This is a genomic window from Vibrio sp. 10N.261.55.A10, from assembly GCF_041470825.1.
In the GTDB taxonomy this organism is placed as follows: Bacteria; Pseudomonadota; Gammaproteobacteria; order Enterobacterales; family Vibrionaceae; genus Vibrio; species Vibrio crassostreae_C.
On sequence record NZ_JBFRNC010000003.1, the window covers coordinates 115,343 to 173,013 of the forward strand.

The window sequence follows — 57,671 nt, forward strand, 5'->3', positions numbered from 1 at the left end:
AGCTTGGTGGTGTGGTAGAACACGCTGCATTTGTTATTAACCTTCCAGAAATCGGTGGTGACAAGCGCTTACAAGGCTTAGGTCTAGAAGTGTTTAGCATCTGCGAATTCGACGGTCATTAATCCTTTTCGGAATTATTCATGAGCTATCTTGCGTTAGCGCGAAAATGGCGACCAACCAAATTCAAAGAAGTGGTTGGTCAAGCCCATGTTTTAACAGCATTAGAGAATGCCCTTAGCCAGAATAGGTTGCACCACGCATACCTGTTCAGCGGTACACGAGGTGTTGGTAAAACAACCATCGGTCGTTTGTTTGCTAAGGGACTCAACTGTGAAACAGGCATTACCTCAACACCTTGTGGTGAATGTGCAACCTGTAAAGAAATCGATGAAGGTCGCTTTGTTGACCTGCTCGAGATCGATGCGGCATCACGAACTAAGGTAGAAGATACCCGCGAGCTTCTGGACAATGTTCAGTACAAGCCTGCACGTGGTCGCTTCAAGGTTTACCTAATCGATGAAGTCCACATGCTTTCCAGGCACAGCTTTAACGCGCTTCTAAAGACCTTAGAAGAGCCGCCTGAGTATGTGAAATTCTTGCTCGCAACAACGGATCCACAGAAGCTTCCAGTAACGATCTTGTCGCGTTGTTTGCAGTTCCATCTTAAGCCGATCAGCGTTGATAATATTCACGAGCAGCTCGATCATATTCTTGAACAAGAAGATGTGACGTCTGAATCTCGTGCGCTTGGAATGATTGCTCATGCTGCTGATGGCAGTATGCGTGATGCGCTAAGCCTTACAGACCAAGCTATCGCATTGGGTAATGGCAATGTCGTAACAGATACTGTTGCTCACATGCTCGGAACACTGGATACCGACCAAGCTATCCACTTGCTTGAAGCGATTAGCAGTAAGCAGCCACAGCAAGCGATGGCGTGTATCCAAAGCCTTGCTGAGAACGGTGTCGAGTGGGATGGTTTGCTGAATCAGCTTGCGACTCAACTGCATCGTCTTGCGATGTTCCAAGCTTTGCCATCCACACTAGATAAGGCACAGCCTGACGCTGAGAAGCTTGAACTACTGAGCAAAGCGCTTAGCCCACAAGACATTCAACTCTACTACCAGATCGTGTTGAAAGGTCGTGAAGACTTACCATTGTCGCCAACCGCTCGCGTTGGTATTGAGATGGTGGTTTTACGCATGTTGGCATTTAGACCCGCTGAACAAGCGGTTGCTACGGCAATCTCGACTCAGTCGGCAAGCCCAGCGCCAGTTCCAGCAGCTCAAGCTCAGAACGTTGCTCAGTCAGTGAGTCAACCTGCGCCAATGGCAGCTCCGAGACAGCCTCAGATGCAACAACAGGCGCCTCAACAGCAAGCTATGCAGCAGCCACCCGTGCAACAGACTCCGCAGCAGAATCCAGCACAGTATTCAGATTCGCAAGGTTACGCTGAACATTCAGGCAACCAAGGTTATCCTGAGCAGGATTACCCGCATAGCCAGTATGACGCGCCTCCTGCTTATGATGAGCGTCCAAGCTACGGTGCAGAGCAGCCTCAGCAGCAACAAACGAATTATCAAAACCAGAGTCCGGTTCAACAGCCAAGCGCTGCACCTTCTGCTCCGCAAGAGCAGCCAGCGCGTGCAACTTCGCCTGTGAGTGGTTTACGCCACCAATTACGTTCTCAACGTAGAGGCAGTTCGGCAACAGAAAACAAAGGCTCGGCGCCAAAAAAGGCTAAAGCGACACCAGCTAAAACTTCAGTTCTTGATCGAGTTGCTCAGCAACACGGTGGTTCTGAGCGGGTGTCGCCAGCTTCTTTATCATCCTCTTCGACAGAAAATGTGACCAACGATAATGAACCTTATCGCTGGAAACCGTCTAAACCTGTAGTGAAAGAGGTGAGCAAAGAGCTTACACCTACTCAGATCAAGCGTGCGTTGGAGCATATTAAGACACCAGAAATGGTCGATAAATTGCTTCAAGAGTCGATTGCTCAAGATGAATGGTCAGCCACGATTCAAAAGCTAGAGACAGCCAAGCTTGTTGAACAGTTAGCATTGAACTCAGTGTTTGCTAAAAACGACACATCAATCACTTTAACGTTAAGAGCGAGCCAAGCTCATTTGAATACCGACCGTGCGCAGAGTGAGCTATTGCAGTCTCTCAATACTGTGCTTGGAGAAGAGTGTCATTTGAGTGTTGAAATCGGTGATGGTGGAGAAACGCCGCTAGAATTGCGAGAACGACTGTATCAAGGTAAGTTGAAAGACGCGTTTACCGCTTTAGAAAACGATGCCAACGTACAGTTCATTGAAAGACGTTTTGCCGCTGAACTCGACAGAGACAGCGTTCGTCCTATCTAGAACGTTTTCTTGTTTAGTGACCGGCATATCATCCCAGATAAGCAAATCTGAGAACTGAACATCGAGGGGTTGAATCACACTGTTTTAACCCCCATTTAAGCTCGCATAGCTTAATTAATTTTAATAAACCAATTAGACCAGAGAGTATTAACATGTTTGGTAAAGGCGGTATGGGCAACATGATGAAGCAAGCCCAGCAAATGCAAGAGCGCATGCAAAAGCTTCAAGAAGAAATCGCAAATATGGAAGTTACAGGTGAGTCAGGTGCTGGCCTTGTAAAAGTAACGATCACTGGTAGCCACAGCGTTCGCCGTGTTGATATCGATGAAAGCCTAATGGAAGACGATAAAGAGATGCTTGAAGATCTTATCGCTGCTGCTTTCAACGATGCGGCTCGTCGCGTTGAAGAAACTCAAAAAGAGAAAATGGCTAGCGTAACTGGCGGAATGCAACTTCCACCAGGTATGAAGATGCCTTTCTAAGTAACTTATTCTTAAAGGTTAATTCAGGTGGTGGTTTGTGTTGAACAGGCTATTACCTGAACATTAGAACGGTTAAATATGCGTACCAGTCATATGCTGGAGCATTTGATGGAGGCCTTACGTTGTCTACCTGGGGTTGGCCCCAAGTCGGCGCAGCGTATGGCCTTTCATTTGTTACAGCGCGATAGAAAAGGCGGCCTACAGTTGGCTGAAGCTCTTAGCCAAGCAATGACCGAAATTGGTCACTGTAATGAGTGCCGTACTTTTACTGAAGAAGATACTTGCCACATTTGTACCAATCCTAAACGTCAGGAAAATGGTCAAATCTGTGTAGTAGAGAGCCCTGCAGACATTGCAGCTATCGAAGCAACTGGCCAATATTCAGGTCGTTACTTTGTATTGATGGGTCATCTTTCACCACTTGATGGTATTGGTCCAAGTGACATCGGTCTCGATGTTTTGGACTACCGCCTGCGTCGTGGTGATATCTCGGAAGTAATCCTAGCGACTAACCCAACAGTTGAAGGGGAAGCGACAGCGCACTACATTGCTGAGCTATGTAATGCCCATGAAGTGAACGCAAGCCGTATCGCTCATGGTGTTCCCGTTGGTGGTGAGCTAGAGCTGGTGGATGGCACCACGCTTTCGCACTCCTTACTCGGTCGTCATAAGATCTAAAAAAGCCGCTTGGTGAAGCATCACTAAGCGGCTTTTTCTTTTATTGCTTTAGACGTTTTTCAGCGCTTAATCTGAACCTCTTACCGCTTTGTATATCATCGCGCCAATCACGGCACCAATAATCGGTGCAACCCAGAATAGCCACAATTGCGAAACGGCCCAATCACCGACAAATACGGCTACACCAGTACTTCGCGCAGGATTCACCGAGGTATTGGTTACAGGAATACTGATAAGGTGAATCAAGGTCAAACAGAGACCAATCGCAATGGGTGCAAACCCAGCAGGCGCTTTTGAATCAGTTGCGCCCATGATCACGAATAGGAATACCATGGTCATGACCACTTCACAGACCAGTGCAGCGGTAAGTGAATAGCCGCCCGGTGAGTGTTCACCGTAACCATTTGAAGCAAAGCCAGATGCCGCAGCGTCAAAACCAGCTTGGCCTGAAGCAATCACGAATAACACACCACCCGCGATAATACCGCCAATGACCTGGGCAATAATGTAAGGTGCGACGTCTTTGGCATCAAAGCGGCCACCGCTCCAAAGACCAATTGTAACAGCAGGGTTGAGATGACAGCCGGATATATGGCCAATAGCAAAAGCCATGGTGAGTACGGTTAAACCAAACGCGAGGGAAACCCCGAGTAAGCCGATACCTACATCGGGAAAAGCAGCGGCTAAGACGGCACTACCACAACCACCTAACACCAACCAAAATGTACCGAATATTTCTGCGATATACCTATTCATAACGATCCTTATTAATCTGTACCAGTATCAACAAGATAGTTTAGATTTCGCAGAAGTGTGAAATCTTGTGTATATAGTTGAAAGAAAGAACAGAGAATCTTATGTAATCACTTCGAACTCGCACTAAAGATCGTTAAGGTCAGTCGTATTCTATCGCTATTTTAGCAAGTAAGAGTGACCTGATAATTAGCCGTATTTGTGTCAGTATTCTTTTTATTTAAACTACGATGAGTTGATAAAAATTAAGTAAGTTCTACTTCTACCAACACCCCAAAGTGATCTGATACAACCGGATAAAAATCGTGATTAAAAATCACCTTATGCTGCTTTACCACTACAGGCTGATTACTAAGTACTAAATCAATGCGTAGCGCTTGGCTATTTTGCTCCCAACCATCAATGTTTTTAATGACAGTGGTTCCATCATCTTTGATTTCAGCAACTTCATAACAATCCATCAAACCGCGTTGTAATACGTAATCATAGCCTTCATTACGTATATGGCTTGGGTTGTTGAAATCGCCTAATAGAAAGCTCAACTCTGTTGGTAAAGTTGCCTTGATTCGGTCGAACTGATCCTCAAATGAGTTCTCTGAGTCATTCCACCAGCCACAATGACAATTATAAAGATTAAAATCACCCTGTTGAGAGGTCACTTTAATACGCACTGCTCGCCGATGTTTCCAAAAGCTCACATCATAGCTATCACTTAAATCAATGACCTCATGTTCGACAATCGGTAGTCGCGTTAAAAATGAGAGCCCCTCTTGATATACTTCATAACTTTGATGAACGAAATCCCACGTAAGTTGGTAGTGATGACCGTATTCCATGAGTTTTTTCTGTAATAAATAACCATAGTTATTCGCCAACACAGTGTGATTGGTTAATATATTGGCATCAACGGCCGGGCTATCTTGATGTTGATTCACTTCCTGTAATGCAACCACATCGCACCCTTGCTCGATAATGGCTTGCGCGACCACATCTAACTTTTCTAGCTGTTTTTCTTCTTGCCAACTGTGGGTATTTAGTGTCATTAACTTCATTATTATTCACTTATTTATTCTAGTGAGATAAAACGCAGCGCAAGGCTGCGTTTCTCGAGGTTATTTGATCTAAAAAGAATTACGCAGGTTGTGCTGAATATTTCTCTATTAACTTAGATTTAATAACATCCACCCCAGGGCCATAAATAACTTGTACACCCTGTTCTTTAATCACAGCACCAAGAGCCCCTGTCGGCTTCCATGACGCATATTCAGCAACCAACTTCGGATCATTAACTGTAATACGCAAGCGAGTCATACAAGCATCAATCTCAGCAATATTGGCACGGCCACCTAAATTCTGAATAATAATGTTCATCTTCTCATCTTCTGACATCGATTCTGAGCTTTCATCCAGGTAGTTACCCATACGACCCGGTGTTGGTAACTTCAATTTCACGATTAGGAAGCGGAACAATCCATAGTTAACCACAAAGAAAACAATAGAAACTAATGCAAAGCGAACCAGATCACCACCGATGCCCGCTGAAACCATCATAGGTATACGAGTGAGTAACTCAATCAAACCAAAGGCATGTACACGTAGGTCCATCACATCGACCAACGCAAATGCAACTCCTGTTAACACAGCATGTGCAACATACAAAACGGGAGCGATAAACATAAACATGAATTCAATAGGCTCAGTCACACCGGTTAATAACACAGCAAGACAGGCAGATAAGAACATTGGCTTATATTGTGCGCGCTTATCACTATCAACACAGTGATACATCGCAAGTCCAATACCAATCAATGAAGAGGCTGCGATAATAACTTGGCCTGCTTTAAAGCGTGCTGGGTGCACCGTATCTAACAGGTGTTGGTAAGTTGTCGGATCGCTTAATTTAAGATTATTTAAATCGCTGACCCAAGCAAGCCATAATGGATCTTGACCATAAACACTTGAGCCCGCATTCATCCCAGTCAAAAGCTCATAAGTACCACCCAACTCGGTGTAATTCATTGGAATAGTTAAAGTGTGGTGTAAACCAAATGGCAGTAATAAACGCTCTAACGTACCATACAAGAAAGGAGCAGTGATCGGCGCAGTGTCTTTAGAGGTAGCAATCCATTGACCAAAATCATTAAGCGCACCTTGAATTAAAGGCCATATTACAGATAAACCAAACGCAATAATCAGCGAATAGAAAATAACAACAAAAGGTACAAAACGCTTACCGTTGAAAAATGCTAATGCCTGAGGTAAGCGAGCGAAGTCATGATAGCGGTTAAATAAGTTGGCACCTAAATAGCCAGACATAATACCGATAAACACACCCATATTTAGGGCAGGAGCACCCAAAATATTCGTGAAGAATTGAGAGACAGGTAACTCAGAACCAAATAGGCTCATCACAACCGCTTCTGGGTCACTGAGCATAGCGTTATCCACGCCCAATATAACCCCAGTGATACGGTTGATTAAGATGAAGGCAATTAGCGCGGCAAATGCGCCACCTGCACGCTCTTTTGCCCACGAGCCACCAATCGCGACCGCAAATAATAGGTGAAGGTTAACAATGATCCCCCAACCTATGTTTTCCATTATAGCGCCTAGTGTTTCAATGGCACCAAACCCACCCGCATACATTGCGACCACTTTACCTAGTGATATCATGATACCAGCGGCAGGCATCACCGCGATAACAACGATAAGGGACTTCCCAAATCGTTGCCAAAAATCAAACGATAGTAACTTACTCATAAATAGTTCCTTGATTTAAATACAGGCTAACGTTATCAGCGCCTAGCCATAAATATAATTTAGTGCTTTCTTGCAAATATATACGCGGCATAAGCGGGGGCTATTTGCGTTGTTATAAAATCTGAGCGAACGTGTTCATTGTTAATATTCTGATTATCAAGCATTAACTCGCCTAATTGGGTGCAGTCGATATCAACAACGCTCTCTTGTGGACTTAAATTGGTAATAATGGTCCATGTCATATCTTGAGCAACACGTTGATAAACATAGATATTAGGATCGTTAGCTAGCAGTAATTGATAACGGCCAACCACTAAGCTTTCATGTGACTTACGCAAAGCAATCAACTGCTTATAGAAACCTAAGATCGAATTTGGATCTTGCTGTTGTTGCTCAACATTGATATCTGCATACTGTTGATTCACCGAGAACCAAGGTTGCACCTCAGAAAAACCGGCAAAATCCTGGTCATTCCATTGCATTGGCAAGCGACTGTGGTCGCGGGATACTTGATTTAACAAGGCTAAGATATCGGCATCGCTCTGACCTTGTTGCGATAGCTTTTGAATTAAATTTCTCGCAGACACATCGTTAAATTCGTCAAGAGAAGTAAACTGATGATTTACCATACCAATCTCTTGGCCCTGATAAATAAATGGAGTTCCTTTCATCAAGAAATAACAACTCGCTAACGCGGTAGCACTGGCATACCTAGAGTTAGGATCGGCAAAAGTATCAATACTACGAGCTTGATCGTGGTTTTCTAAATAAAGCGCATTCCAGCCTTTACCTTCTAAGGCATCTTGCCAACGCGATAAAATGCGTTTGAACGCCACGAGATCGAAATTCTCGTTGCTTTGTTCTTCCGACCATAGCTTCATGTGTTCAAACTGAAAAATCATGTTAAAAACACCACCTTGATCGTGCTCGGTCGCTTCAGCAACCCAAGGCAATGCGTTGTCGGCCGTCACCCCATTGGCCTCACCAACGGTCACGATATCAAAAGGCGAAAACGCCTGCTCTTTTAACTCATACAGATGTTTTTCAATCCCTGCCACATTCATATGATAATCGAATGAAGAGACATAGTTTTCACCCTTTGGATTGGGTAAAGAGGGTAAACCAGCTTGTTTTTGAATATGGCTAATTGCATCGACACGGAAACCATCAATACCTCGTTCCAACCACCAATGAATCATTTTAAATAGTGCTTGTTTAACTTCAGGGTTTTCCCAATTAAGATCTGGCTGTTTTTTAGAAAATAGGTGCAAATAATATTGTGCAGTTTTGTCATCATATTCCCATGCACTACCATGAAAAATACTTTCCCAGTTATTTGGTTCGCAAGTCGGCTTTTCAGCTGTAGGCTCACAACCATCACGCCAAATATACCAATCACGCTTAGGGCTATCTTTGTTATCTCGCGATTCGATGAACCATGGATGCTCATCGCTAGTGTGGTTTATCACTAAATCCATAATAATGCGAATGCCACGTTCATGAGCTGCAGTGATTAATTTATCCACATCCTCAAGGGTTCCAAAGTCAGGATGAATCGCTTGATAGTCACTGATATCGTAACCGTTATCATCATTCGGTGATGCGTAGAATGGGCAGATCCATATTAAATCAATGCCCAAATCAGCAAGATAATCTAGCTTAGCAATGATCCCATTGATGTCACCAATACCGTCCTGGTTTGTATCATAAAAACTACGGGGATAAATTTGGTAGGCAGTTGCTTTCTTCCACCACGCGAGTGGTTTTGAGTGTAGATTATTAGCGAGTGTCATCGGTTATACTATGTGTGTTATCGTTAACACATAGTGTTAAATGGAACCTATTTGGACTCAATACAATTTCAGAGAAACTGTGAACTTTCTCTCATTCTTATGTCGAATGTGCCTTCAACGGAACTGAAATCGCGCTTGAGCAATTTTTTGACAGCTTGGTAGCCCACTTGATAGTAGTTAAAAGCGACAGTAGTCAGGCTTGGGACTAACAAATCGCTGTAGTCATAGTCACCCATGCCTACAATCCATAAGTTATGACCAATCTTGAGTTGCTGTTCTTTGGCGCGACGATATAAACGAATAGCAATATTATCGGTGGCACAAAAGTAGACATGATTAGGCTGTAATTGAATTGCCTGGTAGCCGGCTTTGTCCTCCGAGTTGGCTAGAGCTTGTAGTGAAAAATTCAACTCAGGGACGGTGTCAGTAATGGTGGCTTGCATCAACTTAGTACGGCTGGAAAGCATACGCTCATCATAAATATAATGTACGGCTGCCAGCGGTGCCTGCTGTTGTTTTAACTGAGTGATGGTTTGGGAAACGAGTGCTTTAATTGCAGCATGGTCGGGGTAATATAAACAGCAATGGTGGGGGGTGTTTTTACCAATAAATAACACATTGTCTAAGGTTTGATAAAACGTCTCTTCGACACTGTGCTTTGAAGCAATAATAATAGTGCCCAATGCATTTAAGCCATTAAACTCTCTCACAGCTTGGCATTCTGACTCATGGTTAAACCCTGAGGCATGAAAAAGCATTCGTACTTGTGATTCATTGGCAGCCGCCAGTGCCCCTTTAATTACTAAACTGGTTGTATATGACTCAATGCGAGGAGCAACGAAACCAATAATATTAGATTGGCTACGAATGGAACGAGCAAATATATTAGGGGTATAATGATTTTCTTTGACGATAGCATCAATTTTAAGGCGATTTTCAGCCGAGACATAACCGTCATTAAAGTAACGTGACACGGTCATTGTTGAAATTCCAAGCTGTCTTGAAATCTCCGCCATGGTCATTTTTTTACTCATCACATTTTCCTTCCATAATGTATTATTGCCATATTATCCAATATATTGGCTGACAACAAAGTAAATAAAAACGCTACCTGATGATATACACATAGTACTTCAAGTTTATAAGATATTGTCCACTTCTTGACCTGAACTGAATACCCGTAGTTACGGCCTTGCTCGCTCAGGTCTTCAGTGCAACGACTGCTAATTTAAAAATGGGCAGGAGATATCACCGACGTAGCTACAAACAAATATTGGCTATAATTAGTTGCCATTATTGACCTTTATTCAAGGCAAGTTATTGGTTGGTTTATGGGTACGAGAATAAAGGCCTCATTGATCTGTGATGTCTTATCGATGGCTTTATTTCGCCGAGAGTTTCCTGAAACGGTTATTACTCATAGCGAGGTAGTCAGTATTGTTTGAAATACTATTGAGGCCTCATAAGCACCTATAACCTAAAGCAAAGTATGAGTAGGAAAAGAAATTGCTGGGATATAGAAAAGGGCTAATACGCTTAGGTAATAGCTTCTAACTCGATCAGGTTATCAAGGGCTTCTTGGTCGGTTTTACCACAAATGACAGGGCAAGCTTTGAATTGGTGACATACCTTCGGGCGTGAAGGTTGACCAAATAATTTGCAGAGATCTTGCTCATTTAATTGGATGCAGCGTACCCCAGCAGGCTTACCATTAGGCATTCCAGGAATAGCAGATGTAATACTTGGAGCGATACAGCATGCTCCACAACCTAGGCGACATTCCATCAAATTAAACTCACTAAATAACAGGATGCGCGATAGTAGCAAAAAATGATGAGAGTGACAGCTGTTGATTGAATCAAAGAATGAACAATTATTATCCTTGAACTTTTTATGGGCTAGCGGTATAACACGCACCCCAGTAAAAGAGTAAGAAGTAATCCTATGACGAATCCATTTTGGCAAGAAAAGACACTAGAACAGATGACCGAGAATGAGTGGGAATCACTTTGCGACGGTTGTGGTAAGTGCTGCCTACATAAACTAATGGATGAAGATAGCGATGAAGTTTACTACACCAATGTGGCGTGTAGCTGGTTAAACGACAAAACATGTTCGTGTAAAGATTACCCGAACCGCTTCACTTCAGGTGAAGAGTGTTTGAAGCTGACTCGTGACAAGATCGATGAGTTTCACTGGCTACCAGACACTTGTGCTTACCGTCTTCTATCAGAATCTAAGCCGATCCCTGAATGGCACCCGTTGATCACCGGATCAAAAACAGAGATGCATGCAGCAGGTGAAAGCGTTCGTAACAAAGTGGTATACGAAATCGATGTTGTCGATTGGGAAGATCACATCTTGAACCACCCGAACCGCTAGTTAACGAAGACTAGTCAATCACCCGAATAAAAAAAGGCTCACATTTCTGTGAGCCTTTGTCGTATTTAGGAGGGTCCAAATCAATGGACTGTGTCATGGCTAATGTCAAGCAAGCGGTAAGTCTGCAACCACCTGGTTGAACGTGATACGAGCATTCTGAGCTTGCTCAGATAACTCGATCTTTTTCGCTTGTGCGGCACTAAGATTACTCTCGGCCTGCTCAAGTGCTTGTTGTAGATTCTCTGGTAACTCGTGAGTTTCCATTTGTGAACCTTGTTCTAGCACATAAGCGCGAATTTCTTTCTTCACTGCGGCAAGTTCTGTGTAAGCAACACGCTCAAGTTCTGCGGCTTCTTGTGCTGCATCTCTTTCTTTCTCAAACTGAGCCAACGCCATACCTTCAGCAGACCAAGGGTCCATGTCTGGCAGTTCTTCGATGTTGATCGTTGGCTCGATATACGCATCTTGATGGCGTAGGTCGAGGTTAGTCGCACGAACCGCTGAAATCATCAGCATCACAGAGATAGCAAGCAGTGGTAAGCCACCAACAATCGCCGCCGTTTGTAGCGTACTTAGACCGCCTAAGAACATTAGAATCGTTGGTAAGAACGACAGAGTAAATGCCCAGAACATACGGTTCCAGCGCATTGGCTCTTCGGTCACGTTGTTTTGTACAACAGACGCTAGGATGTATGAGATAGAGTCAAATGTTGTTGCCGTGAAAATGATACACAGCATTGTAAATACAGCGATAACTAGCGTGCTCATTGGCAATTGTGCAAGCATCGAGAAGATAGCTTTGGTTGCGCCTTCCGCATTCAAAATGGCAACGACATCTAGCTCACCAGAAAGCTGCAGTGATAGGCCGTAGTTACCTAAGATCATGAAGAACAGGAAACAACCTAGAGAACCAAAGAAGATCGACCCTGACACCATTTGTTTGATGGTTCTGCCGCGAGAGATACGCGCAACAAACAGACCCATACTCGGTGCAAATACTAGCCACCATGCCCAGTAGAAAATCGTCCAGTCTTGTGGGAAGTGAGTGTTTTCGAATGTACCGTAACCACCAAATGGTTCAGCCCACGTTGCCATCACGAAGAAGTTAGACAGTAGACGACCAATTGAGTCTAAGCCTGTTTCTAACATGAAGATTGTTGGACCCGCGATCAGAACGAAAGCCAGTAGACCCATCGCACCCCAGAAGTTGATGTTACTTAGGATCTTGATGCCTTTTTCCAATCCAGCATAAGATGAGTAAGCAAAAATCGCAGTACACACTAAAAGCACCATCACTTGCGTTAGGTTATTTTTAGGTAGACCAAATAGGTGATTTAGACCTTCAGTGATCAGAGGAGCGGCTAAACCTAATGTTGTTGCAGCGCCGCCTAATAGACCGAAAATGAATAGGATATCAACGATCTTTCCTGGTACGCCTTTACTACGGTGTTCACCAAGAACAGGCATTAATGCGCTTGAAATCTTTAGAACAGGTTGTTTACGTACGTAGAAGAAGTAAGCGATAGGAATTGCCGGGATTAGGTAGATAGACCATGCGATTGGTCCCCAGTGGAATAGGCCGTAGGTCGCAGCCCAGCGTACTGCTTCTTCACTGCCAGGTTCTAGTTGGAAAGGCGGTGATTGGTAGTAGTAAGCCCACTCAATACAGCCCCAATACAAGATACTTGCACCGATACCGCCACAAAATAGCATGGCAGCCCATGATGCAGTTTTAAACTCAGGCTCTTCATCAGCTTCGCCCAGTTTAATTTGTCCCATATCACTGAATACTACGTACACCATAAATGCACAGGCTGCGAGACCTAGAGCAAGATACAGGAATCCGAGTTGATCAGTCATGAATGTTTTCGCAACCGCAATCCAGTCTGCGCCCTGTGCAGGGAACAAAATGAGCGGGAAAACTATCGTGAGTAGGAGTGCTATAGCACCAAAAAAGGTTGGCTTATCGATAAGCTCAAAAGTGTTTTTCACGAGTATTATTCCATTAAAATGAGAGCGGAATTATGGAATGAACTCGTTTTTTAGACCTAATCGGGTCTATTGTCGTAACGATAAATCGCTTTTATTCTAGAGAATGCGATAGGTTGGCAAGGCTAAATGAGTGCGAGAAGAATACCGCCTACGGTTGCCGCTGCGGACAGGTATTGCCCCGCTGAATAAGAACTATCATCTTCTTCTTCAATCTTATCTGGGTGATCCATACCCAAGGCACCATGAGCGAATGACTCAACTTTATCGGTAACTGTCGCGTTTTCTGCTTCGACTTTCTTCGCTTCTTTATCAATTTCTTTTAGGGCAGATAAGAGTGCTTTGCCTTCATCAGAAAGCCTAACCGTATTTTGCTCAACCTTAAGCGGTGTAGGCTTTTCAGCTTCGTTAGCTGAACTCTTAGCGTTCATCTGCGAAGGCGAATACAGCTGAGTATTACTCGTTCCTACTGGCGTCATATAGCTCTCCTTACCTATCCTTAAATATAGTATCGGCAGAGGTGTGAAAAACTTGTGCAATTAATCATCGATAGTGATGTTTTTTTATTCGCACATTACATTTTCGTCTGCTTGGTTAAATCGTCTATTTACTAAGCAAGTCTTGTGCCGATAAGAATGTTTGATTTTAGATAGAGTTAGGATGAATGACGGGAACGTGATCAAGTTGTGACGATGGGCTAATTATCTAGGATTAGCCCATCGACTCTTTAGCTTAGAAGAGTGGATCAACAGATCCTACTCACACTCTAGGCTAGCGCTACGTTTTGACAGATGCTTGTATGCCTTCATTCGGTTCTCTTTCTTTACAAAGCGAGCCGGCGGCGAAAGCACTTCAAGCTGATAATCACCGCTATCCGATGACATCGCTTCAACCGGGCTGATGATGGCGATTTTTAAATCAGGGTTACGACGTAGAATTGATGCCGCCGTCCCTAAACCACCCTCGGTGTGGAACTTGCCAGCCACGTGAATCACTTGTTTATCAGGGTTTGATGCTAGGTAATCCACAATCGACTCAGCCATGGTTTCGTCCCAGGTAACCTGAGCGGCAAACTGCTTTTCTGTTTGCTCTGGCGTACCGTGATGCATAGAAGCCATGAACTTTTCTTTGTAAGGGCTATCGCCAGTATCCACTTCGGCAGCAATCCATTGGCGTTGCTCGGTCGATAATTGGTCTAGGTAAGGCAATCCTTTACGGCCAATACACTGCACGAATGGCTTTGGTGCATTTGCCGCAATAACATCGACGTCGTTGGCTTTTGCGAACTCAACTAACGCGCGGTAATCACTTTCGTAATTTGGCCAAGCTGCCGCTTGAGACATGAGAATTTGTTCGCCAATTTCGCCGTTTAAGTATTGGTCAAGTGTGGCTTGGTGCTCTCGAGTGAACTGTTCCATTGAAAGCGCAATGTTTGATGTTGCGTTGCGGCGCGCTTTTAAGAAGTCGGTTTGGAAGCGGTGAATGGCAGAATGCGTGTGCCATTCGCCAATTAGAAGCACATCAGCGTCAATCAGCTGCTCGGGTAATGCATCGAGAGAAAGTGTTTCGCCTTGTGGAGAAGCGAACTGGTAGTCATAGAATGTGGAAACGGATTCCGTTTGAGCCACTTTTTGAGAAGTGTCTTTTGCAGGTTGACTAGCACAAGCCGTGAGAAGAGTAGCTAATCCGATAAGAATAATACGTTGCATGAAATGCCTCCTTGAAGAACACGCATACTAAAGGAGGCAAGATAAGATTTCAATGCAAACGATAATCAATATCAATTAAATTTGTTTGCGGTACACTCGCAGCATAAAGTCAGCTTCACAGTTGAATTGCTCTGCCTCGGTGAGTTGTAGTTTAAACTCTTCACTCGCCTTCCAAGCAAACGGCGTCATCTGTAGCAGGTCGAATGCATCTGACCCCGATAGTTCCATCATATAGTTTAGTTGCTCTTGATGCTCAAGCGTAAAACCTTCGATCACTTCTGGATCTTCGTCGTGCAAGCGAACGCCATCATAAATTGCATCACGCAGTTGATACAGGTGTCGGCTAGCTGGTGTCACGGTGATCACCACACCATTATCTTTGATGGTGCGTTGTAACTCTTCAGCCTTGCAAGGCGCGTAAATGCGTAGAATTCCGTCTAAGCTGTTTTCAGCAAAGGGTAGGCGATGGCTTGATGCAACTGAGAAGTCGACAGCAGGGTAGCGTTTAGCGGCGTATTTGATAGCAATCTTAGAAATGTCTAGGCCAAAAGTAGCCCCTTTCTTTTCTTGAAGATTCACAGCAATTTCGTTGGTGTAATAACCTTCGCCACAACCAATATCCAATAGGCTAGGCGTCTCTTCTGGTAGATAGCGAGAACACAACGTCACCACCGCTTGGCGCATTGGGTCATAGTGGTTACCTTCAAGGAAGCGACGACGTGCCTGCATCATCTCTTTGTTGTCACCTGGATCTTTTGAGCGTTTGTGGTGCGCAGGCATCAAATTGACGTAGCCTTCTTTCGCTAGGTCGAACTGATGGTTCTTTTCACACTTAAACGTACGATCGTTTTGAGATAAAGGTTGGTGACACAAAGGGCATTGGTAAGTCATGGAGACCTCTAAAGGAGAATAGACAGCGCAAGTGTAACGAGCTAAAACCAAAAAGTAAAAGAGCGACATAAAGCCGCTCAAAAATCGTTTTTTATAACTGTATTTATACGGTTATTGGGCACTAATCACAGTGATCAGTTGGTGGTTTTCACCCGGCCGGAGTGTTTTACCGGCTTCTAGGCTTGGCGCGTGCAGTGTTGATTCTACGCACATCATAGTTAGGTAACCATCGTCTTGCATGTCGCCCATACTTGCAGCGCCTTCTGCCCACGGGTTCCACAGTACTGCAGAGTTATGACCGTGGTTTTCAACTGTTAGCGTGCGATCCAGCTTCTTGTCAGCAACAAAGATTTGCGCTTCTGGTTGCGTGTAAACGCGGTCAATCGTGTCGGTCAGTACCAGTTCAGATCCACCTTGGCAGTTCTTGCCACCTTGCAGGCTATCAATGTACTCAGCACCCATACCAGTGGTGGTTGTGTTGTGGATATCGCCAACGTTTAGGTAAGTGTGTAGTGCACCAGAGAAAGTCCATGGCTGAGAATCAGTGTTCTTCACGTCCAGCGTTACTTTTAGTTGTTCGCCGATCTCAACATTCAAGCGAGCATCAAACTGATGAGGCCATACTGCTAGCGTCTCTTCGCTTGGCTTCAGACCTAAGCTAACAATCACGCCAGCTTCGCTTTCACGGTGTTCAACCAATTGCCATTCACTTGAACGGGCAAAACCATGTGCTGGTGCTGCAATGCGACCAAACCAAGGCCAACATACTGGAATACCACCACGCAGAGCCGTTTTACCATCGAACTTAGCTTGTTGGCTCATCCAAATTAGGTCTTCTTGACCTTGCGGTTGGAATGACACCACATGGCCGCCAAACAGTGAAATCGCTGCGTTTGCTTTATCGTGGATAATGCGAACCAGTTTTACACCTTCGTGTTCAACGATAGTGACGTTGTCAGAAAGTACCGCCAGTGCAGGTAGAGTAGATAAATCCATTACATGATCCTTCTAAGGAAATTGAATTCAAATGCTGACTAGAGTGATGCTTGTGTTTTCATGAGTAACAAGCAGAGTCAGTATTAGAATTGAATTTTGCGTTTGGGCTATCTTGATGAGCTTAGACAAACGCGGTTTAAAAGATAGCAGGCATTAAAAAGGCGACACTAAGGTCGCCTTTTTCAAAGTCTGCTCAAAACAGTCTTCGCTAATGCTTATCTAAAGCGATTTCTAAAAAGAAATTACTTAGAGATGTGAGCGATTAGGTCTAGAACTTTGTTTGAGTAACCGATTTCGTTGTCGTACCAAGATACAACTTTAACGAATTTGTCAGTTAGAGCAACACCAGCTTTAGCATCGAATACTGAAGTTTGAACTTCACCGATGAAATCTTGTGATACTACTTGGTCTTCAGTGTAACCAAGAACGCCAGCCATTTCGCCTTCAGAAGCTTCTTTCATTGCAGCACAAATTTCTTCGTAAGATGCAGCTTCTTTTAGGTTAACTGTTAGGTCAACTACAGATACGTTAGCAGTTGGTACACGGAAAGCCATACCAGTTAGAAGGCCGTTTAGTTCTGGAAGAACAACGCCTACAGCTTTAGCAGCACCAGTTGAAGATGGGATGATGTTTTGAGAAGCACCACGGCCACCGCGCCAGTCTTTAGCAGAAGGGCCATCTACAGTTTTTTGAGTTGCTGTAGTAGCGTGAACTGTAGTCATAAGACCAGACTCAATGCCCCACTTATCGTTAAGTACTTTAGCGATAGGTGCAAGACAGTTAGTAGTACAAGAAGCGTTAGAAACGATGTCTTGACCAGCGTAAGATGCTTGGTTAACGCCCATTACGAACATTGGAGTTGCATCTTTAGAAGGACCAGTAAGAACTACTTTCTTAGCGCCAGCAGTGATGTGCTTACGTGCAGTCTCGTCAGTTAGGAAAAGACCAGTTGCTTCAGCAACTACGTCTACGTCGATAGCATCCCACTTAAGGTCTTCTGGGTTACGCTCAGCTGTAACACGTACAGTTTTACCGTTAACGATTAGGTTACCGCCTTCAACTTCAACAGTACCGTTGAAACGGCCGTGAGTTGAGTCGTACTTAAGCATGTATGCCATGTACTCTACGTCGATTAGATCGTTAATACCTACTACTTCGATGTCTGCACGCTCTTGAGCTGCGCGGAATACGAAACGGCCGATACGGCCAAAACCGTTAATACCTACTTTGATAGTCATTGTAGTTGCTCCACAACTTAATTTCTGATTAAAGATAACTGGTAGTAAAATTACAGAATCCAGTATACATCTGCAATAGATAATCCGACTTAACTTGTTTAATGTCAAAAAAAAGCGACGCTTTTCTTAACAATTGGGTGTAAGTGATTGAAAATTGACCATTGCAAGTGGCTCTGTACCCTTCCAGTTGGGTAAAATACCCCTAAATGATGATTCACTTATGAGTGTATATGTACAATGTTTCCTGGTGAGAAAGTATGTGCTACAAAACGACTCATATGCAAGCCTTTATAGAAAAAAGTAAATATAATAACTGAGAATGTGGAGAGATATTAACGTGATTCAAAAGGGAGGAAATATGATAAAGCCTGATGAATACTGGCGTGAGCGCCTAACGGACGACGAATTTTCAGTGTGTCGTGAGCGTGGTACTGAAGCCCCATATAGCGGCAAGTTACTGCACAACCATAAGACTGGCGTCTATAGCTGCACATGCTGTGAAAGCCCTTTGTTTCTGTCGGATAACAAATATGACTCTGGGTGTGGTTGGCCAAGCTTTGATGCCCCAGTGAATGATGAAGCAGTACGCTATATAGAAGATCTAAGTCACGGAATGAAGCGTGTAGAGATCCGTTGTACCGCCTGTGATAGCCATTTAGGTCACGTTTTTCCAGATGGCCCGAAGACCACAGGTGAACGGTTCTGTGTTAATTCAGTGTCGTTAATTTTCAACAAAAATGACGAAAGTACGAAATAACTTGTAACTATTGTCTAATCCTTACAGGTCGCATTTGTCGATTTAGGAATGCTGAAACGCCCAAGATTTCAGATTTAACTCTAGTACAAATAAAAACAGCTACCAAAAAGGTAGCTGTTTTTATTTGAAAGCAGGTGAATAAGAAGCTTAAGTAAGAACACTATAAATGAAGCGATCAGTAACTCGGGACGATTGAAGGGCTGTAAATTCCATCCTCAATCGCTTCGACGATGTTATCTGCGTCTTTATTTAGCTTCTTATAGGTTGCCTTGTCGAAATGGTACAACACCGTGAGCTCGGCTTCAGAAGCAATCGGCACGTCAAAGTCTTTGGCAACCATTGCCCAAACGTACGCTTTTTCCATATGTCCCAGGCTGTGGTTGATACTGGCCATCGACTTAAAGATTTCAGTGTTGGCTACCGAGCCATTAGAAAGCGTTAGCGCATTATTGAGTAGCTTAAGTGTCTTTATATGATTGCGGGTGGTATAGAAGGTTGCCAAGGCATATTGCATCTCAGCTGTGTTTAACGCTTCAGAGCCTTCTAGTTGTAGGAAACTGCGTCTGGCATTGGTGTCCCCAGTTTGCGACCACAAGAAGTAAAGCGTTTCCGGTGTATCAGATTTCGATAGCTCATCAACAATGCGCTCAGACTCTTCGATACTGTGCATTAAAGAGGTAAAGCGACGCTCTTGCAGCTTAGATTGATCGATCGTTTCGATCTGTGCCGCGAGCTCTAGGCACTTTTTGTAGGCAGTGACTAATTCGAATTCTTTAATTTTGTTGATTTCGGTGGGTTGCTTCTGAACTTCAAATCGATGCCAGATGAGGTCGGTACGTGCGACACGACATTGCCCATCGTTCATGTTCAATTGTTCACACTGAAGACCCGGATTGCTTTGGCACAGTTGATCGGTATTTTTGTTCCCTTCAAGACACCCAACCAGAGTGAAAGGCAATAGGCTAATCGCCAACCATTTCATAATTTTCATATTCCTTCACTTGTGATCAGATGCACTTATTATCGGTCAGGTTCTTGACTCAATTCTGTTACGGGTTATTTTCTGGTGAAAATTGTTAAAACTAAGGCTTTACCATGGATGCAGAACAACTTCTTAGCGCAATGACACCCGAGGTCTACGAACGTTTAACCTACGCAGTTGAAACGGGTAAATGGCCAGAAGGTACGGCGCTCTCAAAAGAACAGCGCGACTCGTGTATGCAAGCGGTTATGTTATACCAATCTAAACATAACTCTGAAGCTCAACATATGACAATTGCAGCTGGTGGTGAGATTAGCTTTAAATCTAAGTCTGAACTAAAGAAACAGTTTAAGTCAGATCAAGAAGACATTGTTAGGGTTAACCCGAATCATTAAGCTTAAATTACAACAAAGGGGTGGCAATGTGCCACCCCTTTTAGTTTAACTCGTTTATTTATAAGCAATAAAACGATTTAGTTCACGTTAAGCCGCCGTTACTTTCATAGAATAACTGGCTTTAACGTGAATCCTTGAACAGGTTATAAGCTCATCTCACCGCGCAATACTTGTTGCATCTGAGCCTTCACTTCTTCGTAGCCTAGGTTTTGGCTTAATAGATAATGCAACTTCGCCAGTGCCGCTTCTGGTGTCATATCGTAACCACTCACCACGCCCGCTTCTGCTAGTGCACAACCTGTCGCGTAACCACCCATGTTGACTTTACCAGCCAAACATTGAGTTAGGTTCACCACAATAACACCGCGCTCTGAGGCATCTTTCAGGTGCTGAAGCAGTTCTGGGTTTTGTGGTGCGTTACCCACACCGAAAGTAAGCAGAATCATCGCGTTAACAGGTTGTAATAGCGTGTTACGGATAACTTCGTGTGAGATGCCTGGGTACATTGTGATTACGCCGATAGGTTGCGGAGTAATGTTATGAACCTTGAAAGCACCTTTAGGTTGTTCGTTTACCTTTACGTTATTGCTAAGTTGGATATTGATACCCGCTTCTAGCAATGGATTCAGGTTTGGAGACGTAAACGCATTGAAGCCATCTGCGTGTGATTTTGTGCTGCGGTTACCACGCATCAACTTGTTGTTGAAGAACAGTGTCACTTCGTTGATAGGGTAGTTTGCGGCAATGTGTAGCGCATTCAGCAGGTTTGCTTGTCCGTCTGAACGAAGCTCTGCTAGTGGGATCTGAGAGCCCGTAACAATCACAGGTTTGCCGAGGTTTTCAAGCATGAAAGACAGTGCAGAGGCAGTGTAAGCCATAGTGTCTGTGCCATGCAGGATAACGAAACCATCGTACTTATCGTAGTTCGCGCGAATGTCATCAGCGATAGTCTGCCAATCAAGTGGCGTCATATCTGAAGAGTCCATTAATGGAGAGTATTCGTGAATGGTGTACTTAGGCATCTCTGGGCGATGGAATTCAGGCATGCCAGCTAGCTGCTTATCCATGAAACCTGCGACTGGAACATAGCCGTGGTCAATAGACTTCTGCATGCCAATTGTGCCGCCGGTGTACGCGATATAGATGTGTTTTCTTTCCATGGCGATTAATACTTAGTGTGATGTAGGGAACAGGGGGGCGATTATAGCGAATTATCATGCAATAAAAAGAGGCACCTCACACAGAGGTACCCCTTAGTCATTGAGTTATTGGCTCAACTTATTGAACTTGGCAATTTAAGCAGAAAGCGTATCGGCCTTGTGGGTCGTTAAAGCTGCCTAACAGCTGGCTATCTTGAGCTAACTGCTGAGTAACAGGCTGTAAACTGCTTGGTATCATCGATTGAATATCTAGGCCTATCGACATCTGAACTTGGTTCATAAATTCTTGAATAAATTGTTCAGTGGCCGAAAGTGGCTCTTCTACCCAGTAGATGTTGTAGCTTTCAAGCTCTGCAAGTGAAGCCGCAGCTGCAACCGCATCATCGAAATCACCAATCTCATCGACTAAGCCTTTCTGAATCGCATCTTGACCTGTCCAAACTCGACCTTGAGCAATCTTGTCGACAGCATCGACTTCCAGACCGCGATTTTCTCCAACTAGGCTGATGAATCGGCGGTATCCGTTTTCAATGCCCATTTGGAACGCGTCTTTCGCGCCATCGCTAAGTCCAGTTGTAATACCAAGACCTGAGAAAGGTGAGGTGCCAACGCCATCAGTGTATACACCAATATCGTTCAACCCTTTTTCGAAGGTGGTGATAACACTGAAGATACCAATTGAACCCGTTAGTGTGGTTGGCTGAGCTAGGATCTTATCCGCACCCATCGAGATCCAGTAACCACCCGAAGCAGCAAGGCTCGACATCGACACAACAACCGGTTTACCCGCTTGCTTGATCGCTTCTATTTCATTACGGATAACTTCAGAAGCAAAGGCACTGCCACCTGGGCTATCGACACGAAGTACAACCGCTTTCACTTTATCGTCGTTACGTGCTTGGCGCAGTAGGGCTGCTGTGGTATCGCCGCCAACGGTGCCACGTGGTTGCTTGCCATCCATAATTGCGCCGCTCGCTACAATCACGGCAACGTCGTGTGATTCACTAGTCATGTTTGGAAGCATGGTTGTACGGTATTCGTAGTAACCAAACGCGTTGTAGCTGTCTTGGCCGTCACTGCCGAAAACATCGGCAAGCTCTAGTCGAACTTGCTGGCGTGTCGCTAGCTCATCCACTAAGCCAAGTTTCTCGGCCAGTTTTGCAATGTCACCGTCCACAGACTCAAGTTCTTTCAAGAAGGTGTCCATGCTTGGGTTCAGTGTCTTAGCGTCTATTTGACGGTTGTTGCTGACGTCATCAACGTACGCACCCCATAGTTGGCTTAACCAACGAGAAGCGGACTCTTTCGCTGCGTCTGACATGTCATCACGAATGAAAGGCTCAATAGCTGACTTATAAGTGCCCACACGGAACACGTGCGTGTTTACGTCTAGTTTCTCTAACAACGTTTTGTAGTAAAGCGAGTAAGCGCTATAGCCTTTAAGAAGAACCCCACCATCTGGTGATAGGAAGACCTTAGTTGCGTAGCTGGCTAGGTAGTATTGGCTTTGGTTGTAAAAGTCACCCACCGCATAAATCGGTTTGCCTGTTGCTTTGAACTCATTCAATGCTTTAGCAATGTAGCGTAGCTTGGTCAGGTTGGTTTCTGGCAGCTCTTTGAGAGCTAAAACGATACCAGTAACCTTGTCATCGTCTTTTGCGTAGCGAATCGTTTCAACGATATCAAACAGGATGTTCTCTTTTGGAAGGTCTTTGCCAAGTAGTGAACCTGTGACCGAATCCATCGGATTGATATAGCGGCTTTGTTCCACAATAGGGCCAGACAGATTAAGCACTAAAGCCGAATCCTGAGGAACCGTCGGTTGAGCCGTATCTGAATGGAAGTACACAAAGTAGATGATGGCGATACTGAGTAAAAAGACTAGGTTAACCAGCGCAAGACGTACAAACGTAATGAGCTTCCAAATCCCTTTAAAGAACATGCCTATAAATTTGAATATTTTTTTCATTCTGTCTCCGCAGTGAGATTACGTCGCTTTAACAAGCCGTAGTACCATTAATCTCAATAATATGAACTGCTTAGTATCCTACGATAATTCCCAAGCTCAAACTACACCAAGAATTGTTAATCGATATATATTCTCATTAAGTGTAGTCAAATTAAGGGCTTCTGAACGATTAATACCTTCAGCATTATGATCGGTGTTACAAAAATGTAAACGGTTGTTTGAACTTTTGGTAATTGAACTATACTGTGGTCAGACCACAAGGATAAAATAATAGAAGTGATGTCTGCCATGTACCCACATTTACTTGAACCACTCGATCTTGGATTTACCCAGTTACGTAACCGTGTATTGATGGGATCAATGCATACAGGTTTAGAAGAAAATAAAGAAGGTCTCCACAAACTCGCCGCGTTTTATGAAGAGCGAGCAAAAGGAGGCGTTGGCCTTATTGTTACCGGTGGTTTCTCTCCTAATTTACGTGGCAGATTAACCCCATTTAGTGCTGAATTCAGTAAAGTGAAGCATGCAAAAGCTCACCAAGTTGTTACCGAGGCCGTGCACAAGCATGGCGGTAAGATTGCCCTTCAGTTGCTGCATGCTGGCCGCTATGCGATGCACCCATTCGCGCAAAGTGCTTCGGGTATTAAAGCGCCAATCGCTAAGTTCGCACCGAGTGAGATGAGCCCTCGTCAGATCAAAAAGACCATCGGTGCCTTTGCCAATAGTGCAGAGCTAGCTCAGGTTGCTGGCTATGACGGTATTGAGATCATGGGCTCTGAAGGTTACTTGATTAACCAATTCATCTGTAAGCGTACCAACATGCGTTACGACGAATGGGGCGGTTCTTATGAGAAGCGCATGCGTTTCCCGCTGGAGATTGTTAAATCGATTCGCGAAGCAGTGGGTGACGACTTCATTATTATTTTCCGACTGTCGATGCTGGATTTGGTTGAGCAAGGCAGCACCTTTGAAGATGTTGTTCTATTGGCTCAAAAGCTGGAAGAAGCAGGCGTGACTATTATCAATACCGGTATCGGTTGGCATGAAGCACGTGTTCCGACTATCGCGACGCAAGTACCACGAGGCGCATTCTCTTGGGTGACGGAAAAAGTGAAACCATACGTGTCGATCCCAGTGGTGACATGTAACCGAATTAATACGCCAGAAGAGGCCGAACGTATTCTTAGCTCTGGGCAGGCTGATATGGTGTCTATGGCGCGTCCATTCTTGGCAGACCCGGATTTTGTTAATAAAGCAGCTCAAGACCAAGCTCAGTTCATCAATACCTGTATCGGTTGTAACCAAGCTTGCCTTGATAACGTGTTTAAAGGTAAACGTGCGAGCTGTTTGGTGAACCCACGCGCTTGTTACGAGACTGAAATTGTTGTTCAGCCAGCGCAAGCGACTAAGACCATTGCGGTTGTCGGCGCAGGCCCAGCCGGTTTAGCCTGTGCAACGACTTTAGCTCAGCGTGGGCATAAGGTTGACTTGATTGAGAAAAATGACCGTATCGGCGGTCAGTTTAGATTGGCAATGCAGATTCCGGGTAAAGAAGAATTCAGAGAAACGATTCGCTACTTTGCTAACCAAATCGACGCATCAGGCGTGAACCTGAAACTGGATACTGAGGCAACGTTTGAGATGTTGTTGAAGTACGATGAAGTCGTGATGGCGGCTGGCGTAGAGCCAAGAAAGCTCGATATTGAGGGCATTGACCAAGAAAACGTGGTCGATTACCAAACCTTGATTCGTGAAAAGACACCAGTAGGCGAAAAGGTCGCGATTGTTGGTGCTGGTGGTATTGGTGTCGATGTGGCAACCATGCTGACAGAACCGACTTCACACAGCCTAGACGATTGGCTGCATGAGTGGGGCATCGATAAGAATATGGAACACCCAGGCGGACTTTACCCTTACCCTGATTCATTCAGCGATAAAACGGTGTGGGTGATGCAGCGTAAAGCGGGTCGTGTTGGTAAAGGTCCGGGCAAAACTACAGGCTGGATTCACAAACGCACACTAGAAAAACGCGGTGTTAATCTACTGGGTGGCGTGAGCTACAACAAGATTGATGACCAAGGTCTGCATATCAGCGTTGGTAAGAAAGAGCAGGTGCTGGATGCTGACTCGGTTATCGTATGTGCAGGTCAGGTGTCAGTTCGTCCATTCGAAGACATGTGGCAAGAGTTTGGTGGCAAACTGCATGTGATAGGCGGCGCCGATTACGCGGGTGAATTGGATGCAGTACGCGCAATTCGTCAAGGTGTTGAGCTAGCGATTAAGTTATAGAATCAGCTATCAAACTGTAATCTTATCAGTAGATATTGTTACTTAATTTGCTGAGTTAGATTTTGAACAAGGCTCCTAAGTCATAGATTTAGGAGCCTTTATTGTTTCTAATCTAGCCTAAATGGACAGCCGTTGAGATTTATTATCGTTTGTATTCTGTGCTAAAGTTCAAGTATACAAATAATAAAGAAATAGTAAGGACTTCAAATGGATGCTTTGGATCTATTGCTCAACAGACGCTCAATCGCAAAACTCTCTGATCCGGCACCTGAAGGTGTGGCGTTAGAAAACATCATCAAAGCAGGGCTGCGTGCTCCAGACCACGGTGCACTAACACCATGGCGCTTTGTTATCGCGCAAGGTTCAGGCCTACAAAAGCTTTCAGACATCTTGGTGCGCGCCGCTGAAGCGGATGACAGCGAAGAAGCGGTTATCGAGAAAGTAAAAAAAGCGCCGTTCCGAGCTCCGATGGTGATTACTGTGATTGCCAAAGTAACTGAGCACGAGAAAGTGCCTGCTATCGAACAACATCTGTCTGCGGGTTGTGCTGCACAGGCGATGCAAATGGCCGCAGTCGCACAAGGTTTCCAAGGCTTTTGGCGCTCAGGTAAATGGATGTTCCACCCAGAAGTACACCAAGCATTTGGCCTAGAAGGCGACGATGAAATTGTTGGCTTCCTATACCTAGGCACTCCAGGCTGTACACCAATGAAAGTGCCAGAGCGCGACTTCTCTAAGTTCGTTGAGTTTTTATAAAGAAAGCTGAAGCTTGAATAGTGGAATGCTAACTGTATAAACAACCAGTTTTTCTTGATTTATTAGAGCCACATTAGATAATGTGGCTCTAATTGTTTGTAGCATCTGGAAAAACATGTCTCGCCTTATTATTGCTGAAAAACCAAGCCTCGGCCGCGCGATCGCCGCTGCACTACCTAATCCACAAAAGAAAGACCAAGGGTTTATCAAATGTGGCAATGGGGATGTGGTGACTTGGTGTATTGGACACTTATTGGAGCAGGTTGAGCCGGATGCTTATGACGACCGTTATAAGAAGTGGAATTTAGCCGATCTTCCTATCGTGCCGGAGCAATGGCAGCTAAGACCGCGTAAGACTTCAAGCAAACAGCTCACGGTGATCCGAAAGCTATTGAAGGACGCCACTCAAATTGTTCACGCCGGAGACCCGGATAGAGAAGGGCAGTTGCTGGTTGATGAAGTGATTGATTACTGCAAAGTCTCTAAGGCTAAGAAAGAGTCGATGGACAGGCTACTGATCAGCGACTTGAACTTACCTGCCGTAAAACGTGCACTTTCTCAAATGCGCAGCAACCGTGACTTTATTCCGCTTTCTATTTCCGCATTAGCGCGCTCTAGAGCCGATTGGCTGTATGGCATGAACATGACTCGTGCTTATACCTTACTCGGTCAAAAGGCTGGCTACCAAGGTGTGTTGTCGGTCGGGCGAGTACAAACGCCTGTACTTGGTTTGGTGGTAAGGCGCGATGAAGAGATCGAAAACTTTATTCCGAAAGATTACTTCACTTTGCACGCTTTGATCCCTTATCAAAATCACGGCCAGAGCTTTGATATTCGTGCGCGTTGGAAGCCAAGCGAAGCATGTAAACCATGGCAAGATGAAGAAGGGCGCGTGCTCAATCGAAAGCTGGTTGAGAATGTGGCTAACCGAATTGCGAATCACCCCGCGACGGTGACGGAATCAGAGCAAAAGCAAAGTAAACAAGCTGCGCCACTGCCTTACTCGCTGTCAGCCTTGCAGATTGATGCGTCTAAGCGTTTTGGTATGAGTGCTCAACAGGTGTTAGATACGTGTCAGTCATTGTACGAGAAACACAAACTCATCACTTACCCACGTTCTGATAGCCGCTATCTACCTAAAGAGCACTACTCGCAGCGAGAATCGATCGTTGATGCTATCGCTAACAATGCGAAAGAGCTGCAAAGTGGCGCTCAAGGTGCGGACCTTTCTCTTAAATCAAAAGCATGGAACGACAGTAAGGTCGATGCTCACCACGCGATTATTCCTACTCCGAAGAAGTCATCGGTGAACGGCCTGTCTGCCAACGAGATGAAAATCTATCAGCAAATCGCTCGTCAGTATCTAATGCAGTTTTACCCACCTGCGGTTTTTGCTGATGCTAAGCTGGTCTTTGATATCGCTGGTGGCGTGTTCATCGCAAAAGGGCGTCAGCTTATCAACCCGGGTTGGAAGGTGTTGATGGGTAAAACGGATACCGAAGAAAAAGGGGATGGCACGGATACGGTTCCTCCATTGGATAAAGGTACGGTGTTGACGTGCCGTGAAGGCGTGATTGGTGATAAGAAAACTGAGCCACCAAAACACTTCACGGAAGCGACATTGCTTCAAGCGATGACAGGTATCGCGCGTTTTGTTGCGAACAAAGATCTCAAAGCCATTTTGAAAGAAACCGATGGCCTTGGCACAGAAGCCACCCGTGCGGGTATTCTCGATACTTTATTCAAAAGGCAGCTGCTAACGCGCCAAGGTAAGAGTATTCACAGTAGCCCTGCGGGCAGAGGCTTGATTCATGCCTTACCTGAGGATTCTACCTTTCCAGACATGACAGCGCACTGGGAGCACCAGTTGCAAGGCATGGCAGAACGCAATCAAGCGTATCAACCTTTTATGCAAGCGCTAGAAAGCAAGATTGATGGTTTAATGGGTAAAGTAAAAACGGGAGAAGTTCCTGAATCACTCCGCCACCTTCCTAAAGTCGAAAGACCAGCGTTTAAACGTCGTAAAGGCGGTGGGGCGAAGAAGTCTTACGCCAAGACAGGTACGTATGCTAAGAAAGGTACTTCCGCTAAAAAGAGCACTAAAAGCTAAGACTTATTGAGGTTAGGATTAGCGACCGACTTTACGGCCACAACGTTTAAACAGTTGCTGCCAATAGTCAACATGGCGACGAGTGGATGATCGAAAGGCTTGATGTGCATCTTGGATGGGAAAGTAATAACTGTGCAGTTCAGGTTGCGCGTCAAACATTCCTAGTTGCGGGGCTATGTGCTGATAGTAGCCATCCAGTTGCGCCATGTAAGGCTGAACCTTACCTATGTATTGTTGCTCGAACACATTGTTGAGATAGCGGAACTTAGTGGTGTCTCGTTGTTTACCACAGATGATCTTGTCATCAAAAGTTGTCAGCTGTTTGGTGATGGTATCAAGCTCAACTGACGCCCGAGCGAGCGAGTAGTATAAATCCCCAAGGGTCGAACTCTTCTCTAATACTTCTTGAACCTCAGTGGTTTTGCCGGAAACGAGCGATGTGTTTAACGCTTGATTGATGTGTTCTAACGCATCACTGGTTTGTCGTACCTGATCGCCTATATCAGCGCGTAACCACTGACTACCCCGCATTTGTGACTGCATCGCATCGCTGGCATAGATGAGATTCCATTGATGCAGTGGAAACTGTGCGAGTTTCTGTTGCTCAATTTCTCTTAGTAATTCTACGATCTCTGGGTCTAATTCATTACTGGATAAACATTTGCCCACGCCTTCAAGTAGCGCGACTTGATAATCGTAATTACGAAACTCATCCGCGACCTTGCCCAGAACCGAATTTCTTTCTGCAATCAGATTGAACAATCCACACTGACGAAGCTGGTAGCTGTCGATGAGGCCGATAGAGAGTGAGGGCACGTCAAGCAGCAGTTCTCGTTTTCTCGGTAGGCTTTCAAATTCCCATTCCTCTATTATCTCGTCAGCATCTTGTACTCTGGCTATCTTTGTTTGATAGTCGTCGAACAAGTCGCCGGGGCCATCACTGAAACAGCCAGCTAGCATCACTGTTAGACAAAACAGCGTTGAGTGCTTAACTAGGTTTGAGAGATGCCCTGCATTCATCTGTGGATTACCAGTCAATTTCGCTGCCATCCAAATTGAAGAAGTGACCACTCACTTCGGTATTCGCTGACTCGATGACTTCAATCAGGCCGGAAGCTGAAGTGTCGGTGTCGATCAGAGCATTAGGGCCACCCATTTCAGTCTGCACCCAACCTGGATGCAGTGCTAACACCGTAAAGCCATCATCGGTTAAGTCGTTGCTTAGGCTCTTCACCACGGAGTTTAGAGCGGCTTTAGAGGAGCGATAGATGTAACCGCCGCCTGAGGTGTTCTCTGACATACTGCCGACTCTAGAGGATAAACAAGCGACCTTTTTGATATGGCTGTCTTCTAATAAAGGCAATAGCGTTTCGACAAGTTTCAGCGGAGCAATGGTGTTGACTTCGAATACACGACGCCACTCTTCAACATCGGTATTACCCAGCCCATAGCCTTTTGGACCATAGTAGCCAGCGTTGTTGATCAAGATATCAATCGACTCTATTTGCGAAGGGAGTTGGCTTACTGCTTGGTAATCGGTTATCTCTAATTGAATGCAGGTAAGGTTGGTGTTGTGGTCTGCGAGTGAGAGCAGTTCTTTTGCTGAATGGGTATCACGATAAGTCGCGTACACCTTGTGGTTACCTTCCAAGTATTGTCGAGTCAGGCTTAAGCCAATGCCGCGGTTCGCTCCAGTAATAAAAATAACGCTCATGGTGATTCCTTTTCAGTTCAATTAGTTAAGTTTGATGGCTTAACACGAGAAAATCAACGCTCCACCAACTGGCCATTAGCATTCCTACAAAAATCATTACTGCTGCCGCTGAGCCGCAGATCACCCCAAAGATGAGTATTACGTTTTTCATTGTTATCTCTTTTCTTTAATTAATGGTAGCGATAATCATTATCATTAATTAGGGTTGTCGCCAAGTCTGAGACTGTTATGATTTTGAGAAAGATACGCAATTAGCCTGATTATGATTCCTTTAATTTACCACCCAATCTATTCGCAGTTACCTTTACCAGAAGGTCACCGTTACCCAATTAACAAATATCAGTTGTTGCATAGTGCTGTTGAGGCGCTGATAGATAGTGAACCTCGATGGAAGAGCAAGTTTGAAGTGTGCCAACCAATGCCTGTTTCGATAGAACAAGTAAAGCAGGTACACGATAGTGAATATGTCGATTTGCTTGTATCTGGTAATTTGCCTGCAGCAAAGATGAGACGCATCGGTTTCCCTTGGAGTGAGCAACTTATCGAAAGAACACTCTACTCAAGTGGTGGAACCTGCTTGGCCGCTGAAATGGCAATAGAGAGTGGTTTAGCGATTCATTTGAGTGGTGGTTATCATCACGCGCATCATGATTTTGGCAGTGGTTTTTGTTTGTTGAACGATTTGGTCTTAGCGGCAAAACACGCGCTGACCTTTGAACATATCGATAAAGTGCTGATCGTTGATAGCGACGTTCATCATGGTGATGGCACAGCAACTCTTTGCCAAGAGAACGACGACATCATTACTCTGTCGTTCCACTGCGACAAAAACTTCCCTGCACGAAAACCGCTATCTGATTTAGATGTGTCGTTAAGTCGTGAAACAGAGGATGAAGAGTTCTTACGTTGTTTTGAACAAGTCACTAAGTTAGCGATTGCTCACCATCAACCTGATCTGATTATTTATGATGCGGGGATCGATATCCATCAAGACGATGAACTGGGTTATTTGAATGTCTCGACACAAGGGATATTTGAACGCGACTGTTTCATGATTGAATTAGCGAGATCAGAGTCTATTCCGATGGCCAGCGTAGTCGGTGGCGGATACCGCACTCAACACCAAGATCTGGTGCCGATTCACATGCAACTGTTAAAAGCGGCTTATCATGTTTACAGTTAGCCTCTCAAATTGGCGCCTGATAGCTCATTGAAATGATGGTGTGAAATAAGCGCATATTGCACCATAAAAGACACAGCTGCACCATTATGGATCATTTAAAGTTCTTTTTTATTAATTAGTTACGTATTTGTGTGATTAATTGTGGTCTGTAAATTGCTTTACCCATGTGTCTATAAAAACACAAGGGATAAAAATGAACCTGACGGACAAGGAACGTAGTTGGCTTAATTGGTTTGGCGCAACAGGAAAACTGGCTATGCGCAGAGCTTGTTTCCTCAATAGAAGTAGGACGGAAGAGCTTGAACAAGCTTTTGAAAGTATTGCTCACACGCGAGTTCAACTTCTGCATAATTGGGTCAAGAATCAATGGGATTTTTTAGAAGACTCTGCGGTTTATTTAGCAAGTCGAACGGAAGAACAAGCTCAGGGGACGTTAGCTAGTCTTCTTAAACGCAGTACGGATTTTTCTGAGTTGGCGATCGTCGATGCCAAGGGGATCGCACAAGCATCGAGTTATCATGAACATATAGGGGTTACTCTTGGAGACAAGAAGGCTTTAGTTGAAGGGGCTTCAAAGCGTTATCTTCATGGGCCGTATATGGATCCACGCACGTTGAACGTAGGGGCCTCGAGTTCATCGTTTCATGACCAAGTGACGTTGATGTTTTATGTCCCCTTTTCTCGGGATGAAGGGCCACAACAATTCTTATGTGGTCGTGTTCCAAATGATGTTATTGGTGACATTATTCAGAGAGAAGCGGGGCATATTTATAGCGAGTCGGGTGATAACTATATCTTTATGGTCGACTCCATTCATGATCCTCATACTCAGCCGGGTGTTGCGCTCTCTCGTTCTCGCTTTGAAGATAATACCTTTTCACACGGCGAGAACTTAAAGCAAGGGATTCATACTGATTGGGGAACGGTTAAGATTCAGCACCACACCGAATTTGAGATTCGCTTTACAGACCCAGCCACTAATCAGCTTCACCCAGGCGTGAGAGAAACCATTAAAAATGGCAGTAACCTGTTTATAGATTATCCCGGGTATTCCGACTATCGCCACATACCCGTTATTGGCAAAGGTATCACCTTTCAATTGGATGGTTCACCAGATACCTTTGGCATGATGTGTGAGTCCGATTTAGAAGAGGTCTACAGAGACCGAAGTCTAAGTTATACCTTATCTAAGCACTTCATCAGCTGCATGCTACTGCCTCTATTTGTTCCATTACTGTTTGCCAACCTTTATACACTCACACCTTTTATACAGAGTGGCATTATGTTCGCTTGCGCGTTGCTTTCATTGGGCTTATTCCGTTTAGTTAGCGCTAAACCACTAGCGAAGAAGATTCACGAAATGACCGGGGTAATGCAGACCTTAGCCGAAGGTGATGGCAACTTAAGTCGGAGACTAGATCCCACCACATTCAGTCATAATGAACTTGGCAACCTAGGGCGCTGGACTAACAGTTTTATCGACAATTTAGATAACACGGTGAGTGAGTTGATCCATGCGAGTCACGAAGTTAGAGAGGTTTCGGAATCGATGTTTCGTCGCAGTGTCGTGATGAAGCAAACCAGTGATGATGCATCACAAGCGTTGAGCAATATGCTTCAGTTGAGTCAGTATCAACAGAGCGAAATTACTCATGCGAGTGTCTCAGCAACGCAAATGGACACGGTGATGAAACAAGCCGTCCTGAGCGCAGAGAAGGAGTACAATCAGTCCGTCGAAGGCATGGAGATTGTTCGCAATATCGTAGAAAGCTCGGCGCATAGCGTGAATGAGGTGAATAATGAAATGACTAAGGTGTCTGACATTATAGATATCATTACTGACATTACCGCGCAGACTAACCTTTTGGCCTTGAATGCGGCCATTGAGTCGGCAAGAGCAGGTGAACACGGGAGAGGGTTCTCTGTCGTCGCTTCTGAAGTAAGAACTCTGGCTGACCGAACTTCACAAGCTGCTAACCATATTAGTGACCTAATGAAAGAGCTGCATAGTAAGTCTCGCAGTGCTGTTGAGTCCATGGAGCGAGGTGTCGAGAATGTGAGTAAAGGAAACTTAACAGTCGACTCAAATGCTCGCAGTGAGCAAATTCAATCAGCGGTGAGTGACCTCTTTACCACGATGTCTAACTTAGATGAAAACAGTCAGAAAAATGGACAAACGGCAGATAAAGCCCAACGTTCAATATCTGACTTACAACTGTCTACTAAGCAACTCGCACGTCGAGTGTCCTTGATGGGCAATGCATTGAGCCGTTTAGACCAATTGATTGGGCGTTTTGAAGTGAGCCGAAAGGTGGCGTAGTGGAAAATACGTAAGTTCTTTACGCAAACGCCAGATACAAAAAAGCCGCTGATTTCTCAGCGGCTTTCTTTAAAGTGGTGGAGGGATAGGGATTTGAACCCTAGAACCGCTATTAACGGTTGCCGGTTTTCAAGACCGGTGCTTTCGACCACTCAGCCATCCCTCCAATGGCGCGTATAATATAAGGGTGGCTTTCGCTTGTAAATACCCTTATTAACTGACTGCTTTTTTTATGAACGCTTTTTGGTGTTTTTGTTCTGAATGATTATTTATTGTTCGGTTTATTAAGAAGCCGACAAAATCTAATATTCAATAAGCCAAGTATTCCCAACTTTTGTTATACGTGAAGTGTTTCTGTGCTATTAAAAAAGAAAGTATCTAATTGGCTTGCAGGTAAAGTTATGAGGGGAGTGGCTTAGGCGCATGAACTTTTAGTTTAGAACGGTGAGATCGGAATTTAAAACTAGGTATAAAGTGAATGGGTTTGAAACTGGGACTGTAGAGAGTTTTGTTAGATGAGCTTTATATTTTAAAAAGCTTCAGATGCAAAAAAGCCGCTGATTTCTCAGCGGCTTTCTTTAAAGTGGTGGAGGGATAGGGATTTGAACCCTAGAACCGCTATTAACGGTTGCCGGTTTTCAAGACCGGTGCTTTCGACCACTCAGCCATCCCTCCAGTGGCGTGAATAATATAAGGGGTGGAGGATCTTGTAAACCCTTAATTTTCATAATTTTGTTTTGTTGCTTGTTTTCTAATCATTCACGGCAATAAAAAAGGGAAGCCATTGGCTTCCCTTTGCTGTTTGCTGATTATTTAGTCATTTTTTGTGTAGAAACGCTGTAGCTCTGTCAGGCCTTGCATCAACACAGGTAAGCGAGGGCTTACGTTTTTCAGGCGCTTGTAATTTTGGTCGTACAATTTGTAGTTACCAAATTTATCCAACACCGTTGTTTGCTGGTCAGTAACAAGAGCAAGTTCACGAGAGTCGCCCGCGAGAATCCACTTTCTGTTACGTTCATTAAACAGGCTGCGACCACTACTGAAATCTGTTGGGTTCGAAGATACACCCAATAGCTCTTGCATCAGTGTTACTGACACGTCTAGATGACTAGAACGGTGGGTGTATTCAGAAGCAGACTTGCCAGGCCAGCTGATAAACAGTGGTACTTGTAACTGATAACGACTGTAGTTGGAGTTTGCACCCCAGCTGTTGGTTTTGGTTTCGTTAAACTCAGTACCGTGGTTAGAGGTAATGATAACCACCGTGTTATCGGCAAGCTCTAAGCGTTCCAGTTCAGCGTAGATAGTTGCTAGCTGAGCATCGGCCGCTGTCGCCGACTTTTGATAGTCTGCTGCAAAACGCTCTGCTGTCGTTAGCGTAGAGTCCGACTCTGAACTTGAATCGTAGCTGGCGAAGTTATCCAGTGTGGTTAATTCAATAAAGTTAAACCAAGGGCGTTTAGCTTGCGGTGATTGAATCCAGTTAGACCAAGCTTTTATGGCACTCTGGTCATCATAAGTTGCTTGCTCTGGCATCACATCACGGCCTCGGAAGATAATATCCGAGTAAAGTGCATCACTAAAGTTGTCGCCACTGAAAGCAGCGAACTTGTAATCGTGATTCTCTAAAACATCGAGCAATACTGCGCTTGACCCCTGAGCTTCAATGCTGCTTGCGTAGCTGCTCGGTAGGCCGTAGAACAAGCCAAAAATACCAAACATATCGTTACTTGAACTGTAGTGGTTGGTGAAGTTGATCGACTGTTGTGCGTAGGCATAGCTGTTTGGCATCGCTGTCGCATTAAGAGCGTCAGAGCGAAGGTTGTTCACACTCACCATCAGGATATTAAGATCATCACTGCGGCGGTTGTATTGAATTTTTTCTAGCGGGTAGCTAACTAGGTTTACATTCTCTTTGTTCGCTTCTAAACGCTCAAGGTACTCTTCACGGTCTAATAGGCCATGTTTTTCCATAAAGCTTTTCGCTGTCATTGGGTAAGACAGTGGGAAGTTCGCTTTCTGGCTAGTAATTGGGTTATAGAAGTACGCATCAGCCCACATGTAGGTCAAGTGGCTGCTGATGAAACACAAGAAGAAGACGGCAGTAATCGGACGGCCAATGTGTTTATGAGACAGTTTACGCTGCTTACGCCAAACCCACTCAGATAGACCGAGTTGCAGCAAGAAGATAAGCGGCATAACAATGAAGAGGTGCTGCAAATCAGACGTGAATGCAGATTCCTCTCCACTGAATAAAACCTCCCACACGACAGGCGTCAGGTGGAGGTTTATATTTTGATACGTTTGGGTATCAATCAGTAGGACAGTTAAACCTATGGTCGCGAAGATAACGGCAACCAAACGTAATAACTTCCTCGACGGAAGAATAAAAGTGAGCGGGAACAGCACTAATAGATAGAGCGCGAACACTAAAAAGCCAAAATGACCAACCCACGATGCAGCCAAATAGAATTGACCTAGCAAGGTTTCTGGCCAAGCAGATTGAGTAATATAACGAGTACCAATCAACATCGCAGCAATGATGTTGAAAAATGCAAACCAGTGACCCCAACCAACCAGTCGAGATACACGATCGCTATATGAGTTTGCGCTGTCTACCATTTATAATTCTTTTATCCGTCAATCAAATTTAGTGAGACTTTTTATCTTCAAGAGAAGAAATTAAAGCCTCGGCAAATTTTTCAGCAATTCCTTTGCGTTGTGAAGCAGCAACATTCTGATTTAAGACATTGGTTGCGATATTTCCAGCGATCATCAGTGAAAGTTCTGGCGAAGCTTTGTGCTTAGATAGTACAGCACCTACTTCAGCTAGGATTTTTTCAACTTGATCATCTGTGTATTTAGATATAATCGGCATAAGGACTCTAATAATGATAGTAAAAGCGGCTTATGATAACCTACTATGCACGACAACTGAAACCTGAACGGTAATATTTTCACTATGAGCCTTCACCTTTCCAACGTAATTTTACACCAGCTGAGCAAGAACGATCAGGAAGAACTGATTGTTAACTATCGTGCTGAATCTCTAGAAAACGATGCTTCTTCTGAAAGCCTAGTTACTGAACTTCATCGTGTTTTTAACTCAAAAGCAGGCAAAGGGTTTGGTTCTTTCAAATCTGACAGCGAATTCCAACAGTGGTTGCATCAACTTCGTGCTGGTGAGACAAACTTTTACGATTTTTCTCAAAAGAGTGCGCAACGTCTAAAAGACGAGCTTTCAAAATACCCATTTGCTGACGAAGGCATCTTGGTAATGGCTGAATATCAGTCACTTGCAACTGATTACCTTTTCATTGGTCTACTGCCTTCAAACCAGAGCTTGAAGGTAACTGAAGGGCTAGATATTAGCGCGACTGACTACTTAGATATCTCTAAAATGGACATCGCAGCTCGTTTAGATCTTTCTACTTACGAGACAGACAAAGAGTCAAACCGTTACCTAACGTACATCAAAGGACGTGTCGGTCGTAAAGTGGCAGATTTCTTCTTAGATTTTCTTCAAGCTGAAGTAGGCCTGGATGCAAAACTGCAAAACCAAGTGTTGATGCAAGCGGTAGAAGACTTTGTTTCTGACTCTAAACTAGAGAAAGAAGAAGCGATCAGCTACAAAAAGCAGGTTGCGGATTACTGTAACGAGCAGCTTAAAGCGGGCGATGAAGTACAAGTTCGTGAACTTTCTGGTGAGTTGCCAGCAAGCACAGATGGCACAAGCTTCTTTGACTATACTAGTGAGCAAGGCTACGAGTTAGAAGACAGCTTCCCAGCCGATCGCGCAACTATGCGTAAACTAACAAAATTTGTTGGTGCTGGTGGCGGTTTGAATGTTAGTTTTGATAGTCTGCTTCTAGGCGAACGTATCTTTTACGATCCGGAGACAGACACGCTAACGATTAAAGGCACTCCACCGAACTTACGTGACCAACTGACTCGCAATAAGTCATAGTCCGAAGTTAACGGATAAAAGCGGCAGCAGGACGTTGTCGCTTATTTTGTGCTTAATCTTTTAGCTACGGTCATGGCTTCAAGTTAACACGCACAAGGAATATAGATGGAACAATCAGTAGCAAAGCCCAAACGCTTTAAAAAACCAGCCACCTTTTTGGTTGTGCTCTTGGCTCTGTGGTTACTTCCTTCATTGGCTCTTCTTAATCTAAGCCGTTCCTACACCAATTCTCTAGCTCAAATCGAAGAGCTCGGTATTCGAGTCAACGAATTGAGGCAATCGCTTTATTTCTCAGAACCGCTTCGAGTCTCTCGTATCAATGATCTCGCACTCGATGCTCAGTTGGTTTATTCGATCCGACTGCAGATTGAATCTGATTTCCAACACGCCTTGTTTCGTCCTGATGTCAACCAACTGTTGTACGTAGCTGATCAGTTCCTAGAAAAGTTCGATGAGTTCATTCCAATAGAAAGCCAAGTTCAAGACATCGTTGATAACATTAAGATCTTGCGTGCTGATAAAGAGCTTTCCCCTCAGCTAAAACCGCTCCTCAACGAATTCGGTGTTGTGGTATTTGAAGCCATGTATTCTGAAAATCAAAGTTCGTCAGCGACTTATCGCGCCTTTGATTCCATTCTAGAAAAATCTTATTCCTTAGAAAACGAAGAACAAGATGCACTCCAACAACTACTGGCTGATGCGTCAGCATTGTTGAGTGATTACGCTCAGCTTAACTATTTGGTTGATAAGATTAAGAAAAACTCAGTAAATGAACAGATCATAAAACTCGAAGCTGAGTTCCATGATCGTCAATTCAACCTATTGTTGGTGATGCTAGGCTTAAGCTTGGTGGCGATGAGCGGGATAGTGTTTTGGGGCGTTAGGTCCACAAAAACGATGAAAGAAGCAGACCAAGAACTCAGCTCTGAACTAGAAATTAATTCAAGTAAGGAAGACGCTTCTTATAGCGATGTTGTTTCCTCAGCAGTGAAACAAGCAGATAGTGACGCTTATGTATCCGAGAACAGGCCAACGCGCCAGTCTTCCGACTCTCAACCTCCGCAGAGCGTTAACGTTACAAGCCAACCCGTTGTACCGCAATACTCTATTCAGCAAGTCCCTGAACAGGCGCCAGTAGTAGAGAAACACGTTGCCAGTGTCACAGATTCAAAGCCTGCGATTGATATCGAAGACATGTTAGAAACGCTCGATGGTGATGCTGAGTCTGTCGAACTCTTGCTTGGTGTGTTTGTACAAGACCACGCAGGTGACTACGAGAAGTTTAAGTCTTTGTTGACCAAAGATGAAACCTCCGCGGCTCGCATTGTACATAGCTTAAAAGGCGTGGCTGGCAGTATTAAAGCGTCTCGGTTAGCCATCATTGCCGCAACCATTGAAATGACAATGAAGCAGTCCAGAGCGATCAGTGAACATGATTTAGCTGAACTAGAGCAGGCTATAAAAGCCTCTGTGGATTCTGCTCATGAATATTTAGACAGTCAGCGTTAACTTTTACAGGATTTTTGACAATACTCTGACGAAGCGCTCATACAATCAGCGCCCTTAGTCTTTGTCAGAGGTTTATATGTTACGAGTTTCGAGTCGAAGTTGGATGGTGTTGGTGCTTAGCATTGTGCTAAGTGGTTGTTCTCTCTTAGAAGTTAAGTTAGATAGTCAAACGACGCCTCTCACTCAACAAGAGTTAAATGCTCGGCTCATGACGCGTGAATACGCCAAGATGTTTTTTACACGAGTAGAAGACTCGGCTGATTTAATCGCGCAATTTTATCCTGCTGATGACACTTTACATCAATCTTATGTGTTGCTTTGGAAGATCCATGCAGAGCAGGGATTACAACAAGCGGCTTACCAAACTTCCCCTATGTCTGCGTTAATTGACTCGTGGGTTTTCACTGCCCAAATGAATCAGTTTTATAGCCAAGGCGACGGCGCGGATCTGTTCGCGACGGATGATGCAGTAGAGACCGCTCGTTTTCTTGATCAAGAAGCCGAGAAGCTGGCAAAGGGTGTATTGAGTTCGAGTGATTTCAAAAACAGCAAAGCGTTCGTTGCGCAGTTTTCTGCTAGCCACCCATTTAAAGACCTCACATTCAGAAGCACACCTGCTTACCGTGAATGGCTAAATTACCTTGGTAAAGACGAGTCGCAAATCGTCCAGAGCTTAGGCACCATGCCAGAAGCAATGAGTGACGCATCTGATCGTTTAAGCCTTATGGCTGACCAGACACCGAAACTGATGACGTGGAAAGCTGAGTTGGTTGCATTGAATAGCTCGCTAACGGGTGAAGACCTATCGATGACGCTGGAAAGCCTTCGTCAAACATCAGCAAGCATGCAAGACTTCATTGAGAACAATCCGGAGTACATGCAAACACTGGCTTCTATTATGTCGACAGAAATGCAACCATTGCTCAACGACCTCAGTGATAAAACCGACCAAAAATTAGCGATGCTGAGTGATGAACGTGTGGCATTAGAAAAAATGGTGACACGTGAGAGAGAAGCTCTAGTAGAGATGATTGCGAAAGAGCGCATCGAGATTGCCGGCATTGTGACTTCAGAAAGAGAACTGTTCACGCAAGACCTTGATCGCGTCTCTCAAGAGGTGGTGGTACTGGCGATTGATAAGCTAATGGAGTTAATCAAAGGTGTGATTATCTACTTCATCCTGTTTATCTTAGTAGTGTTCTTTGCACCGTTAGGCATCGGTTACTGGTTGGGTAAACGAACCGCCAATAAATAGATAAATAAGTAAATCAGCAGATCAAAAAAGAGCGCTCTAGGGCGCTCTTTTTGCATTTATCCATTAACGTTTTGAGTTACGTTCGAAAGCGTTAGCTCCTGAACTTAAGCTTGTTGCTTGCTTAACTCTGTTGCTTCTTCAGCTTCAAACGCTGGTGCTGTTGGTTCACACTTATCAACGAACCAACCCATGTAAGATGTCACGATAGTCACGATGATACAGATGAAGCTTAACCACATGAAGGGTGCGTAAGACAGCGTCGCAACACCAAGAATACTCGCCATGTAGATACCGTTATCACTCCAGGGAACCATACCCGACGTTAGCGTGCCACCAAACTCAGCATTACGAGATAGGTTCTTACGCTTGTAGCCTAAACGGTCGTAGTTTTTCGCACAGATTTTTGGTGTAAGGATTAACGATACGTACATTGCAGAACCGAATACGTTACCCATGAAAGCCGTACCAATTGTGCTCGTCGCTAGTGAACCTGCGCTGTTTACGCGGCGCTCAAACACCTTAGCGATTGTCTCTAGTACGCCCACTTTATCCAGTAAGCCACCAAAACCTAGACCAAATACGATAACCGCCACTGAACCCAGCATTGAAGACATGCCGCCACGGTTAAGAATCGAATCAATAAACTCTACGCCAGATGAGATTGAGAACGGTGCCCAAGCCGTGTTGAATGCCGTTAGGAAGTCGATATCTTGGATCATGACTGCCCAGATAATACCCAGCAGAGAACCAAAACTGATGACCGGGAATGAAGGCATACGGAAAGCCAACAGACCAAGCACGATAAGTACCGGAACGAATGAGTAAGGCGTGATGTAGAACTGAACTTCCATTGCTTTGATTACAGAGTCTACTTGGCTCATGTCAACGTTGCCCGCGTAGTGGAAACCAAACGCAGTAAACATGATGCCTGTAATCACGTAGCTGATTAACGCAACTGGAAGCATGCCCTTGATGTGTTCAACCACTTCAACACCAGACATTGAAGAAGCCAGAATCACTGAATCAGAAAGAGGAGACATCTTGTCACCGAAGTAACAGCCTGACAGCACGGCACCTGCAGTAATCGGTGCTGGAACACCTAGGCCTTGGCCGATACCCATCATCGCGATACCTGCTGTACCCGCAGCACCCCAAGAAGTACCGGTCGCCAATGCAGTTAGAGAACAGATGATCATGGTCGCTAAAAGGAAGATAGAAGGGTGGATAGCTTTCAGACCATAGTAAATGATAGTAGGTACGATCCCGCCTGAGATCCAAGTACCAACAAGAGCGCCAACGGCTAAAAGTATTAAAACCGCGCCTAAGCCATTGGATATTCCTTTGAGTGCTGCTTTTTCTAAGTCTTTGTATTGGTGTCCAAGACGAATACCAAGAACCATGATAATGAACCAGCCAATATACAAGGCAAGTTGAATTGGAAGGTCAAGCTTTGCAGTAAAGGAAAAAGCAAGGGATAGAAATAGTCCTAACGCGATGAATACCTGCAATAGGTTCGGTAGGCGAGTTTTACTCTGCTTCATAAAAGCCTCTTGTGATTTCGAGCATTTATAGTGCTTCGTTATAGTGTGTGGTGCAAAACGGACACTACAGTAATTAGTTTATTATATCGAAAAAATACGCCCAAGTTGTGATATTTGACTGTTAACTCAATCAATTGTGGTTTCATAATCTAAATTTTTGTTACATTCATGATTGTTACATGTTGAAATCTGTCGCACGTTGTTTTCGTTTTGTAAAATAAAACTCTGATTAACCTTGGTTTAAAAGAGGGATTTACTGTTTGTGATGAGCGTCGATTGAATCGACTTTGGCGATGTAAATGTTTGAATTTGACGATAATGGACGCTTAATCAATGAGGTGGAGATGGAATGTCGATACAGAGATAACTGCACGATTCATTACGTTCACTTAAAAGAAACGAAAAAGTTACACTTTTTGACAAAAAGCACTTGAGTTCTGTTTCTGAAAAACTTATAGATGGGGGAGAGCAATTTTTAATTTATACATGGAGAGTGAGCGATGAGAGTAGGTCTAGTTGGTTGGCGCGGTATGGTTGGTTCTGTACTGATGCAACGTATGGTTGAAGAGAAAGACTTCGACTTGATTGAGCCTGTTTATTACAGCACATCTCAGATTGGTATTCCTGCCCCTGTTTTAGGTGGTAAAGATGCGGGTCTACTTCAAGACGCTTTTGATATTGATAGCCTAAAACAGCTTGATGCTGTGATTACCTGTCAAGGCGGCGATTACACATCAAAAGTATACCCAGCACTGCGTCAAGCAGGTTGGAAAGGTTACTGGATTGATGCAGCATCTACTCTGCGTATGGATGCTGATTCAATCATCACTCTTGATCCTGTTAACTTGGCTCAAATCCAGCAAGGCATTCACAGCGGCACCAACACGTTCGTTGGCGGTAACTGTACTGTGAGCTTAATGCTTATGGCTCTAGGTGGTCTGTACGAGAAAGGCATGGTTGAGTGGATGAGTGCCATGACTTACCAAGCAGCTTCTGGTGCGGGTGCTAAGAACATGCGTGAGCTGATCTCACAAATGGGTGTGATCAACGACAGCGTAAGTTCTGAGTTAGCAAACCCTTCAAGCTCAATTCTTGATATCGATAAGAAAGTGGCTGATACGATTCGTTCATCTTCATTCCCAACAGACCAATTTGGTGCTCCGCTTGCAGGCTCACTGATTCCTTGGATCGATGTGAAGCGTGAAAACGGTCAGAGTAAAGAAGAGTGGAAAGCCGGTGTTGAAGCGAACAAGATTCTTGGTCTAGATGGTCAGCCAATCCCAATTGATGGTACTTGTGTACGAATCGGTGCAATGCGTTGTCACGCTCAAGCACTAACGATCAAGCTTAAGCAAGACGTGCCAATGGACGAGATCGAAGAGATCATCGCAACGCACAATGATTGGGTTAAAGTGATTCCTAATGACCGCGACATCACGGCACAGGAGCTAACACCAGCGAAAGTAACAGGCACAATGTCTGTACCTGTCGGTCGTCTGCGTAAGATGTCGATGGGTAACGACTTCCTAAACGCCTTCACGGTTGGTGACCAACTACTTTGGGGTGCTGCAGAACCACTACGTCGTACTCTACGCATTATCCTTGCTGAGAAATCGTAATAGGCAAGATTGCTTAAATTCTATTAGCTGATAAACCGAAAGGGTTGACGACAAACGTCAACCCTTTTTAGTTTATTGCTACCTCGTTATTCGGCCCTCGAAACTGCCCTTAAATCTCTTCGCATCTCGCTACTCGAATCTCGTGTCTGCTTTTATTTCTCGTCGGTGACGACACGCTTGTCTGGATCCGCTAATTCGCTAGCACAGTGCTTGCAATACATGGCGTCTGAATCATGACCCGCTCGGTTACAGTTCGGGCACTTAACCAATTCTTTGTGCGAGTTCATCTCATTACTGAGTTCTGCAGTAATGATCCCGGTTGGCACTGCTAAGATAGAGTAACCCAATAGCATGGTCAGTGATGCTATGGCTTTACCAAGCGCGGTCTGCGGCACCATGTCACCATAACCTACCGTAGTGATAGTCACGATGGCCCAATAGATACTGTGAGGAATACTGGTGAAGCCATTGTCAGGACCTTCAATAACAAAGATCAAGGCGCCAAAGATAACCACCAAGATGCCGACGGTGCTAAAGAAGATCAGTATCTTTCGTCGTGCCATTAATAGTGAGCGCAACAGAATATTGGAATCTTGCAGGTAGCGAACCAGCTTTAGAATTCGGAAGATACGCATCACACGCAGCAGTCTCACCACACCCATAAATGAAGCGCCTGGGAAGATGATTGCTAGGTAGGTCGGAAGAATCGCCAATAGGTCAACGACACCATAAAAACTGGTGGCGTAAGATTTTGGCTTTGGGGAGCAATAGAGCCTTAACAAATACTCAAGAGTGAAGAGTGCAGTGAAGGTGTATTCGATATAACGCAGCTGTTGTGACCATTCGGTCATCACATTAGGGATGGATTCTAAGATCAGAACCAACAGCGAAGCCAAGATTGCAACGATCAGAGTTATATCAAATGCACGTCCGGCTGGCGTGTGAGTACCAAAGATAATGACGTACAAATGATGCTTGAGTGGCTTGCGTGACATAAGGAGAGGTTCGTCTTCTGTTAAATGCATTAACAGTCATTATACAAGCTTCATAATAACGAGGCGAGTGAAAGCCCAATTGCTTTACTCGCCTCATCTATATTTCAATATTGTTGCCCTTTATAGAGCAACCGAAATGTTGTTAAACGTTATGCCAAGCCTGGGAACAGATTACGTAGGCCATTGGCGATGAACTCGATGCCCAATGCGCCAAGAATCAGACCCATGATACGAGTGATCACGTTGATACCCGTTTGACCTAAAAAGCGAACGATAACCGGCGCTGAACGGAACAAAAGCCAAGAGCACGTTGCGAATGCGATGATGCTAATGCCGATGCCGACCGTATCAATAGCAGCAGGGTAGCGAGAACCATAAACAATGGTCGAGCTGATTGCACCTGGGCCTGCCATTAGCGGCATAGCAAGTGGAACAACGCCGATCTGCTCTTTGCTGATGTATTCAGACTTCTCTTGTTTGTTCTGCTTATCTTCACCGAGCTTACCGCTCATCATCGAAAATGCGATGCTCAATAACAGTAAGCCACCAGCAACGCGGAATGAATCCAACGAGATGCTAAACATATCAAGAAGCATTTGCCCTGCAACAAGTGACATAATCAAGATCACGGCAACAGCAATATTTGCTTGTAAGGCTGTCCTGTTCCTCTCTTCTGGCGGCATATGAGCAGTAAGAGAAACAAAAACAGGCATGATGCCGATTGGGTTTACGGCAGCAACAAGCCCAAGGAAGAATTGCATAAAAATTGCGAGTTCTAAGCCTTGCATGAGAGCGATCTCCAGTTAGCGTACTTAAGGTTGAAGGGTTGATCTGTGAATAGTTTAGGCGCGTAATGTAAGGGACAAACTCAATTTACGCGAATGAAAAAAACTAACTTGAAATGGGTGATTCTTTTTAGAAAAACTAATTGAATCTCACTTTTGTTTTAAGCCTGTTGCAAGCTAGCTGGTAGTGTTTCATTTTGTAATTTATTATTGAGTAACTGTTAACCGACGCACGAAATTAATAAAAATTATGTCAGAATCTAGCCCGTACAACGCTATGGATATACTCTCAGTAGCACGAATATAGCTGTATACATGTAATTTAACGGACTAAAAATGAAACTTTTTTACAGTTTATTACGCTATGTAGAAAAAAGTTGTCTGTTTGCTTGTTTTTTGCGCGAACGAAAAGTGTGAGTTTAATCTATATAAATCATGCTCTTAAGTTCATTTTTGCGATTGCCTTACTACTTTCTGGTTAATTCTTTTTGGGTAACTGATCTGGGTCAATTTTTTTCACACAGTGAAATAATATACTCAGCCCTGAAAGCAATTTACTAAGAACGCTGGTGTTTAAGGTTAACGGCAAGCAGCGAATTTAATAAAAAGTTTTTAATATTTATTATTTTAGGAGATCCACCATGCCTGTAACTAACTTAGCGGAACTTGATGCTCTAGTAGCTCGCGTTAAAGCAGCACAAGAAGAGTTTGCAACATTCTCTCAAGAGAAAGTAGACGCAATCTTCCGCGCAGCTTCTCTTGCTGCTAACCACGCTCGTATTCCACTTGCTCAACAAGCAGTTGCTGAATCTGGAATGGGTATTGTTGAAGATAAGGTTATCAAAAACCACTTTGCATCTGAATTTATCTACAACAAATACAAAGACGAAAAAACATGTGGCATCTTAGAAGAAGATGACAACCTAGGCACAATGACTATCGCTGAGCCTGTAGGTATCATCTGTGGTATCGTTCCAACAACGAACCCAACTTCTACAGCAATCTTCAAATCTCTAATTTCTCTTAAGACACGTAACGGCATCATCTTCTCGCCACACCCACGTGCAAAGAACTCAACTAACGACGCAGCGAAACTAGTTCTAGACGCAGCTGTTGCAGCTGGTGCTCCAAGAGACATCATCGGTTGGATCGACCAACCATCTGTAGAGCTTTCTAACGCGCTTATGAAGCACGACGGTATCGCACTTATCCTTGCTACTGGTGGTCCAGGCATGGTTAAAGCAGCATACTCTTCAGGTAAGCCTGCTATCGGTGTTGGTGCTGGTAACGTTCCTGTCGTTATCGATGAAACAGCTGACATCAAACGTGCTGTAGCATCTATCCTTATGTCTAAGACTTTCGATAACGGCGTAGTATGTGCTTCTGAGCAAGCTGCAATCGTAGTTAGCGAAGTATATGACGAAGTTAAAGAGCGTTTCGCTTCTCACAAAGCTCACGTTCTATCTAAAGCTGACGCTGATAAAGTACGTAAAGTTCTGCTTATCGACGGCAACCTAAACGCTAAAATCGTAGGTCAACCTGCTCCAGCAATCGCTGAAATGGCTGGTGTTAAAGTTCCTGCTGATACAAAAGTACTTGTAGGTGAAGGTCTTGGTAAAGTTTCTTACGATGACGAATTCGCTCACGAGAAACTATCTCCAACTCTAGGTCTATTCCGCGCAGATGACTTCGAAGACGCAGTTGCTCAAGCGGTAACTATGGTTGAAATCGGTGGTATCGGTCACACATCTGGTCTTTACACTAACCAAGATACTAACGCAGACCGCATCCGTTACTTCGGTGACAAGATGAAGACTGCTCGTATCCTAATCAACATCCCGACTACTCACGGTGGTATCGGTGACCTGTACAACTTCAACGTTGCACCTTCTCTAACTCTAGGTTGTGGTTCATGGGGTGGTAACTCTATCTCTGAGAACGTAGGTCCTAAGCACCTTATCAACAAGAAAACTGTAGCGAAGCGAGCTGAAAACATGTTGTGGCACAAACTACCTAAGTCTATCTACTTCCGTCGTGGTAGCCTTCCAATCGCAATGAGCGACCTAGAAGGTAAGAAACGCGCATTCCTAGTAACTGACCGTTTCCTATTCAACAACGGTTACGCAGATGACGTAGTTAGCTTGCTTAAAGCACAAGGCATCGAAGTTCAAACTTTCTTCGACGTAGAAGCGGATCCAACGCTATCTGTTGTTGAGAAAGGCGCTGAAGCAATGAAGAGCTTCCAACCTGACGTAATCCTTGCTCTAGGTGGCGGTTCTCCAATGGATGCTGCTAAGATCATGTGGGTTATGTACGAGCACCCAGAAACTCACTTCGAAGAACTAGCAATGCGCTTTATGGACATCCGTAAACGTATCTACAAGTTCCCTAAAATGGGTCAAAAAGCTGAGCTTGTATGTATCACTACAACTTCAGGTACAGGTTCAGAGGTTACTCCATTCGCTGTTGTTACTGACGACAAGACTGGTGCTAAATACCCACTAGCTGATTACGAAATCACGCCAAACATGGCTATCGTTGATGCGAACCTAGTAATGAACATGCCTAAGTCTCTAACAGCGTTCGGTGGTTACGATGCAGTAACTCACGCTCTTGAAGCTTACGTATCTGTTCTAGCGAACGAGTACTCAGACGGTCAAGCTCTTCAAGCTCTTAAGATGCTTAAAGAATACCTACCATCAAGCTACAAAAATGGTGCGGCTGACCCAATAGCTCGTGAGAAAGTACACAACGCAGCAACTATCGCTGGTGTAGCATTTGCGAACGCATTCCTAGGTGTGTGTCACTCAATGGCTCACAAAATTGGTGCTGAGTTCCACCTACCACACGGTCTTGCTAACGCACTACTTATCTCAAACGTTGTACGTTACAACGCGAACGATAACCCAACTAAGCAGACTGCATTCTCTCAGTACGACCGTCCACAAGCACGTCGTCGTTACGCTGAAGTTGCTGACCACCTAGGCCTAAGCCAAGCTGGTGACCGTACAGCTCAGAAGATTGAACGTCTACTGACTTGGTTAGAAGAGCTTAAAGTTGACCTAGACATCCCACTATCTATCCAAGCTGCGGGTGTTAACGAGTCTGACTTCATCGCTAAACTAGACGAGCTAGCTGTTGAAGCGTTCGATGACCAGTGTACAGGTGCTAACCCACGTTACCCTCTAATCACTGAGCTAAAAGAAGTTCTAACAACTTCTTACTTCGGCCAACCATACGTTGAAGGCGAAACTTTCGAAGGTACTACAGTTATCCTTAAGAAAGCAGACCAAAAGCCAGCTGAAGCGAAAGCGCCAAAAGCTAAAAAAGAAAAAGCTAACGCATAGTAAGTAAGCATTAGTTTTGAGATAAGTTTTCGCTAGCACGATACTTATCTATCGGGAAAAGATGAAAGCCCCAGTCGAGAGACTGGGGCTTTTTTTATGTTTGGTTCGTTTGTAAAACGGATTGAGAGGCAATAGCTCTGCTACTTAATATGAGCTGAGCCAGTCATGTTCAATTGGAATAGGGAGTTAAACCTCTGCCGCGACAACTCGCCCACTGAAGTAGTCATTCGAGACAATGTATTCGGTTGTTCTGGTCAGCTCGTCTTGCAGCTGCGCCCAGTGACATCGGTTGAGCTTGCCATCGGAGTTATGAACGGCGGGAACAACGCCACCGACTCGAATGCCAAAGGGAGTCAGCTCTTTCGCCCAACTATGGGTAAAGCCAGTGATCATTGAGTTTGCGCTCTCTAAGCCAGACACATCGTGAAAGTCATCATGAGATATCACATTCACAATCACGCCTTCCTTATCTTCCTCTCGCAATCTCTCAGCACTGATTTGCCCAAATGCGAACAGGGTCGATGCCATCGATGAGAGATCATTAATAAAGCTGCTCACAGGCTGATCGCCAATTAGGCTAGGCATTGGGGAGCTTATCCAGTTATTGACCAGCACATCGGGTGTCGTGTTGAAGGTGGTTTGAATAAAATCATATACGCTGAGAATCGCTTGGCTGTCATTGCCTTTGAGCGTGTAGTGGTAAACAGAGTCAGAAAACCGGGCACACTGTAGATACGTCGCTTTAAGTGCTTCCGTGTCTTTATCACAAAGGATGACGGTGGCTCCAAGGTTAACAAAGTGGTTCGCAATCGCCCCCCCCAGTCGCGAGCCGGCAGATGTCACCAATATGATTGAGCTTTTTATTTCCATCCCAGTACCTAAACAAATCGTCCATGTCGGATAAGGATGGGTTAAAATTTATACAGCGGGTGTGAATTGGTTCAAACTAAGGTGTGCCAATTAATAAGTTTTTATGAAGTTAGTGGCACGTCACATTTTGTAGTAACTTCAAGCGGTAACCGACATCAGGTGTTTTTAGGTTGCCTAAGGCTAGTGGTTCATATCATTCGTGTGAATACTTTGAAGTGTGCGAGTTAGTCGAAGAAGAGCTATGGATAGACAGCGAAAAAGGGAAAGGTAGGCGACCGCTATACTTGAGCTTGAATTTGATACTGACGTTGCGCGGTGGTTAGCTCATTGTAGAGCGTGGCATGTGGCAAATCAGGTAAATGCTTGTTTGCGAGTTTGCGTCGGTCATGACCAGAAAGGTTTTGGTAAACCTCTTCGGGTAAGTCGGCTGTATCTTCAGGCATGAAGGCAAGCGCTTCAGGTTTCAAGTAATGGCTGAGTTTGGCGCTGGCAAGGCTAGCTTGATGAAAATGATTAGATTGCTGAGCTGAAATCTCATATGAAGACTGGTTTGAACGCAGTTGTTGAGGTTCTGCTACGCCAAATTGTTTGCGCAGGCGATCTTCATTTGTCTCTGTGATTTCAATGGTGTCAATTGGCGTGCAATCACGGATATCATTAGAAAACATAGATAACAGCAACGCGAAATCTGCACGGCGACCTTGCTCAACCGCTTGGCTGATCCCGATGCCGAACTTCAGTTCGTTGATGATTCCTGGTTTGCCTAAAGTATGTATTTGCATGTCGCCTCTCATTGGATACACCTTTAACGGCATGGAGTCGGCAAACTTTAGTGTTTAATTACAGGCAAATAGAGAATTTATGTAGGGTTGGGAAGAAGGCTATCAATAGTTCGAGAAATAAGCGCTATTGGCGGGTTTATTACGAAATGTTTAGATTTTGTGGAACACGACAGATACAAAAAAGCTCACGCCGAGGCATGAGCTTTCAATAGATAACTCGCTATAAATAGCGCAGCGTAAGCAATAATTACTTAGCTAGGTTCTCTTCTACGAAAGACCAGTTTACTAGGTTCCAGAATGCAGCCATGTAGTCAGGGCGAACATTGCGGAAATCGATGTAGTAAGCGTGTTCCCATAGGTCAACAGTTAGAAGTGGAGTAACACCTTCTTCTGTTAGAGGAGTAGCAGCGTTAGAAGTGTTAACGATGTCTAGAGAACCGTCAGCTTTCTTAACTAACCAAGTCCAAGAAGAACCGAAGTTGTTGATTGCTGAATCAGTGAATTTCGCTTTGAATTCTTCGAAAGAACCGAATGCAGCGTTGATAGCTTCTGCAACAGCGCCAGTTGGTTCGCCGCCCGCTTTAGGAGCAAGACAGTGCCAGTAGAACGTGTGGTTCCAGATTTGAGCAGCGTTATTGAAAACACCACCAGTAGAAGTCTTAACGATCTCTTCTAGTGTTTTGCCTTCAAACTCAGTACCTGGGATAAGGCCGTTTAGCTTAACAACGTAAGTGTTGTGGTGCTTACCGTGGTGGAAATCTAGCGTTTCTGCTGAGATGTGTGGTTCTAGCGCGTCTTTCGCGTAAGGAAGAGCCGGTAGTTCAAATGCCATTGCTCAATTCTCCATTGATATGAAAGAGTTAACTCTTTCGATTGCTTCCAGTGATATTATTATTCATGGCTCGCTATACTGCCAACCATGGTCAATTTGCTGACTTGCGATATAGTTTAGCAAGTTTTTACTTTATTAAAAGCTTATTTCATTACTTTTGTGTGAATTGTTAGCTTAGCTTGTTAACCGCTTTTTTTATATGGTTTTTATTCTTTTAGTTTGGGGTAGAATAAAGGCAATAAAAGCCGTAATCCATTAACGAGGAAGCAATGGAAACTATCGATAAAATCAAACAGCAAATTGAAGAAAACACTATTCTACTGTACATGAAAGGTTCTCCTAAGCTACCTAGCTGTGGTTTCTCTTCTCAAGCGTCTCAAGCTCTAATGGCATGTGGCGAAAAATTTGCTTACGTAGATATCCTACAAAACCCTGATATCCGTGCAGAGCTTCCTGCTTACGCACAGTGGCCAACTTTCCCACAACTTTGGGTTGAAGGTGAGCTAATCGGTGGTTGTGACATCATTCTTGAGATGTTCCAAAAAGGCGAACTTCAGCCAATCATCAAAGAAGCAGCGGCTAAAGTTGCTGGCGATGACGCTGAATAAGTTCTAGCCTTTGCGCTGAATAAGTTCTAGCCTTTGCGCTGAATAGTTAAAATGAGGGGCCTTAATCAGGCTCCTTTTTTGTTTGAATTGATCGAATCATAGACTCGATAAGGAATGAACAATGAACGTAAAACTTCATTATGTGCATGATCCAATGTGCAGCTGGTGTTGGGGTTACAAGCCAACACTTGAGTTATTGAAACAACAATTGCCTGCGAGCATTGAGTTTAACTATGTAGTGGGTGGTTTGGCCCCGGATTCTGATGAGCCAATGTCAGAAGAGATGAAAGGCAAGCTGCAAGCGATTTGGAAGCAGATCGAAGCTAAGTTGGGTACTGAGTTTAACCATGATTTTTGGACAGAGTGCCAACCTGTTCGCAGTACTTACCCTGCGTGCCGTGCCGTGATTGCTGCAGGTTTTCAAGACCACTACGAAGCGATGCTTGAAGCGATTCAACATGCTTACTACCTTCGTGCGATGTTGCCACATAGCCAAGACACACATTTGCAGTTGGCTGAAGAGCTAGGTATGAATGTTCAACAGTTTGAAAATGACCTTTCTAGCAAGTTATTGGAAAGTGAGTTAGATGACCAGCTAGGCTTTAAAGAAGCGATGGGTGTATTTTCTTACCCGACCTTAATGCTTGAAGTGAACGGCATCTTTAGTGAAGTTGAATTGGATTATCATTCAACGGAAGCGACGCTTAAGTCTATTCGCGAAATTTTAGTGAGTAATGCTCCCGCTGCGTAATTCAGCGAGAGTCATCTGTATTCGCAATGATTTCTAAGGCTTACTCATCAGAGTAAGCCTTTTTTGTTTGGTGTCGCTAGTTCAATGAGAGTGAGCGGAAGGAAGAGTAGAATGAATCTCAGAGACAAAAAAGACCGCACGAGGCGGTCTTTATAAAAGTGAGTGTAGGGCTCTTTAACTACAAACCTAATTACAGAACCATGGCTGCAATCCAACCGAATACGATCAGTGGGATGTTGTAGTGCAGGAATGTTGGAACTACGGTTTCCCATACGTGCTCGTGTTGACCATCAGCATTTAGACCAGACGTTGGACCTAATGTTGAGTCAGAAGCCGGAGAGCCCGCATCACCAAGTGCTGCAGCTGTACCTACTAGAGCGATTGTTGCCATAGGCGAGAAGCCAAATGCTGCTGCTAGTGGAACGTAGATGGTAGCAAGGATCGGAATCGTAGAGAACGAAGAACCGATCCCCATTGTTACTAATAGACCAACGATGAGCATAAGCAGTGCTGCTAGAGGCTTGTTGTCGCCGATGCTTGTTGAAAGTGCTTCAACCAGAGATTCAACGCCACCTGTTTGCTTCATAACTGCCGCGAAACCTGCCGCTGCAATCATGATGAAACCGATCATTGCCATCATGTGAACGCCCTTGGTGAAGACATCTTGTGTCTCTTTCCAAGCAATTACGCCACCGAAGGTAAATACCATGAAACCCGTTAGAGCACCGATGATCATAGAACCTGTCGATAGTTGAACCGTTAGTGCTGCAATGATACCCGCGGCTGCAACTAGGATGTGTTTCTTGTTGATCTCTTTCACTTCTGTTGAAACAACAGTGTGAGAAGTTTCTTTGTATTGGCGAGGCTTACGGTAAGTAAAGAATACTGCAGTAAGAAGACCGAAGATCATGCCTGCTGCTGGTAACAACATTGCCATAGGTACTTGGCTTGCTACAACGTTTTCGAGACCATTGTCGTGAAGGTTTTTAAGCAGGATGTTGTTTAGGAAGATGCCACCAAAACCAATCGGTAACACCATGTAAGGTGTAATCAGACCAAAAGTCAGCACACACGCAACTAGACGACGGTCTAGGTTCATTTTTGCGAATACGCCTAGTAGAGGTGGGATTAAGATTGGGATAAAGGCGATATGTACCGGAATCACGTTTTGCGAAGACATGGTCACTAAGATCAACGACGCAAGCATGCCGTATTTAAGACCAGTCGATGCTGCACTGTTCTCTTTGCCGTGAATGCGTTTGATAACACTTTGAGCAAGGAGATCTGTGATACCAGAACGTGAGATAGCTACAGCGAATGTACCAAGCATAGCGTAGCTAAGTGCAATCGTTGCACCGCCGCCTAATCCACTTTCGAAAGCCGCGACTGCGTCGTTCAAGCTCATACCAGAGGCTACGCCACCGATAATTGCACTGAACGTCAGAGCAACGACTACATTTACGCGCATCAAAGCTAAAACAAGCATGATGCAAACTGAAATTACAACAGGATTCATATTATTCTCGGGATGTTGTGTTTTTTATGAAGGCAATACGAAAAAACGTTTACCGACTCTATTTTTTATTCTTCGTCAACAAGAGGCCAACCACCAAGGGCTTTCCATTTGTTTACAATGCCGCAAAATAACTCTGTGGTTTTTTGCGTATCATACAAAGCAGAGTGTGCTTCTTTGTTGTCAAATTCCATCCCTGCAGTGCGGCAAGCTTTAGCCAAAACGGTTTGACCGTAGGCAAGACCACTAAGAGCTGCAGTGTCAAAAGTAGCAAATGGATGGAAAGGGACGCGTTTAAGCTTACAGCGCTCACTTGCCGCATTAACGAAGTTCAAATCGAATGTAGCGTTGTGAGCAACCATGATTGCGCGACTGCAATCTGAAGCTTTTTGTTCTTTTCTCACTAGCTTGTAGATTTCTTTAAGGGCTTCTTGTTCCGACACAGCACCACGTAATGGGCTAAATGGGTCTTTAATTCCGTTAAAGTCTAATGCTGCCTGCTCTATATTTGCGCCTTCAAAAGGCTCAATGTGAAAATGAAGCGTTGATGCAGGGTGCAGATCTCCGTTCTCATCCATTTTTAATGTAATGGCACAGATTTCTAATAATGCATCGGTTTCAGCGTTAAACCCTGCGGTTTCCACGTCGATGACCACTGGAAAATAGCCGCGAAAGCGTTTTTTTAGGGTCAGAGCTTCGTTTTCTACAGTCATGTTAGCCCAAATAAGTGTGATTAAGGCTGCATTATTGCAGATAATAGCAGTGATAAAAACAAGGTAAGGGCAATAAATCTTAAATTACCCAACCCATTACGGCTTGATAATTGCATATTTAAACGTGAGAGAAAAATGCGGCAATTGGCTGCATTGTTAAACGAATTGCTTAAGAGATACTCCACTTTATGAAGAAACAACTCATAACAGGTTCAATGCTATTTTCGCTACTTGTGTCGTCATCGGTCATGGCACAAGAAAAGCGTTACGGAGCATCTCCTCAACAGTCGACATGGGAGATGGTAGCCAACACGCCACTTGAATGTCGCTTGGTCCACCCAATTCCAAACTTTGGTGATGCTGAGTTCTCATCTCGCGCGAGTAAAAAAATCATTTTGGACTTTGAGCTTAAAATGCGCCGTCCAATGGGTGCGACGCGCAATGTAAGCTTGATCTCTATGCCGCCACCTTGGCGTCCGGGTGAAAGTGCTGATCGTATGACAACCATTAAGTTCTTCCAGCAATTTGACGGCTATGTCGGCGGTCAAACAGCTTGGGGCATCTTGAGTGAGTTGGAGAAAGGGCGTTATCCGACATTCAGCTACCAAGAGTGGCAGAGCCGAGATCAACGTATCGAAGTGTCGTTGTCGTCGGTGTTGTTCCAAGAAAAATACAATGTGTTCAGTGACTGTGTTGCTAACCTGCTGCCTTACAGCTTTGAAGATATCTCTTTCACTATTTTGCATTACGACCGCAACAGCGACCAGCTGAACAAGTCGTCGCGCAAAAGGCTGAGCCAGATTGCCGATTACGTTCGCTATAACCAAGACATCGACCTTGTGCTGGTGGCAACGTACACCGACTCTGTCGACAGCAAAGGGATTAGCCAAAACCTTTCAGAGCGCAGAGCAGAATCGTTAAGAGAGTACTTCAAATCTCTAGGCCTGCCAGAAGATCGTATCCAAGTGCAAGGCTATGGCAAGCGTCGTCCGATTGCGGACAATAACTCGCCAATTGGTAAAGATAAGAACCGACGTGTTGTGATCTCTTTAGGTCGCACACAGGTTTAAGCTAAACAACAGCTTGTTTTGAAATGACAAAGCCCGTCTTGATGACGGGCTTTTTTATGTTTTAAATTTGGAGTCGTTGTTTTAACGGAACTTGTTTAATTCAAGCGGAAGCGGGCGATCATTTCACAGTTGGTCGCGGTATCGATCTTTTCCACCATAGAGGCAATTTTAGGGTTTGGGTGGCGTTTCATGAAATCGATCAGCGCTTTCTTACAGCAACCAATAGAATCGATAAAGCTTGAACATTGAGTATTAGGGCACTGAGGGATCAGTGTGAGTACCTTTTCAGAAGCCAGTTGAAGATACTTGAGCTCGTATTCAGTGTCGCCAGCCCAACGCCAGAATTGAGCAAGATTGTGGCAAGAAATCACCGAAATCAGTAACCGCTCATCGGCTTGAATATCGGTGCGTTCTGTAATTTCTTCACTTAAGTTCAAAGCCTGCTGATAATGAAGAATACTTCGTACAGGATCGTCGAGCTGCAATGCAGTATCGGCAAGTAACGTGTGTTTTTCCCATTCGCTAATCATTGTATTACCTCATTAATCAATAGGTGGTTAATTTAAATAATAATTATTATCATGTAAAGTTTCATCAATGAGATTGTTAAGAATAATTGGTGAAGCATATCGATTATGGGGAGAGTGATAAAAAAGAAGCGAGCATAGTGCTCGCTTCTTTTTTATTTCATCAGGCGTTCAAACTCAACTTCTCAAAGAAGTTAAGGAATTAACCTTCTAGACCTGCGCTTGCTTGTTTGTTCTGAATCAGCTCAATCATGTAGCCATCAGGATCTTTAACGAACGCAATGTGTGTAGAGCCGCCTTTAACCGGACCCGCTTCTCGCGTTACGTTGCCGCCAGCTGCTTTAATCGCATCACACGTTGTGTAGATGTCATCAACACCGATAGCAACGTGACCAAAAGCAGAGCCAAGATCGTATTCCGTGGTGCCCCAGTTGTAAGTCAGCTCAATCACTGCGCCTTGAGATTCGTCGCCAAAGCCAACGAAAGCCAGTGTGTATTCGTACTCTTTGTTTTCGTTCTTACGTAATAGCTGCATGCCCATTACATTGGTGTAGAACTCGATAGACTTGTCTAGATCACCCACGCGTAGCATGGTGTGTAAAATACGACCGTTTGACATGATTTGCTCCTAGCTTGTTATTGGTTGTTTCTTTTATAGCACTATATATGAGCAAGCTCATAAGCAACACCAAAGAGATGATGAGTTTGGTCATATTTTCTTATTCTCATCATCTATCTTACTCTCCCCCTCTGCCTTTTTTCTTATTTGTATTACAAGAAATTAAAGAGCGACGGCCTTATTAATTTGTCAGTCACTAGCGCTTAATTCGCAGTTTTGCATAAATAGTAAGTTTGAGTGTTGGTCTTTTTTGTAATGGCCAAGAATGGCCTTGGTTGTTGAATTGTGACTTATATCTCCATCTTGTTGCTGATTTCCTTTCGTTTTTACAATTGGCATCTAACTTTCCATTTTATCAATTTATGATTACGCCAACATCTCCCTGTTTATAGAAAGGTTATTCCGATGTTTTACTTCGTTATTAAGGAATTTTCGATAAAATACGCCGATAACCAATGGTTTTTACGAAAGTGCAAAGGGTGTCTATTTTTTGTGCTTATCTTTTTTAAACAATAGTTTGGGCTTGTATTGTTTGTTTTATGTTTGATGTTTGATGTGGTTGTGTTTTCAAAGTAGTTGTCAAGTGTGTATCAAGTGTATCTTTTGCGATCTTTGCTAAATAGACAATCCTTACTATATAGTTTTTCAAGCGCACCAAATCGACTAAATATTCACTTTTGATTTGTGCGATTT

At 44.3% G+C, this 57,671-nt stretch carries 50 protein-coding genes, 2 tRNA genes and 1 pseudogene (1 of these 53 cut by a window edge); 21 read left to right on the forward strand and 32 right to left on the reverse strand.

What is annotated here, in order from left to right:
* The 4 genes from apt to recR form a co-directional block, all read left to right on the forward strand.
* Positions 1-122, forward strand: partial view of an adenine phosphoribosyltransferase gene (gene apt / locus AB4274_RS00795; protein WP_017062340.1) — the 3' end only. The gene continues 424 nt to the left of window position 1, outside the view; the window shows 122 of its 546 coding nt (coding positions 425-546); its start codon lies off the left edge, out of view; the stop codon is at positions 120-122.
* A gap of 18 nt (positions 123-140) precedes the next feature.
* The gene (gene dnaX, locus AB4274_RS00800; protein ID WP_372110570.1) at positions 141-2,369 is read left to right on the forward strand and encodes a DNA polymerase III subunit gamma/tau; all 2,229 of its coding nucleotides are present in this window, start codon (positions 141-143) and stop codon (positions 2,367-2,369) included.
* A gap of 152 nt (positions 2,370-2,521) precedes the next feature.
* Positions 2,522-2,851 carry a YbaB/EbfC family nucleoid-associated protein gene (locus AB4274_RS00805; RefSeq protein ID WP_017062338.1) on the forward strand — a complete coding sequence of 110 codons (330 nt, stop codon included), beginning with the start codon at positions 2,522-2,524 and terminating at the stop codon, positions 2,849-2,851.
* Between the two features lie 78 nt (positions 2,852-2,929).
* Positions 2,930-3,529: a recombination mediator RecR gene (recR, locus tag AB4274_RS00810; RefSeq protein WP_019823189.1), complete on the forward strand. Its 600-nt coding sequence runs from the start codon at positions 2,930-2,932 to the stop codon at positions 3,527-3,529.
* Between the two features lie 66 nt (positions 3,530-3,595).
* Here the strand turns inward: recR and aqpZ are convergent, their stop codons facing one another.
* The 5 genes from aqpZ to AB4274_RS00835 all read right to left on the reverse strand — a co-directional run bounded on the left by aqpZ (position 3,596) and on the right by AB4274_RS00835 (position 9,869).
* Positions 3,596-4,285, reverse strand: a complete 690-nt coding sequence (aqpZ, locus tag AB4274_RS00815) for an aquaporin Z (protein ID WP_017070744.1) — start codon at positions 4,283-4,285, stop codon at positions 3,596-3,598.
* A gap of 242 nt (positions 4,286-4,527) precedes the next feature.
* Complete coding sequence (locus AB4274_RS00820; RefSeq protein ID WP_170962780.1) at positions 4,528-5,334, reverse strand: endonuclease/exonuclease/phosphatase family protein; 807 nt, start codon at positions 5,332-5,334, stop codon at positions 4,528-4,530.
* Positions 5,335-5,413: 79 nt separating this feature from the next.
* On the reverse strand, positions 5,414-7,042 hold the full coding sequence (locus AB4274_RS00825; RefSeq protein ID WP_017070319.1) for a PTS transporter subunit IIBC: 1,629 nt from the start codon (positions 7,040-7,042) through the stop codon (positions 5,414-5,416).
* Between the two features lie 59 nt (positions 7,043-7,101).
* Entirely contained in the window at positions 7,102-8,835 is a 1,734-nt protein-coding gene (locus AB4274_RS00830; RefSeq protein WP_102320046.1) for an alpha-glucosidase, read from the reverse strand.
* A gap of 68 nt (positions 8,836-8,903) precedes the next feature.
* On the reverse strand, positions 8,904-9,869 hold the full coding sequence (locus AB4274_RS00835) for a LacI family DNA-binding transcriptional regulator (protein WP_017070321.1): 966 nt from the start codon (positions 9,867-9,869) through the stop codon (positions 8,904-8,906).
* A 140-nt stretch (positions 9,870-10,009) separates the two neighbouring features.
* On the opposite strand from AB4274_RS00835, the pseudogene AB4274_RS00840 reads away from it, so the two are divergent.
* Positions 10,010-10,351, forward strand: a pseudogene (locus AB4274_RS00840) (DDE-type integrase/transposase/recombinase); the annotation flags it as partial.
* Between the two features lie 20 nt (positions 10,352-10,371).
* Here AB4274_RS00840 and AB4274_RS00845 read toward each other — a convergent pair.
* Entirely contained in the window at positions 10,372-10,620 is a 249-nt protein-coding gene (locus tag AB4274_RS00845) for a YkgJ family cysteine cluster protein (protein ID WP_017059389.1), read from the reverse strand.
* A gap of 159 nt (positions 10,621-10,779) precedes the next feature.
* Between AB4274_RS00845 and AB4274_RS00850 the strand changes: the two genes are divergently transcribed.
* Complete coding sequence (locus AB4274_RS00850) at positions 10,780-11,217, forward strand: YcgN family cysteine cluster protein (RefSeq protein ID WP_017059388.1); 438 nt, start codon at positions 10,780-10,782, stop codon at positions 11,215-11,217.
* Positions 11,218-11,322: 105 nt separating this feature from the next.
* On the opposite strand, the gene AB4274_RS00855 is transcribed toward AB4274_RS00850, so the two are convergent.
* From AB4274_RS00855 to gap, 6 genes are all read right to left on the reverse strand, one after another.
* Entirely contained in the window at positions 11,323-13,209 is a 1,887-nt protein-coding gene (locus AB4274_RS00855) for a BCCT family transporter (RefSeq protein ID WP_017063436.1), read from the reverse strand.
* Positions 13,210-13,331: 122 nt separating this feature from the next.
* The gene (locus AB4274_RS00860) at positions 13,332-13,685 is read right to left on the reverse strand and encodes a hypothetical protein (RefSeq protein ID WP_372110572.1); all 354 of its coding nucleotides are present in this window, start codon (positions 13,683-13,685) and stop codon (positions 13,332-13,334) included.
* A 276-nt stretch (positions 13,686-13,961) separates the two neighbouring features.
* Positions 13,962-14,915 (reverse strand): ChaN family lipoprotein, encoded by a 954-nt coding sequence (locus AB4274_RS00865; protein ID WP_372110574.1) that lies wholly within the window; start codon positions 14,913-14,915, stop codon positions 13,962-13,964.
* A 75-nt stretch (positions 14,916-14,990) separates the two neighbouring features.
* Positions 14,991-15,806: a 23S rRNA (guanine(745)-N(1))-methyltransferase gene (gene rlmA / locus AB4274_RS00870; protein WP_017059384.1), complete on the reverse strand. Its 816-nt coding sequence runs from the start codon at positions 15,804-15,806 to the stop codon at positions 14,991-14,993.
* A gap of 111 nt (positions 15,807-15,917) precedes the next feature.
* Positions 15,918-16,802 carry a D-hexose-6-phosphate mutarotase gene (locus tag AB4274_RS00875; protein ID WP_372110576.1) on the reverse strand — a complete coding sequence of 295 codons (885 nt, stop codon included), beginning with the start codon at positions 16,800-16,802 and terminating at the stop codon, positions 15,918-15,920.
* A 242-nt stretch (positions 16,803-17,044) separates the two neighbouring features.
* A complete protein-coding gene (gene gap, locus AB4274_RS00880) occupies positions 17,045-18,040 on the reverse strand; it encodes a type I glyceraldehyde-3-phosphate dehydrogenase (protein ID WP_017059382.1) in 996 nt (331 codons plus the stop codon).
* 319 nt (positions 18,041-18,359) lie between these two features.
* On the opposite strand from gap, the gene msrB reads away from it, so the two are divergent.
* A complete protein-coding gene (msrB, locus tag AB4274_RS00885) occupies positions 18,360-18,797 on the forward strand; it encodes a peptide-methionine (R)-S-oxide reductase MsrB (protein ID WP_080582205.1) in 438 nt (145 codons plus the stop codon).
* Positions 18,798-18,972: 175 nt separating this feature from the next.
* On the opposite strand, the gene AB4274_RS00890 is transcribed toward msrB, so the two are convergent.
* On the reverse strand, positions 18,973-19,779 hold the full coding sequence (locus AB4274_RS00890; protein WP_017059380.1) for a DUF2989 domain-containing protein: 807 nt from the start codon (positions 19,777-19,779) through the stop codon (positions 18,973-18,975).
* A 113-nt stretch (positions 19,780-19,892) separates the two neighbouring features.
* Here AB4274_RS00890 and AB4274_RS00895 point away from each other — a divergent pair, with 113 nt between their 5' ends.
* Positions 19,893-20,174: a YeaC family protein gene (locus AB4274_RS00895; protein WP_010437067.1), complete on the forward strand. Its 282-nt coding sequence runs from the start codon at positions 19,893-19,895 to the stop codon at positions 20,172-20,174.
* A gap of 143 nt (positions 20,175-20,317) precedes the next feature.
* Here the strand turns inward: AB4274_RS00895 and ansA are convergent, their stop codons facing one another.
* Together ansA and sppA are read right to left on the reverse strand one after the other, a co-directional pair.
* A complete protein-coding gene (gene ansA / locus AB4274_RS00900) occupies positions 20,318-21,334 on the reverse strand; it encodes an asparaginase (RefSeq protein WP_017063439.1) in 1,017 nt (338 codons plus the stop codon).
* A gap of 118 nt (positions 21,335-21,452) precedes the next feature.
* Positions 21,453-23,303: a signal peptide peptidase SppA gene (gene sppA, locus AB4274_RS00905; RefSeq protein ID WP_029235699.1), complete on the reverse strand. Its 1,851-nt coding sequence runs from the start codon at positions 23,301-23,303 to the stop codon at positions 21,453-21,455.
* A gap of 279 nt (positions 23,304-23,582) precedes the next feature.
* On the opposite strand from sppA, the gene AB4274_RS00910 reads away from it, so the two are divergent.
* The 3 genes from AB4274_RS00910 (at position 23,583) to AB4274_RS00920 (ending at position 28,458) form a co-directional block, all read left to right on the forward strand.
* Positions 23,583-25,592: an NADPH-dependent 2,4-dienoyl-CoA reductase gene (locus AB4274_RS00910; protein WP_017070327.1), complete on the forward strand. Its 2,010-nt coding sequence runs from the start codon at positions 23,583-23,585 to the stop codon at positions 25,590-25,592.
* 207 nt (positions 25,593-25,799) lie between these two features.
* Complete coding sequence (locus AB4274_RS00915; RefSeq protein ID WP_017059376.1) at positions 25,800-26,348, forward strand: NAD(P)H nitroreductase; 549 nt, start codon at positions 25,800-25,802, stop codon at positions 26,346-26,348.
* 115 nt (positions 26,349-26,463) lie between these two features.
* Positions 26,464-28,458: a DNA topoisomerase III gene (locus tag AB4274_RS00920; RefSeq protein WP_372110577.1), complete on the forward strand. Its 1,995-nt coding sequence runs from the start codon at positions 26,464-26,466 to the stop codon at positions 28,456-28,458.
* 18 nt (positions 28,459-28,476) lie between these two features.
* On the opposite strand, the gene AB4274_RS00925 is transcribed toward AB4274_RS00920, so the two are convergent.
* The 3 genes from AB4274_RS00925 to AB4274_RS00935 are packed head-to-tail and all read right to left on the reverse strand — an operon-like array spanning position 28,477 to position 30,323.
* On the reverse strand, positions 28,477-29,508 hold the full coding sequence (locus AB4274_RS00925) for a DUF3080 domain-containing protein (RefSeq protein ID WP_017063445.1): 1,032 nt from the start codon (positions 29,506-29,508) through the stop codon (positions 28,477-28,479).
* The gene (locus tag AB4274_RS00930) at positions 29,486-30,172 is read right to left on the reverse strand and encodes an SDR family oxidoreductase (RefSeq protein ID WP_372110579.1); all 687 of its coding nucleotides are present in this window, start codon (positions 30,170-30,172) and stop codon (positions 29,486-29,488) included. Before AB4274_RS00930 ends, AB4274_RS00925 begins: the two co-directional genes overlap by 23 nt.
* 25 nt (positions 30,173-30,197) lie before the next feature.
* Positions 30,198-30,323: a hypothetical protein gene (locus AB4274_RS00935; RefSeq protein ID WP_017063447.1), complete on the reverse strand. Its 126-nt coding sequence runs from the start codon at positions 30,321-30,323 to the stop codon at positions 30,198-30,200.
* A gap of 111 nt (positions 30,324-30,434) precedes the next feature.
* On the opposite strand from AB4274_RS00935, the gene AB4274_RS00940 reads away from it, so the two are divergent.
* Positions 30,435-31,355 (forward strand): histone deacetylase, encoded by a 921-nt coding sequence (locus tag AB4274_RS00940; protein ID WP_372110582.1) that lies wholly within the window; start codon positions 30,435-30,437, stop codon positions 31,353-31,355.
* A gap of 193 nt (positions 31,356-31,548) precedes the next feature.
* Positions 31,549-33,675 (forward strand): methyl-accepting chemotaxis protein, encoded by a 2,127-nt coding sequence (locus AB4274_RS00945; protein WP_102398078.1) that lies wholly within the window; start codon positions 31,549-31,551, stop codon positions 33,673-33,675.
* Between the two features lie 75 nt (positions 33,676-33,750).
* Here AB4274_RS00945 and AB4274_RS00950 read toward each other — a convergent pair.
* The 4 genes from AB4274_RS00950 to AB4274_RS00965 form a co-directional block, all read right to left on the reverse strand.
* Positions 33,751-33,841: transfer RNA gene (locus AB4274_RS00950), tRNA-Ser, on the reverse strand.
* 418 nt (positions 33,842-34,259) lie between these two features.
* Positions 34,260-34,350: transfer RNA gene (locus AB4274_RS00955), tRNA-Ser, on the reverse strand.
* A 138-nt stretch (positions 34,351-34,488) separates the two neighbouring features.
* Positions 34,489-36,297 carry a DUF3413 domain-containing protein gene (locus tag AB4274_RS00960; protein ID WP_017065981.1) on the reverse strand — a complete coding sequence of 603 codons (1,809 nt, stop codon included), beginning with the start codon at positions 36,295-36,297 and terminating at the stop codon, positions 34,489-34,491.
* A gap of 28 nt (positions 36,298-36,325) precedes the next feature.
* Positions 36,326-36,553 (reverse strand): YejL family protein, encoded by a 228-nt coding sequence (locus AB4274_RS00965; protein ID WP_017068253.1) that lies wholly within the window; start codon positions 36,551-36,553, stop codon positions 36,326-36,328.
* A gap of 84 nt (positions 36,554-36,637) precedes the next feature.
* On the opposite strand from AB4274_RS00965, the gene yejK reads away from it, so the two are divergent.
* The 3 genes from yejK to AB4274_RS00980 all read left to right on the forward strand — a co-directional run bounded on the left by yejK (position 36,638) and on the right by AB4274_RS00980 (position 40,406).
* On the forward strand, positions 36,638-37,642 hold the full coding sequence (gene yejK, locus AB4274_RS00970) for a nucleoid-associated protein YejK (protein WP_372110585.1): 1,005 nt from the start codon (positions 36,638-36,640) through the stop codon (positions 37,640-37,642).
* Positions 37,643-37,747: 105 nt separating this feature from the next.
* The gene (locus AB4274_RS00975) at positions 37,748-39,151 is read left to right on the forward strand and encodes an Hpt domain-containing protein (protein ID WP_102398080.1); all 1,404 of its coding nucleotides are present in this window, start codon (positions 37,748-37,750) and stop codon (positions 39,149-39,151) included.
* Positions 39,152-39,227: 76 nt separating this feature from the next.
* Entirely contained in the window at positions 39,228-40,406 is a 1,179-nt protein-coding gene (locus AB4274_RS00980) for a chemotaxis protein (protein WP_372110587.1), read from the forward strand.
* 104 nt (positions 40,407-40,510) lie between these two features.
* Here AB4274_RS00980 and nhaC read toward each other — a convergent pair whose 3' ends face one another.
* On the reverse strand, positions 40,511-41,947 hold the full coding sequence (gene nhaC / locus AB4274_RS00985; protein ID WP_017063453.1) for a Na+/H+ antiporter NhaC: 1,437 nt from the start codon (positions 41,945-41,947) through the stop codon (positions 40,511-40,513).
* A gap of 500 nt (positions 41,948-42,447) precedes the next feature.
* On the opposite strand from nhaC, the gene asd reads away from it, so the two are divergent.
* Positions 42,448-43,566 (forward strand): aspartate-semialdehyde dehydrogenase, encoded by a 1,119-nt coding sequence (asd, locus tag AB4274_RS00990; protein ID WP_017061186.1) that lies wholly within the window; start codon positions 42,448-42,450, stop codon positions 43,564-43,566.
* A gap of 152 nt (positions 43,567-43,718) precedes the next feature.
* Here the strand turns inward: asd and AB4274_RS00995 are convergent, their stop codons facing one another.
* Both AB4274_RS00995 and AB4274_RS01000 read right to left on the reverse strand, forming a co-directional pair.
* Entirely contained in the window at positions 43,719-44,561 is an 843-nt protein-coding gene (locus AB4274_RS00995; protein WP_029235134.1) for an ion transporter, read from the reverse strand.
* A gap of 149 nt (positions 44,562-44,710) precedes the next feature.
* A complete protein-coding gene (locus AB4274_RS01000; RefSeq protein ID WP_017061184.1) occupies positions 44,711-45,349 on the reverse strand; it encodes a YchE family NAAT transporter in 639 nt (212 codons plus the stop codon).
* 638 nt (positions 45,350-45,987) lie between these two features.
* On the opposite strand from AB4274_RS01000, the gene adhE reads away from it, so the two are divergent.
* The gene (gene adhE, locus AB4274_RS01005) at positions 45,988-48,693 is read left to right on the forward strand and encodes a bifunctional acetaldehyde-CoA/alcohol dehydrogenase (RefSeq protein WP_017061183.1); all 2,706 of its coding nucleotides are present in this window, start codon (positions 45,988-45,990) and stop codon (positions 48,691-48,693) included.
* A gap of 186 nt (positions 48,694-48,879) precedes the next feature.
* Here the strand turns inward: adhE and AB4274_RS01010 are convergent, their stop codons facing one another.
* The 3 genes from AB4274_RS01010 to sodB form a co-directional block, all read right to left on the reverse strand.
* On the reverse strand, positions 48,880-49,563 hold the full coding sequence (locus AB4274_RS01010; RefSeq protein WP_017061182.1) for an SDR family oxidoreductase: 684 nt from the start codon (positions 49,561-49,563) through the stop codon (positions 48,880-48,882).
* A 278-nt stretch (positions 49,564-49,841) separates the two neighbouring features.
* On the reverse strand, positions 49,842-50,345 hold the full coding sequence (locus AB4274_RS01015; RefSeq protein WP_372110589.1) for a VC2046/SO_2500 family protein: 504 nt from the start codon (positions 50,343-50,345) through the stop codon (positions 49,842-49,844).
* Positions 50,346-50,592: 247 nt separating this feature from the next.
* The gene (sodB, locus tag AB4274_RS01020; RefSeq protein ID WP_004734050.1) at positions 50,593-51,177 is read right to left on the reverse strand and encodes a superoxide dismutase [Fe]; all 585 of its coding nucleotides are present in this window, start codon (positions 51,175-51,177) and stop codon (positions 50,593-50,595) included.
* Positions 51,178-51,446: 269 nt separating this feature from the next.
* Here sodB and AB4274_RS01025 point away from each other — a divergent pair, with 269 nt between their 5' ends.
* Positions 51,447-51,785, forward strand: a complete 339-nt coding sequence (locus AB4274_RS01025) for a Grx4 family monothiol glutaredoxin (protein WP_004741702.1) — start codon at positions 51,447-51,449, stop codon at positions 51,783-51,785.
* Between the two features lie 121 nt (positions 51,786-51,906).
* Positions 51,907-52,536, forward strand: coding sequence for a DsbA family protein (locus tag AB4274_RS01030; protein WP_017061180.1), 630 nt, complete (start codon positions 51,907-51,909; stop codon positions 52,534-52,536).
* 190 nt (positions 52,537-52,726) lie between these two features.
* Here the strand turns inward: AB4274_RS01030 and AB4274_RS01035 are convergent, their stop codons facing one another.
* Positions 52,727-54,052 (reverse strand): Na+/H+ antiporter family protein, encoded by a 1,326-nt coding sequence (locus AB4274_RS01035; RefSeq protein ID WP_372110592.1) that lies wholly within the window; start codon positions 54,050-54,052, stop codon positions 52,727-52,729.
* Positions 54,053-54,117: 65 nt separating this feature from the next.
* Complete coding sequence (gene rnt / locus AB4274_RS01040; RefSeq protein WP_017061178.1) at positions 54,118-54,762, reverse strand: ribonuclease T; 645 nt, start codon at positions 54,760-54,762, stop codon at positions 54,118-54,120.
* 188 nt (positions 54,763-54,950) lie between these two features.
* Here rnt and motY point away from each other — a divergent pair, with 188 nt between their 5' ends.
* Positions 54,951-55,832, forward strand: a complete 882-nt coding sequence (motY, locus tag AB4274_RS01045; protein WP_017063457.1) for a flagellar protein MotY — start codon at positions 54,951-54,953, stop codon at positions 55,830-55,832.
* Positions 55,833-55,927: 95 nt separating this feature from the next.
* Here the strand turns inward: motY and AB4274_RS01050 are convergent, their stop codons facing one another.
* Together AB4274_RS01050 and gloA are read right to left on the reverse strand one after the other, a co-directional pair.
* The gene (locus AB4274_RS01050; RefSeq protein ID WP_004734047.1) at positions 55,928-56,362 is read right to left on the reverse strand and encodes a DUF2753 domain-containing protein; all 435 of its coding nucleotides are present in this window, start codon (positions 56,360-56,362) and stop codon (positions 55,928-55,930) included.
* A 199-nt stretch (positions 56,363-56,561) separates the two neighbouring features.
* Positions 56,562-56,978 (reverse strand): lactoylglutathione lyase, encoded by a 417-nt coding sequence (gloA, locus tag AB4274_RS01055; RefSeq protein ID WP_004734046.1) that lies wholly within the window; start codon positions 56,976-56,978, stop codon positions 56,562-56,564.
* Positions 56,979-57,671: the final 693 nt, after the last annotated feature.

What these genes read in the sequence shown, in the direction of transcription:
- yejK (WP_372110585.1), top strand. Translation starts at nt 36,638, where the DNA reads ATGAGCCTTCACCTTTCCAACGTAATTTTACACCAGCTGAGCAAGAAC.
- AB4274_RS00865 (WP_372110574.1), bottom strand. Translation starts at nt 14,915, where the DNA reads ATGCAACGTATTATTCTTATCGGATTAGCTACTCTTCTCACGGCTTGT.
- AB4274_RS00930 (WP_372110579.1), bottom strand. Translation starts at nt 30,172, where the DNA reads ATGAGCGTTATTTTTATTACTGGAGCGAACCGCGGCATTGGCTTAAGC.
- motY (WP_017063457.1), top strand. Translation starts at nt 54,951, where the DNA reads ATGAAGAAACAACTCATAACAGGTTCAATGCTATTTTCGCTACTTGTG.
- rlmA (WP_017059384.1), bottom strand. Translation starts at nt 15,806, where the DNA reads ATGACTTACCAATGCCCTTTGTGTCACCAACCTTTATCTCAAAACGAT.
- AB4274_RS00835 (WP_017070321.1), bottom strand. Translation starts at nt 9,869, where the DNA reads ATGAGTAAAAAAATGACCATGGCGGAGATTTCAAGACAGCTTGGAATT.
- AB4274_RS00805 (WP_017062338.1), top strand. Translation starts at nt 2,522, where the DNA reads ATGTTTGGTAAAGGCGGTATGGGCAACATGATGAAGCAAGCCCAGCAA.
- AB4274_RS00915 (WP_017059376.1), top strand. Translation starts at nt 25,800, where the DNA reads ATGGATGCTTTGGATCTATTGCTCAACAGACGCTCAATCGCAAAACTC.
- AB4274_RS00820 (WP_170962780.1), bottom strand. Translation starts at nt 5,334, where the DNA reads ATGAAGTTAATGACACTAAATACCCACAGTTGGCAAGAAGAAAAACAG.
- msrB (WP_080582205.1), top strand. Translation starts at nt 18,360, where the DNA reads ATGTGGAGAGATATTAACGTGATTCAAAAGGGAGGAAATATGATAAAG.
- recR (WP_019823189.1), top strand. Translation starts at nt 2,930, where the DNA reads ATGCGTACCAGTCATATGCTGGAGCATTTGATGGAGGCCTTACGTTGT.
- AB4274_RS01050 (WP_004734047.1), bottom strand. Translation starts at nt 56,362, where the DNA reads ATGATTAGCGAATGGGAAAAACACACGTTACTTGCCGATACTGCATTG.
- AB4274_RS01010 (WP_017061182.1), bottom strand. Translation starts at nt 49,563, where the DNA reads ATGGAAATAAAAAGCTCAATCATATTGGTGACATCTGCCGGCTCGCGA.
- AB4274_RS00975 (WP_102398080.1), top strand. Translation starts at nt 37,748, where the DNA reads ATGGAACAATCAGTAGCAAAGCCCAAACGCTTTAAAAAACCAGCCACC.
- AB4274_RS00920 (WP_372110577.1), top strand. Translation starts at nt 26,464, where the DNA reads ATGTCTCGCCTTATTATTGCTGAAAAACCAAGCCTCGGCCGCGCGATC.
- ansA (WP_017063439.1), bottom strand. Translation starts at nt 21,334, where the DNA reads ATGGAAAGAAAACACATCTATATCGCGTACACCGGCGGCACAATTGGC.
- AB4274_RS00825 (WP_017070319.1), bottom strand. Translation starts at nt 7,042, where the DNA reads ATGAGTAAGTTACTATCGTTTGATTTTTGGCAACGATTTGGGAAGTCC.
- dnaX (WP_372110570.1), top strand. Translation starts at nt 141, where the DNA reads ATGAGCTATCTTGCGTTAGCGCGAAAATGGCGACCAACCAAATTCAAA.
- AB4274_RS01030 (WP_017061180.1), top strand. Translation starts at nt 51,907, where the DNA reads ATGAACGTAAAACTTCATTATGTGCATGATCCAATGTGCAGCTGGTGT.
- AB4274_RS00895 (WP_010437067.1), top strand. Translation starts at nt 19,893, where the DNA reads ATGGATGCAGAACAACTTCTTAGCGCAATGACACCCGAGGTCTACGAA.
- AB4274_RS00945 (WP_102398078.1), top strand. Translation starts at nt 31,549, where the DNA reads ATGAACCTGACGGACAAGGAACGTAGTTGGCTTAATTGGTTTGGCGCA.
- sppA (WP_029235699.1), bottom strand. Translation starts at nt 23,303, where the DNA reads ATGAAAAAAATATTCAAATTTATAGGCATGTTCTTTAAAGGGATTTGG.
- adhE (WP_017061183.1), top strand. Translation starts at nt 45,988, where the DNA reads ATGCCTGTAACTAACTTAGCGGAACTTGATGCTCTAGTAGCTCGCGTT.
- AB4274_RS00845 (WP_017059389.1), bottom strand. Translation starts at nt 10,620, where the DNA reads ATGGAATGTCGCCTAGGTTGTGGAGCATGCTGTATCGCTCCAAGTATT.
- gloA (WP_004734046.1), bottom strand. Translation starts at nt 56,978, where the DNA reads ATGTCAAACGGTCGTATTTTACACACCATGCTACGCGTGGGTGATCTA.
- AB4274_RS00980 (WP_372110587.1), top strand. Translation starts at nt 39,228, where the DNA reads ATGTTACGAGTTTCGAGTCGAAGTTGGATGGTGTTGGTGCTTAGCATT.
- nhaC (WP_017063453.1), bottom strand. Translation starts at nt 41,947, where the DNA reads ATGAAGCAGAGTAAAACTCGCCTACCGAACCTATTGCAGGTATTCATC.
- AB4274_RS00890 (WP_017059380.1), bottom strand. Translation starts at nt 19,779, where the DNA reads ATGAAATGGTTGGCGATTAGCCTATTGCCTTTCACTCTGGTTGGGTGT.
- AB4274_RS01035 (WP_372110592.1), bottom strand. Translation starts at nt 54,052, where the DNA reads ATGAATCCTGTTGTAATTTCAGTTTGCATCATGCTTGTTTTAGCTTTG.
- AB4274_RS00965 (WP_017068253.1), bottom strand. Translation starts at nt 36,553, where the DNA reads ATGCCGATTATATCTAAATACACAGATGATCAAGTTGAAAAAATCCTA.
- AB4274_RS00960 (WP_017065981.1), bottom strand. Translation starts at nt 36,297, where the DNA reads ATGGTAGACAGCGCAAACTCATATAGCGATCGTGTATCTCGACTGGTT.
- AB4274_RS00860 (WP_372110572.1), bottom strand. Translation starts at nt 13,685, where the DNA reads ATGACGCCAGTAGGAACGAGTAATACTCAGCTGTATTCGCCTTCGCAG.
- AB4274_RS00940 (WP_372110582.1), top strand. Translation starts at nt 30,435, where the DNA reads ATGATTCCTTTAATTTACCACCCAATCTATTCGCAGTTACCTTTACCA.
- sodB (WP_004734050.1), bottom strand. Translation starts at nt 51,177, where the DNA reads ATGGCATTTGAACTACCGGCTCTTCCTTACGCGAAAGACGCGCTAGAA.
- aqpZ (WP_017070744.1), bottom strand. Translation starts at nt 4,285, where the DNA reads ATGAATAGGTATATCGCAGAAATATTCGGTACATTTTGGTTGGTGTTA.
- AB4274_RS00850 (WP_017059388.1), top strand. Translation starts at nt 10,780, where the DNA reads ATGACGAATCCATTTTGGCAAGAAAAGACACTAGAACAGATGACCGAG.
- AB4274_RS01015 (WP_372110589.1), bottom strand. Translation starts at nt 50,345, where the DNA reads ATGCAAATACATACTTTAGGCAAACCAGGAATCATCAACGAACTGAAG.
- asd (WP_017061186.1), top strand. Translation starts at nt 42,448, where the DNA reads ATGAGAGTAGGTCTAGTTGGTTGGCGCGGTATGGTTGGTTCTGTACTG.
- AB4274_RS00995 (WP_029235134.1), bottom strand. Translation starts at nt 44,561, where the DNA reads ATGTCACGCAAGCCACTCAAGCATCATTTGTACGTCATTATCTTTGGT.
- AB4274_RS00910 (WP_017070327.1), top strand. Translation starts at nt 23,583, where the DNA reads ATGTCTGCCATGTACCCACATTTACTTGAACCACTCGATCTTGGATTT.
- rnt (WP_017061178.1), bottom strand. Translation starts at nt 54,762, where the DNA reads ATGACTGTAGAAAACGAAGCTCTGACCCTAAAAAAACGCTTTCGCGGC.
- AB4274_RS01000 (WP_017061184.1), bottom strand. Translation starts at nt 45,349, where the DNA reads ATGCAAGGCTTAGAACTCGCAATTTTTATGCAATTCTTCCTTGGGCTT.
- AB4274_RS00925 (WP_017063445.1), bottom strand. Translation starts at nt 29,508, where the DNA reads ATGGCAGCGAAATTGACTGGTAATCCACAGATGAATGCAGGGCATCTC.
- AB4274_RS01025 (WP_004741702.1), top strand. Translation starts at nt 51,447, where the DNA reads ATGGAAACTATCGATAAAATCAAACAGCAAATTGAAGAAAACACTATT.
- AB4274_RS00875 (WP_372110576.1), bottom strand. Translation starts at nt 16,802, where the DNA reads ATGGATTTATCTACTCTACCTGCACTGGCGGTACTTTCTGACAACGTC.
- AB4274_RS00935 (WP_017063447.1), bottom strand. Translation starts at nt 30,323, where the DNA reads ATGAAAAACGTAATACTCATCTTTGGGGTGATCTGCGGCTCAGCGGCA.
- gap (WP_017059382.1), bottom strand. Translation starts at nt 18,040, where the DNA reads ATGACTATCAAAGTAGGTATTAACGGTTTTGGCCGTATCGGCCGTTTC.
- AB4274_RS00830 (WP_102320046.1), bottom strand. Translation starts at nt 8,835, where the DNA reads ATGACACTCGCTAATAATCTACACTCAAAACCACTCGCGTGGTGGAAG.